General features: G+C 38.6%; 49 protein-coding genes (1 of these 49 running past the window's edge). 25 read left to right on the forward strand and 24 right to left on the reverse strand.

The window, feature by feature from the left end:
• The 10 genes from ACOXY8_RS06830 to ACOXY8_RS06875 form a co-directional block, all read right to left on the reverse strand.
• Nucleotides 1–692, reverse strand: partial view of a tetratricopeptide repeat protein gene (locus ACOXY8_RS06830; RefSeq protein WP_458330813.1) — the 5' portion only. Its footprint begins 1,123 nt before the window's first position; the window shows 692 of its 1,815 coding nt (coding positions 1–692); the start codon lies at nucleotides 690–692; its stop codon lies beyond the left edge, outside the window.
• A 378-nt stretch (nucleotides 693–1,070) separates the two neighbouring features.
• Nucleotides 1,071–2,720: an Ig-like domain-containing domain gene (locus tag ACOXY8_RS06835; protein WP_458330814.1), complete on the reverse strand. Its 1,650-nt coding sequence runs from the start codon at nucleotides 2,718–2,720 to the stop codon at nucleotides 1,071–1,073.
• 33 nt (nucleotides 2,721–2,753) lie between these two features.
• Nucleotides 2,754–3,365: a class I SAM-dependent methyltransferase gene (locus ACOXY8_RS06840; protein ID WP_458330815.1), complete on the reverse strand. Its 612-nt coding sequence runs from the start codon at nucleotides 3,363–3,365 to the stop codon at nucleotides 2,754–2,756.
• A gap of 275 nt (nucleotides 3,366–3,640) precedes the next feature.
• Complete coding sequence (gene mnmG, locus ACOXY8_RS06845) at nucleotides 3,641–5,506, reverse strand: tRNA uridine-5-carboxymethylaminomethyl(34) synthesis enzyme MnmG (protein ID WP_458330816.1); 1,866 nt, start codon at nucleotides 5,504–5,506, stop codon at nucleotides 3,641–3,643.
• Between the two features lie 87 nt (nucleotides 5,507–5,593).
• On the reverse strand, nucleotides 5,594–6,022 hold the full coding sequence (gene ybeY, locus ACOXY8_RS06850; protein ID WP_458330817.1) for an rRNA maturation RNase YbeY: 429 nt from the start codon (nucleotides 6,020–6,022) through the stop codon (nucleotides 5,594–5,596).
• Nucleotides 6,023–6,033: 11 nt separating this feature from the next.
• A complete protein-coding gene (locus ACOXY8_RS06855) occupies nucleotides 6,034–6,432 on the reverse strand; it encodes an ATP-binding protein (protein ID WP_458330818.1) in 399 nt (132 codons plus the stop codon).
• Nucleotides 6,433–6,448: 16 nt separating this feature from the next.
• Complete coding sequence (locus ACOXY8_RS06860; protein ID WP_458330819.1) at nucleotides 6,449–9,721, reverse strand: DUF4175 family protein; 3,273 nt, start codon at nucleotides 9,719–9,721, stop codon at nucleotides 6,449–6,451.
• 53 nt (nucleotides 9,722–9,774) lie between these two features.
• On the reverse strand, nucleotides 9,775–10,536 hold the full coding sequence (locus ACOXY8_RS06865) for an exodeoxyribonuclease III (protein ID WP_458330820.1): 762 nt from the start codon (nucleotides 10,534–10,536) through the stop codon (nucleotides 9,775–9,777).
• Nucleotides 10,536–10,898: a hypothetical protein gene (locus ACOXY8_RS06870; protein ID WP_458330821.1), complete on the reverse strand. Its 363-nt coding sequence runs from the start codon at nucleotides 10,896–10,898 to the stop codon at nucleotides 10,536–10,538. The genes ACOXY8_RS06865 and ACOXY8_RS06870 overlap by 1 nt, the downstream gene beginning before the upstream one ends.
• A complete protein-coding gene (locus ACOXY8_RS06875; RefSeq protein ID WP_458330822.1) occupies nucleotides 10,885–11,241 on the reverse strand; it encodes a carboxymuconolactone decarboxylase family protein in 357 nt (118 codons plus the stop codon). The genes ACOXY8_RS06870 and ACOXY8_RS06875 overlap by 14 nt, the downstream gene beginning before the upstream one ends.
• 62 nt (nucleotides 11,242–11,303) lie before the next feature.
• Here ACOXY8_RS06875 and ACOXY8_RS06880 point away from each other — a divergent pair, with 62 nt between their 5' ends.
• Nucleotides 11,304–11,984, forward strand: a complete 681-nt coding sequence (locus ACOXY8_RS06880) for a ComF family protein (RefSeq protein ID WP_458330823.1) — start codon at nucleotides 11,304–11,306, stop codon at nucleotides 11,982–11,984.
• Nucleotides 11,985–12,275: 291 nt separating this feature from the next.
• Here the strand turns inward: ACOXY8_RS06880 and gldJ are convergent, their stop codons facing one another.
• Nucleotides 12,276–13,484 (reverse strand): gliding motility lipoprotein GldJ, encoded by a 1,209-nt coding sequence (gene gldJ / locus ACOXY8_RS06885; protein WP_458330824.1) that lies wholly within the window; start codon nucleotides 13,482–13,484, stop codon nucleotides 12,276–12,278.
• A 273-nt stretch (nucleotides 13,485–13,757) separates the two neighbouring features.
• On the opposite strand from gldJ, the gene ACOXY8_RS06890 reads away from it, so the two are divergent.
• Nucleotides 13,758–14,837, forward strand: a complete 1,080-nt coding sequence (locus ACOXY8_RS06890) for a sensor histidine kinase (RefSeq protein WP_458330825.1) — start codon at nucleotides 13,758–13,760, stop codon at nucleotides 14,835–14,837.
• A 31-nt stretch (nucleotides 14,838–14,868) separates the two neighbouring features.
• A complete protein-coding gene (locus tag ACOXY8_RS06895; protein ID WP_458330826.1) occupies nucleotides 14,869–15,588 on the forward strand; it encodes a LytR/AlgR family response regulator transcription factor in 720 nt (239 codons plus the stop codon).
• Nucleotides 15,589–15,716: 128 nt separating this feature from the next.
• On the opposite strand, the gene ACOXY8_RS06900 is transcribed toward ACOXY8_RS06895, so the two are convergent.
• Entirely contained in the window at nucleotides 15,717–16,526 is an 810-nt protein-coding gene (locus ACOXY8_RS06900; RefSeq protein ID WP_458330827.1) for an FkbM family methyltransferase, read from the reverse strand.
• A gap of 528 nt (nucleotides 16,527–17,054) precedes the next feature.
• On the opposite strand from ACOXY8_RS06900, the gene ACOXY8_RS06905 reads away from it, so the two are divergent.
• The 5 genes from ACOXY8_RS06905 (at nucleotide 17,055) to ACOXY8_RS06925 (ending at nucleotide 26,358) form a co-directional block, all read left to right on the forward strand.
• Nucleotides 17,055–18,065 carry an isoaspartyl peptidase/L-asparaginase family protein gene (locus ACOXY8_RS06905; RefSeq protein WP_458330828.1) on the forward strand — a complete coding sequence of 337 codons (1,011 nt, stop codon included), beginning with the start codon at nucleotides 17,055–17,057 and terminating at the stop codon, nucleotides 18,063–18,065.
• Nucleotides 18,066–18,086: 21 nt separating this feature from the next.
• The gene (locus ACOXY8_RS06910) at nucleotides 18,087–19,436 is read left to right on the forward strand and encodes a neutral/alkaline non-lysosomal ceramidase N-terminal domain-containing protein (protein ID WP_458330829.1); all 1,350 of its coding nucleotides are present in this window, start codon (nucleotides 18,087–18,089) and stop codon (nucleotides 19,434–19,436) included.
• Nucleotides 19,437–19,865: 429 nt separating this feature from the next.
• Nucleotides 19,866–22,295, forward strand: a complete 2,430-nt coding sequence (locus tag ACOXY8_RS06915) for a TonB-dependent receptor domain-containing protein (RefSeq protein WP_458330830.1) — start codon at nucleotides 19,866–19,868, stop codon at nucleotides 22,293–22,295.
• A 185-nt stretch (nucleotides 22,296–22,480) separates the two neighbouring features.
• On the forward strand, nucleotides 22,481–23,200 hold the full coding sequence (locus ACOXY8_RS06920; protein ID WP_458330831.1) for an outer membrane lipoprotein-sorting protein: 720 nt from the start codon (nucleotides 22,481–22,483) through the stop codon (nucleotides 23,198–23,200).
• Nucleotides 23,201–23,280: 80 nt separating this feature from the next.
• Nucleotides 23,281–26,358, forward strand: coding sequence for a VPS10 domain-containing protein (locus tag ACOXY8_RS06925; protein ID WP_458330832.1), 3,078 nt, complete (start codon nucleotides 23,281–23,283; stop codon nucleotides 26,356–26,358).
• 78 nt (nucleotides 26,359–26,436) lie between these two features.
• On the opposite strand, the gene ACOXY8_RS06930 is transcribed toward ACOXY8_RS06925, so the two are convergent.
• From ACOXY8_RS06930 to ACOXY8_RS06940, 3 genes are read right to left on the reverse strand one after another with little or no spacing between them, the layout of a single operon-like run.
• Nucleotides 26,437–26,988, reverse strand: coding sequence for an inorganic diphosphatase (locus tag ACOXY8_RS06930; protein WP_458330833.1), 552 nt, complete (start codon nucleotides 26,986–26,988; stop codon nucleotides 26,437–26,439).
• 27 nt (nucleotides 26,989–27,015) lie between these two features.
• The gene (locus ACOXY8_RS06935; RefSeq protein ID WP_458330834.1) at nucleotides 27,016–27,348 is read right to left on the reverse strand and encodes a Rieske (2Fe-2S) protein; all 333 of its coding nucleotides are present in this window, start codon (nucleotides 27,346–27,348) and stop codon (nucleotides 27,016–27,018) included.
• 41 nt (nucleotides 27,349–27,389) lie between these two features.
• A complete protein-coding gene (locus ACOXY8_RS06940; protein ID WP_458330835.1) occupies nucleotides 27,390–27,974 on the reverse strand; it encodes a YqaA family protein in 585 nt (194 codons plus the stop codon).
• Between the two features lie 129 nt (nucleotides 27,975–28,103).
• Here ACOXY8_RS06940 and ACOXY8_RS06945 point away from each other — a divergent pair, with 129 nt between their 5' ends.
• Nucleotides 28,104–29,420: an amidohydrolase gene (locus ACOXY8_RS06945; protein WP_458330836.1), complete on the forward strand. Its 1,317-nt coding sequence runs from the start codon at nucleotides 28,104–28,106 to the stop codon at nucleotides 29,418–29,420.
• 53 nt (nucleotides 29,421–29,473) lie between these two features.
• On the opposite strand, the gene ACOXY8_RS06950 is transcribed toward ACOXY8_RS06945, so the two are convergent.
• Together ACOXY8_RS06950 and ACOXY8_RS06955 are read right to left on the reverse strand one after the other, a co-directional pair.
• Complete coding sequence (locus ACOXY8_RS06950; protein WP_458330837.1) at nucleotides 29,474–30,019, reverse strand: DinB family protein; 546 nt, start codon at nucleotides 30,017–30,019, stop codon at nucleotides 29,474–29,476.
• Between the two features lie 35 nt (nucleotides 30,020–30,054).
• Entirely contained in the window at nucleotides 30,055–31,092 is a 1,038-nt protein-coding gene (locus tag ACOXY8_RS06955) for a DUF697 domain-containing protein (protein WP_458330838.1), read from the reverse strand.
• Nucleotides 31,093–31,238: 146 nt separating this feature from the next.
• Between ACOXY8_RS06955 and ACOXY8_RS06960 the strand changes: the two genes are divergently transcribed.
• Nucleotides 31,239–31,640 (forward strand): response regulator, encoded by a 402-nt coding sequence (locus tag ACOXY8_RS06960; protein ID WP_458330839.1) that lies wholly within the window; start codon nucleotides 31,239–31,241, stop codon nucleotides 31,638–31,640.
• Here the strand turns inward: ACOXY8_RS06960 and ACOXY8_RS06965 are convergent.
• Nucleotides 31,626–32,945 (reverse strand): amidohydrolase, encoded by a 1,320-nt coding sequence (locus ACOXY8_RS06965; RefSeq protein ID WP_458330840.1) that lies wholly within the window; start codon nucleotides 32,943–32,945, stop codon nucleotides 31,626–31,628. The two genes, ACOXY8_RS06960 and ACOXY8_RS06965, sit on opposite strands and share 15 nt — an antisense overlap.
• 162 nt (nucleotides 32,946–33,107) lie before the next feature.
• On the opposite strand from ACOXY8_RS06965, the gene ACOXY8_RS06970 reads away from it, so the two are divergent.
• The 4 genes from ACOXY8_RS06970 to uvrA all read left to right on the forward strand — a co-directional run bounded on the left by ACOXY8_RS06970 (nucleotide 33,108) and on the right by uvrA (nucleotide 39,705).
• Nucleotides 33,108–33,695: a YceI family protein gene (locus ACOXY8_RS06970; protein WP_458330841.1), complete on the forward strand. Its 588-nt coding sequence runs from the start codon at nucleotides 33,108–33,110 to the stop codon at nucleotides 33,693–33,695.
• A gap of 74 nt (nucleotides 33,696–33,769) precedes the next feature.
• A complete protein-coding gene (locus ACOXY8_RS06975) occupies nucleotides 33,770–36,025 on the forward strand; it encodes a TonB-dependent receptor (protein WP_458330842.1) in 2,256 nt (751 codons plus the stop codon).
• A gap of 18 nt (nucleotides 36,026–36,043) precedes the next feature.
• Entirely contained in the window at nucleotides 36,044–36,634 is a 591-nt protein-coding gene (locus ACOXY8_RS06980) for a nitroreductase family protein (protein ID WP_458330843.1), read from the forward strand.
• Between the two features lie 188 nt (nucleotides 36,635–36,822).
• Nucleotides 36,823–39,705 (forward strand): excinuclease ABC subunit UvrA, encoded by a 2,883-nt coding sequence (gene uvrA, locus ACOXY8_RS06985; protein ID WP_458330844.1) that lies wholly within the window; start codon nucleotides 36,823–36,825, stop codon nucleotides 39,703–39,705.
• An 86-nt stretch (nucleotides 39,706–39,791) separates the two neighbouring features.
• Here the strand turns inward: uvrA and ACOXY8_RS06990 are convergent, their stop codons facing one another.
• Nucleotides 39,792–40,175 carry a hypothetical protein gene (locus tag ACOXY8_RS06990; RefSeq protein ID WP_458330845.1) on the reverse strand — a complete coding sequence of 128 codons (384 nt, stop codon included), beginning with the start codon at nucleotides 40,173–40,175 and terminating at the stop codon, nucleotides 39,792–39,794.
• Between the two features lie 472 nt (nucleotides 40,176–40,647).
• Between ACOXY8_RS06990 and ACOXY8_RS06995 the strand changes: the two genes are divergently transcribed.
• The 3 genes from ACOXY8_RS06995 to ACOXY8_RS07005 all read left to right on the forward strand — a co-directional run bounded on the left by ACOXY8_RS06995 (nucleotide 40,648) and on the right by ACOXY8_RS07005 (nucleotide 42,930).
• Nucleotides 40,648–41,715 carry a sensor histidine kinase gene (locus ACOXY8_RS06995; protein ID WP_458330846.1) on the forward strand — a complete coding sequence of 356 codons (1,068 nt, stop codon included), beginning with the start codon at nucleotides 40,648–40,650 and terminating at the stop codon, nucleotides 41,713–41,715.
• Nucleotides 41,712–42,437, forward strand: a complete 726-nt coding sequence (locus tag ACOXY8_RS07000; protein WP_458330847.1) for a LytR/AlgR family response regulator transcription factor — start codon at nucleotides 41,712–41,714, stop codon at nucleotides 42,435–42,437. The genes ACOXY8_RS06995 and ACOXY8_RS07000 overlap by 4 nt, the downstream gene beginning before the upstream one ends.
• Before the next feature lie 127 nt (nucleotides 42,438–42,564).
• Nucleotides 42,565–42,930 (forward strand): hypothetical protein, encoded by a 366-nt coding sequence (locus ACOXY8_RS07005; protein ID WP_458330848.1) that lies wholly within the window; start codon nucleotides 42,565–42,567, stop codon nucleotides 42,928–42,930.
• A 74-nt stretch (nucleotides 42,931–43,004) separates the two neighbouring features.
• Here the strand turns inward: ACOXY8_RS07005 and ACOXY8_RS07010 are convergent, their stop codons facing one another.
• Entirely contained in the window at nucleotides 43,005–44,492 is a 1,488-nt protein-coding gene (locus ACOXY8_RS07010; RefSeq protein WP_458330849.1) for a glycine--tRNA ligase, read from the reverse strand.
• A 109-nt stretch (nucleotides 44,493–44,601) separates the two neighbouring features.
• Between ACOXY8_RS07010 and ACOXY8_RS07015 the strand changes: the two genes are divergently transcribed.
• Both ACOXY8_RS07015 and ACOXY8_RS07020 read left to right on the forward strand, forming a co-directional pair.
• Complete coding sequence (locus ACOXY8_RS07015) at nucleotides 44,602–45,444, forward strand: universal stress protein (protein WP_458330850.1); 843 nt, start codon at nucleotides 44,602–44,604, stop codon at nucleotides 45,442–45,444.
• A gap of 8 nt (nucleotides 45,445–45,452) precedes the next feature.
• Nucleotides 45,453–46,694: a cation:proton antiporter gene (locus tag ACOXY8_RS07020; RefSeq protein ID WP_458330906.1), complete on the forward strand. Its 1,242-nt coding sequence runs from the start codon at nucleotides 45,453–45,455 to the stop codon at nucleotides 46,692–46,694.
• Between the two features lie 2 nt (nucleotides 46,695–46,696).
• Here ACOXY8_RS07020 and ACOXY8_RS07025 read toward each other — a convergent pair whose 3' ends face one another.
• The gene (locus tag ACOXY8_RS07025; protein WP_458330851.1) at nucleotides 46,697–47,737 is read right to left on the reverse strand and encodes an AI-2E family transporter; all 1,041 of its coding nucleotides are present in this window, start codon (nucleotides 47,735–47,737) and stop codon (nucleotides 46,697–46,699) included.
• A gap of 124 nt (nucleotides 47,738–47,861) precedes the next feature.
• Between ACOXY8_RS07025 and hemH the strand changes: the two genes are divergently transcribed.
• Complete coding sequence (hemH, locus tag ACOXY8_RS07030) at nucleotides 47,862–48,923, forward strand: ferrochelatase (protein ID WP_458330852.1); 1,062 nt, start codon at nucleotides 47,862–47,864, stop codon at nucleotides 48,921–48,923.
• Between the two features lie 152 nt (nucleotides 48,924–49,075).
• On the forward strand, nucleotides 49,076–50,143 hold the full coding sequence (locus tag ACOXY8_RS07035) for a 3-oxoacyl-ACP synthase III family protein (protein WP_458330853.1): 1,068 nt from the start codon (nucleotides 49,076–49,078) through the stop codon (nucleotides 50,141–50,143).
• Here ACOXY8_RS07035 and ACOXY8_RS07040 read toward each other — a convergent pair.
• The 3 genes from ACOXY8_RS07040 to ACOXY8_RS07050 all read right to left on the reverse strand — a co-directional run bounded on the left by ACOXY8_RS07040 (nucleotide 50,140) and on the right by ACOXY8_RS07050 (nucleotide 52,984).
• Entirely contained in the window at nucleotides 50,140–51,312 is a 1,173-nt protein-coding gene (locus ACOXY8_RS07040; protein WP_458330854.1) for a cysteine desulfurase family protein, read from the reverse strand. The genes ACOXY8_RS07035 and ACOXY8_RS07040 overlap by 4 nt on opposite strands.
• On the reverse strand, nucleotides 51,299–52,690 hold the full coding sequence (gene glmM / locus ACOXY8_RS07045; RefSeq protein WP_458330855.1) for a phosphoglucosamine mutase: 1,392 nt from the start codon (nucleotides 52,688–52,690) through the stop codon (nucleotides 51,299–51,301). Before glmM ends, ACOXY8_RS07040 begins: the two co-directional genes overlap by 14 nt.
• Before the next feature lie 63 nt (nucleotides 52,691–52,753).
• Complete coding sequence (locus tag ACOXY8_RS07050; protein ID WP_458330856.1) at nucleotides 52,754–52,984, reverse strand: hypothetical protein; 231 nt, start codon at nucleotides 52,982–52,984, stop codon at nucleotides 52,754–52,756.
• A gap of 83 nt (nucleotides 52,985–53,067) precedes the next feature.
• On the opposite strand from ACOXY8_RS07050, the gene mazG reads away from it, so the two are divergent.
• From mazG to ACOXY8_RS07070, 4 genes are all read left to right on the forward strand, one after another.
• Nucleotides 53,068–53,889: a nucleoside triphosphate pyrophosphohydrolase gene (gene mazG, locus ACOXY8_RS07055; protein WP_458330857.1), complete on the forward strand. Its 822-nt coding sequence runs from the start codon at nucleotides 53,068–53,070 to the stop codon at nucleotides 53,887–53,889.
• The gene (locus ACOXY8_RS07060; protein ID WP_458330858.1) at nucleotides 53,886–55,703 is read left to right on the forward strand and encodes a chloride channel protein; all 1,818 of its coding nucleotides are present in this window, start codon (nucleotides 53,886–53,888) and stop codon (nucleotides 55,701–55,703) included. The genes mazG and ACOXY8_RS07060 overlap by 4 nt, the downstream gene beginning before the upstream one ends.
• A 526-nt stretch (nucleotides 55,704–56,229) precedes the next feature.
• A complete protein-coding gene (locus tag ACOXY8_RS07065) occupies nucleotides 56,230–56,718 on the forward strand; it encodes a TlpA disulfide reductase family protein (RefSeq protein WP_458330859.1) in 489 nt (162 codons plus the stop codon).
• Between the two features lie 24 nt (nucleotides 56,719–56,742).
• Nucleotides 56,743–57,360 carry a thioredoxin family protein gene (locus ACOXY8_RS07070; RefSeq protein ID WP_458330860.1) on the forward strand — a complete coding sequence of 206 codons (618 nt, stop codon included), beginning with the start codon at nucleotides 56,743–56,745 and terminating at the stop codon, nucleotides 57,358–57,360.
• Nucleotides 57,361–57,671: the final 311 nt, after the last annotated feature.

Below are 57,671 nucleotides of genomic sequence, written 5' to 3' on the forward strand. Positions count from 1 at the left end.
AGCATTTCAGGATAATTGGGATCGTTCGGATCTTCTTGAATTTTGCCTATAAGCCAAGATCTGAATTTTGGTAGATCTTCTTCTTCGGTAAGGCTATTCTGTAATTGGTCTTTTACAAAGTTGAGATTTACAGGATTTCCTTTTAGAAAATTGAAATACTCTTCAATCATCAATTCCTTTTGATTGGTAAGGCGGTAGAGCGTAGCCAAATCCATTGCATACGCTCTATCAGAATTGATTGCCTCACGCGATGATAGGTAAGTTTGGATGGCGAATTTACTGAAATTGGCATTGTAGAGTGTGGTAGCTACAAAACGAGTTCTGTTTTGATCTTGCTGGACAACTAGGATTAGCTCATTAAAAATTGCCTCCATTTTATCTTCTTGATTCTGCTGATAATAAAGGGAACCAAGATCTATCCAATATTGATGATTGTCGGGATTAGCATTCTTTTGCTTTACCAGATACTTTTCGGCTTTTTCATATTCCAAATTGCCAAGCATCAATTCCAGGTAACGCTCGTGGATAAAAGGAATGTTTGCTGGATTCGCCGAAAGTTTGTCAAACATCTCCAATGCCTTTTCTCGATCACCTTGATTGTAGTATTCATAAGCCAAGGTGATATTTTGGTTGTCTTGAGCGAAAACCTGGAAGGAGACGAAAGTTAAAAATATGAGGAATAATTTTTTCATTGCACGTTTATCCACAAGGCAACAATCATTGTTTATTTTTTTAAAAGTAAAAGATAACTATTACTAGTCATGTGGATTTGTTGATAAGTCTTGAAACTGTAAGTTATTAACGCTTATTTTAATAAAATGTCTATAACTTTTTCTTATTCACATTTTACCCACTTCTAAATGCTTGAAATCGAAGTTACTAAAAATAAATGTTCAAATGTGTTGATAATTGTTGAATACATGTTGACATCATTTCAATGTTGGTAAATCCTGTTTGAATGGTCGATTTATGCTTATAAGTATAGAAGGTCTAGTAAACGGGTATTCTAGTGAAATCTATCAACTCCAAATCACAAATTTTCCATAGTTGCTAACAGTTTATCCACAGAGCTAATCCTTAATTGTGACGTTTATATCTGTCACTTCCCAGTTTGCTCTAAGCGTTATAATATATGGATTTTCTCCTTCTTCGGGATTAGCCTTTTTATATAGAAAAGCAGGCTCAGGTGCTTCTAGTATTTGTCCATTTCCTTTGCTCCATACTCCATCCTTATTGGAATCTACCAAAACGCGAATTTTATAGTCTCCAGGGGAAACAAGATTGAAAGCGTATTGAGCTGTGTTCTTAAGTTCATTTACAACTCTATTTTGAGAGTTTAGCAATTGTACCCAAAAATCTTTCCCATTTGTATTTGAAATTGTTCCTTTGATGGTTCCAAAATCTCTAGCTGTTTTGATTTCGTATGTCGCTAGAATCCTTTCTAACGTATCATTTTCTACGGAAGCATAGGATCCTTCAGGAATTATGAGCTGTAATTTTTCACCTTCATTCAAGGTGTCTAGATTTAGCTTTATTTGAGCTCTTGTTCTTTTTTCATTAAACTCAAGTATATCTTCTGCTTGATAATATGTGAATACAGAATCAATCATTGTTGAGATTGAATCTGCTTTTAGCTCTAACATAGGTTTTGTAAAGGTGATCTCAAATTTATCATTTTTAGCAACTTTAGAGGGTAGTGTTGGGATCATAGTATAGCCTAATGTTTCTTTTGCTGCATTTGACTCTGTGAATTTGATATATAAATCTTTATTGACCTCTAATCCCAAGCTGTCTGTGGTTGTAAAGTTGACAAAAATACTATCAGCTCCTAATTCAGGAAAAGTATTAAATACCTTTATTGAATAATCCTCCCGCTGATCTATTGAATATATATTTATAGTGGTATCTGTAGGTGTTAACGAATAGTCTATAAATGGCTTATTCATTCTTATTAAGAATGATTTACCAATTGGTCTGGCAGATACTAGTTGCAATGAATCGGAAAAGTTTAGAACAAGTGGTATCGTAAATCCAACCATATCTTGATCAATATTTAATTGTTCAGGATAGTAGCCATGTATTTCGTCAAATGAATTGATTTGCAAGTTTGAGTTTTTGTCTTCCCAAACATAAAGTTCATACACCCCTGGAGTTAAGTTTCTTAATGAAAAATTGCCAGAAGAATCAGTTTTAGCAAAATAACGAGGTTTGGAATTGTATGCGCTTAAAGTATCTGAGGGTAGATATAGACCGGCAATCCAATCATTTTTAATATCTCCAGTCAATAGATTATACGCTGAACCTTGGATATTTAGAGAATCTATAAATGGGCCAGTTGAAAAGGTTAATATTAAGTCTTCAGCTGGATTGTCTTCTGTAATATCTTGAATTCCATCCCTAAAATTGAATGTAAAGGTAGTAGCTGAATCAAGGTCATTTTCGAATTCTAGTTCGAATTGCTGTCTATTTATTTTCGTGGTGTAAGGATTATCAATAGATGGAGAAATGATTAATTGCTCCTTAAGTTTTTCCTCTTTTATATATTCATTGAATCGTAGTGTAATTGTCTTTCCTGTAAAATTTACTTCACGATCTTCTGGATCAGATGATAATAAAATAGGTGGATCTATATCTTCTGGCCCACCTGTGGGTGTTGTTTGATTTGCACAGCCTGCAGATACAAGTAGGATAAAGAAAAGAAGCGGGAGGTTAAACTTCATAATCATTTGGAAATAAAAAGAGGAAGAGATTTCTTATCTCTTTTTCAGTACATATATAAGGCTTGAATAGTTATTTTGATTATTCTTTGCCCATTTATTTGATTTCAAGCCATTCCAAAAAGCCTGCCAATAGTTCATTTTACCTTTAGCATGTTTCTCGCTCAATAAGCTTACGTAAAATGCATCTAGTTTCATAGGAAGTGTTTGTACAACTTCTAATTTATGCTTCTTAAAAAGCAAAGCAGCTGTTTCTTGATTGAAGTGATATAAGTGTCTTGGGACATCAAAGGCAGCCCAATCATTTTTATAGTGTACAGAATCCCAAGAAGCGCTATTTGGTAAGGCAATAAATAGACTTCCTTCTTTATGTAAGAGCTTTCGTACCTTTTTCATTGTGCCATTCAGATCGGCAACATGCTCCAATACATGAAACATAGTAATGGCATCGAATTTCGTTTTTTCTATCAGCTGGATGTTTTCATAGATGCTAATGCCATTTAATTCTTCCGCACTTTTCCTTGCAAGAGTTCCAGGCTCTACTGCATTAATAAGCCATTTATTCTTTTTAGCTTCATTGATAAATTCTCCTGTTCCACAACCAATATCCAGTAAGGTGTTTTTGTTCGCTGTGAATTTATTAATCATTGTCACTTTGGAGCGTACAGTAAATTTTCTAGCGATTTTGTAAATGCGATTTATTAAGCTGTTACTTTTCTTATTATGGGAGATATAATCTTCAGATTCGTAATAACTGCCAAGCCTTTGTTCTGATGGTCGAGGGTTAGTATACAGGAAGCCGCAATTTCGACAGCGCGAAATTGCGAAGCTCTCCTTCGATACTGTGTGATCTTTACATATAATTAAATTATCGCTCAGCTTTGATTCACATACTGGGCAACTCTCTACTTTTTCGAACATAGCTATCTTCCTAAGTAAACCATTAAGATGGAAATATCGGCTGGCTTTACTCCGCTAATTCTGGAGGCTTGACCAATCGTTTCAGGTTTTATGGATTTGAACTTCTCTTTCGATTCAGATGATAAAGCTACAAGTTTATTGTAATCAAAATGTGAAGGAATTTTTAAATCCTCTAACGAGCTCATTTTCTCGGCCATTGTCCTTTCTTTTTCCAAATAGCTCTCGTATTTCGCGCTTATCTCAACTTGCTCTATCACGTCAATATTAAATTCATTTATATCTAAATTTATATTTTCGCATATATCTAATAGATTTTGTATTGATATTTCTGGTCTTTTTAGTAAATTATATAGTGTAGTTTTCTCCTTTATAGGTGCAGTTTTCAGCTCTTCTAAATGCGCGTTAACCTCTTCTGGAGTCACTTTTAGCTTCAAAAGGTCTTTTTGTAACAATTCTATTCCCTTTTTCTTTTCATTTAGCTTATTTAATCTTTCATCACTCGCTAAGCCAATTTGGTGGCCTAATTCTGTAAGTCTGATATCTGCATTGTCCTGTCTCAATAGAATTCTGAACTCTGCGCGGGAGGTAAACATACGATATGGCTCCTCTGTACCTTTATTAATTAAATCATCTATAAGTACTCCAATATATGCATCAGATCTTTTGAGGACGATTGGTTCTAAGGATTTTACTTTTCTATGTGCATTTATTCCGGCCATTAATCCTTGGCAAGCGGCTTCTTCATAGCCAGTAGTTCCATTTATTTGACCTGCGAAATATAGATTCTCTACGAGCTTAGTTTCCAAACTTAGCTTCAATTGTGTTGGTGGGAAGTAATCATATTCGATAGCATATCCTGGTCTGAACATTTTGGCATTTTCAAATCCGGTTATTTTACGCAATGCTTTCAGCTGAATATCCTCTGGTAGAGATGATGAAAAACCGTTTACATATACTTCTACTGTGTCCCATCCTTCGGGCTCTACAAATATTTGATGTCTATCTCTTTCTGCAAAACGATTGATTTTATCTTCAATTGATGGACAATATCTTGGACCTAAACCTTGGATGCGGCCATTGAACATTGGTGATTTGTCAAAGCCTGTTTTGAGTGTTTCATGCACTTCGGGATTAGTGTAGGTAATGTAGCAGCTCCTTTGTTTAGTCAGTGGCTCTGATAGATTAGAATAGGAAAACCTGCTAGGATTCTCATCTCCGAACTGTTCTTCCATGAGCTCATAATTGAGACTTCTACCATCCACTCTGGGTGGGGTGCCAGTTTTCATTCTACCCGCTTCAAAGCCTAATTCAACCAATTGTTCTGTGATTCCTTTTGCAGCTTTCTCACCTGATCTGCCACCACCCATCTTCTTTTCCCCAATATGAATTATTCCATTTAGGAAGGTTCCATTAGTTAAAATCACAGATTCGGCTTCTATTTCTATGCCTAAGCTGGTAATTACACCACATGCCTTATTATCCTTTACAATGATTCCAGTGACCATTTCTTGCCAGAAATCAAGGTTTGGAGTTTGTTCTAAGGTCAATCTCCATTCCTCTGCAAACTTCATTCTATCGCTTTGCGCTCTTGGGCTCCACATTGCAGGGCCTTTAGATCTATTAAGCATGCGAAACTGTATGGCAGATTTATCTGTGATAATTGCTGACATTCCACCTAGAGCATCAATTTCACGCACTATTTGGCCTTTTGCAACCCCACCCATAGCTGGATTGCAAGACATCTGTGCGATGGTTTGCATGTTCATCGTTACCAATAAAACAGATGAACCCATTTTAGCTGCTGCATGTGCCGCTTCACAGCCTGCATGCCCAGCACCAACCACAATTACATCGTATTTTGAAAACATATTCTCGTTATAAAAGAAAAGTGTTCCACGTGAAACACTTTATTTAACCTCTATTCAATTTCAAACGTTCCACGTGGAACATTGATTTTATAAGCGCAAAGATAGATAGTAGTCCTCGCTTTTTCTCATCCTTTGTTGCTCCTCTTCTGTCTTGTCTCCATGTCCCATTAGGTGAAGTACTCCATGTACCAACACTCTATGAAGTTCCTGATCAAATTCGGTTTCAAAAGTCTTTGCATTTTCTATGATGCGTGGAATACTGATGAAAATATCTCCTTCGATTTCGAATTCAGATTCTGAATTGTCGAAGGTGATTATATCAGTGAAGGTGTCGTGGTTTAAATATTCTTGGTTGATCTTCAAAAGGTATTCGTCCGAACAGAAAATGTAATTCAATTCCATGAGGATGAATTTCTCATTATTGATAATTCCCTCAAGCCATTTGGCCGTTCTTTCTTCATTTTCTAGTTCGAACTCGTAGTCTTCAGTATGAAAATGAATGGGCGTTTCCTCCATCTTGTTGGAATTTATAAGTAGAAACTAAGTTCAACAACTCTCCCGTCTTTTTGAAAGGTTACTTCGTCAGCTAGATTTTTCATTAAAAATATTCCACGGCCACCAGTTTTTTCTAAATTTTCCGGGGCTGTTGGGTCTGGTAATGTATTATAGTCAAATCCTTTTCCCTCGTCTTCAATTACAAATTTGATTACATCGTCTTTTAATGTAAGGCTCAAATTCACAGATTTTCCTTTGTCGCTCTTATTGCCATGCTTTATCGCATTGCTTACAGACTCAGTTACGGCAATCATTATATTTCCATAGATATCATCGTTTAGCTCAAATCTTTCTTTTGCATTATCGATGAAGCTCTCAATAATTCTAATGTTTTCAATCATTGAGGGTATTTCTATTTTAATAGTATTCATATGTATGTACAGACCGTTACTTGTTTATTCTTTTGAAATATTCATTTACCTCATTTTTGTAATAAGGATTCAATTTAGGAGGAATTGTTCTTAGTAGCTCAATTTCTTTCTCCTTTGCTCTCAAATATTCTTCGAAAAGTTTCGGGGCTGGTTTTTCATACTCACCCGCTTCTTCACCTTTTCTTTCATCATCGGTTTGATCCTCCCGCATTGCATTTTCTGCATCTAATAATCTGGTATTCAATGGGTTCTGTCTTTCTAAGAGTTCATCACCTATATTTTTATTCACCAAATCTACTTCGTTTTGCTCCATCTCCTTAATGATATCCTGAATTTCTTGAGCCAATTCACCATCCATTGTTTGTCCTTGCATTTCTTGCATCATTCGACGGAGTTTTTCTTGCTCTGCAGCCATCTTGGCGAGTTCCTCTGAAAGTTGTCGGCCTTCCATTCCACTCTTCTTAATTTCATTTATTTGTTCGCTCAGTTGTTTCTGCAATTCACTAAGGCTCATTTTATTTCCTTTTGAATTTGATTGCCCTCCTTGGCCTCCACCATTAGGTGGGTTTTGCAATTGCTTCAAAAGGTCATCGAGCATGAGTGCAAGATTATTCATGGAAGTCATAGCAAACTCTTGGCGACCGACTGATTGATTGGTTCTACGCTCCTTAAGAGCTTCTAGCGAGCCATCAAAATGTCTGTTAAGTTCCGTCAATTCTCTATTGATGAATGATGATAATTGGAAAACGCGGGAGGATAGTGCCTGCAAACTATCTTGTAATACTTTGGAGTTCGTTTTCAATTCTAATTGTACGGCAGCCAATTCCATATAGCGTGGATCGGTTGATTGCACTTCCTTGAAATCCTTAAGTAAAGTTTCCTGCTCAAATGAAAGTTTGATAAGGTTGTTGAGAATTGTTCTAAGACTGGCAATATTCTCTGATTGCATTTCCATCTGATTGGATTCCTGCATTTCTGTGAGAGATTGCGCTAGCTTTTGTAGGGATTCACTCGCTTTTTGCTGGTTTTGCTGAGAGCCTTGTTTATCCTTGTTTTGGAGCTTTTGTTCACTTTGCTCCATTTCAGAACCAATTTCCTCTTCGAGTTCCTCAGTATTGCTAAGGTCATCCGGCTGTTTCAGCTGTTCATTGAACTCCTTCATTTCATCCAGCTGCTCTTTCAAGTTTTCAAATTCTTTCTTCAAGTCTTGCTGTTCTTTTAATAACTCTTCTTCAGCTTTCTCTCCAGCCTCTGTTTCTTCTTTTAGTTCTTCTTGTTTCTTAGCGAGTTCCTCAGCCGACTGAATCGCTTCTTCAGCCTTCATTTCATATTTCAGTCTTTTGAATAATTCAAGTGTTCTGTCAAGCTCCTTCTCTAAGTTCTTTTCCTTTTCTGAAATCTGATTCATCAGACTTTGAACTTGATTAATATTTTTATTCTCTTCAAGAAGTTTCCGCAATTCATCATAGAGTTTTTTGGTCTCTTCATCCAAAACCTCATCCATGAGCTTTTGAACCATCTCCATTTTTTCTCTAAGTTTTTCATTTTCAGGCCCAAATCTTTCAAGCATTTGCTCATTTTCCTTGGCCTGTTCTTGCATCTTTTCTATTTGATTATCAAGACTTTGTCTTTTTTCAAACAATTGCTCAATTGCCTGCTGATCTTGCCAATCTAGATTGCGTTTTCCTTTGAGGCGACGCTCAATTTCTTCAACCATTTCATTTACTTCCTTGGCTTCTTTGGCAGCATTGTCAGTTTCATTTTGAGTTCCCTCGGCTGTACGATCTAAGATTTCCTTTATTTCAGCTTTATCAGGAATACTCATTACAAATACGGGCGTTTTCGTGCTTTTAATGCCATTTACGCCATCATTGTCATAAGCCTCCAAGTAGTATTCGAGCTTGCTACCTTCACTCAAGTTGAGCGAATCTGTATCGAATTGATAATAGAGGTTTTGATCTTTTTGAGTAGTATTGATGGGAATATCGACAGATGTGTAATTTTCCTCCCGCTCCTTTTTATACTTCAATTTGAGCGATGTAAGTCCATAATCATCAGAAACGCTGCCACCAAATACGATAAATGAATACAAGGTTGTATCTACATATTGCTGAATGCTTAGATCAGGGAATTGATCTTTTATTACCTCTATTCTATACTGAATAGGATCTGCATTTGCCGCTTTATCATTTTTTAACTCGATACTGTATCGATCATTATTTCGCATTTTTTTGCTAAAAAGGAAATTCTCTCTGCCTTCTTTCTCTGCATATTTGCTTTGCTTATCACTATCGAATGTGAAAGTAAGTGAATCTGTTTCGCCTGTCTCCAAATTCCAAACTACATCTGTTCCTTCAGGCACCTTTAGATTTCCACTATTTTTGAAGGTTTCTGATTCTTTGCCTATGTACTTTGGGTATAAAAGGCTTATTTCCATTAAGCCAAGAGAGGGCCTTCTAATTACTTCTAATTCATAGCTCTGCGACTCAAATCCCGCAGCTTCAAATCGGAATTTAAAATTGTCTTGAACCCTTGTAAATGTATGCTGATAGCTTTTGGCTCCTGTAGAGCTCATTTTTATACGACGCTCATTTACAATAAGATATGCTTGGTCAGGAACGGCATTTCCATCCAAATTTAGCTCTACTGTAAAATCCTCGTTTTTAAAAGCTTCTAAATTTTCATTCACCATAAAGAAGCGGAAAGGAGCTTCAGGTATAAACTCCTTGCTATACTGAACAATACGGGAGGTAGATTCCGTAACGAAGGCAGGGAATACGATAAGAATAAGCCCGATGGCTAAAAATGGAATGGCTAATAAACGGAGATAGCGAAGGTTAATTTTGAGATCTATTGCGCTGCTGAATGGGACGTAGCTAATTTCCTTAGTCTTTTGCTCGATACCAGCTTTGATCAAAGCTTCCGAGGCATTTGGAAGGCTTGAAAGTTGAAGCACATTTAGCAATTTGTCCTTCACTTCCGGAAAATATTGACCTATTTGCTTCGCAGCCTCTTCATCTGAAATTTGCTGTTTATTATTAAAGAGAACGATGATTGGTTTCAACACCCACTGAATCATACTAAAAGCAAAAACACCAATAAGCGCCACAAAAAGCATTGCTCTGCCCGCAGAATTTAATCTCAAAAGAAACTCTATACTATTGGCTGCCAAGAAGGTAATACTAATCCAAAGCAATGAAAAAATCACTCCTTTGATAAGAATATTCAGGTAGTACTTTTTTTTGTACTCTCTTAATTGCTGCTTGATGTTGTTGCCGTTTTCCCTCATATCACTCTTAAACAACGTTGCTTTGATTATCAGGTTGTTAGAAAAGGGTTAATTTAGTTTATTTCGAGGAAAAGAGGGCAATGATCGGAGTGAAAAGCATCAGCTTGTATATGAGCGGTTTTAAGTTGGTCTGTCAAGTTAGAAGTTGCCATATTATAATCGATTCGCCAACCTAGGTTTTTCGCCCTTGCATTGGCTCTATAGCTCCACCAAGTATATTGATGTGGGTTCTCATTGAAATGCCTAAAAGTATCTACAAATCCCGAATCAATAAATTTACTAAGCCATTCTCGCTCCTCTGGAAGAAAGCCGCTGGAGTTCTTATTAGATACTGGATTGTGGATATCTATTGGCTTATGGCAAATATTATAATCGCCGCTGATGATCAGTTTTGGCCTTTCTCTTCGCAAGTCTTGTGTGTAGCCTAAGAAGTCATCCAAAAACGTCATTTTAATATCTTGTCTCACATCGCCACTGCTTCCTGATGGTATATAAGTACTCATTATGGACAAATCACCAAAGTCTGCTCGAAGTATTCTGCCTTCTGCATCGTAAAAGCTATGATCCATTCCATGGACAATATGGTCAGGCTTGGTTTTGCTTAGCAGTGCTACTCCGCTGTAGCCTTTTTTCTCGGCTGGAAACCAATTTACAAAATATCCAAGATCGGTAAATTGGCTTATATCTACTTGTGATTCAAGCGCTTTTACTTCTTGTAAGCAAATTACATCCGGATTTTCTTGTTTAAGCCAATCAAGAAATCCTTTGTTAATAGCGGCTCTAATGCCGTTCACATTGTACGTACAAATCTTCATCAAAAAGTCAGTTCTAGTTCTTTTTCAAAATACTCAAGTATATGCATTTTCAAGAGCTTTTCCTGCTCTAGCAAGTCAAATCTAGGCAATATTTTGACGGCTTTCCAATGTGGCCATCCTTCTTTGTCTAAGCCTTCCAGTTCATAAAATCCTGAGTAGCTCAGCACTTTACATATTGCAATATGCATCAAATCCTGCTTTTCTTCTTTGCTAAATGTGCGGGTACCAGCACCCAATTCTTGCACACCAATCAGAAACAACACAGCATTTAAATCTTTCGGTCGTTTACCGATTTGCTCCTCCAAATGCTTAAGGAGTCTTACCCATTTACGTTCTGTTTCTAAATCTTTACTGTAAGTCATTTTTTTCCTGCTCTAGTGCTTCCCAGTATTCCACGGCTCTGCGCAGGTGTGGAATTACTATACTACCGCCAATTAAAGTAGCAATACTGAAAACCTCAAAAAGTTTATCTCTGTTCAAGCCAATTTCAAAACATTTGCCCAAATGGTAGCGAATACAATCATCGCAGCGAAGCACCATTGAACATGAAAGACCAAGCATTTCCTTCGTTTCCACATCCAAATGTCCTGCTTGGAATGCATTGGTATCTAGGTTGAAAAATCGCTTGATAACTTTATTATCCTCTCCAAGGATTTTTTCGTTCATCTCTGCCCTGTAGGCATTAAAGTCGTTTACTATGCTCATTTTTTGTAAATTAATGGTCAAAGTTACACCAATTATTAGTCGGGAATTCAATTTGGAGGCACATGATCAATGAATTTATTTCATTATTTTTTCCGGATTGCTGTGTTCATTGCAACGAAAGCTTGGTAGATGGTGAAAAACACCTTTGTACCATTTGCCGAATTCAGCTACCATATTCAAGCAACAATGAAAAAGAGCGGGAGGTAATATTAGAGCGATTCGTGTTCGAAAACCGTCCAACAGATGCGTATTCCTTATTGAAGTTCCATAAAAAGGGAATTACCCAATCGCTACTGCATGAACTGAAGTATAAAGGCCAGCAGACAATTGGAAATATGATGGGTGAATGGCTAGCCACGAGGCTTATCGAATCCAATCATTGGCCAGGCATAGATTTTATAGTTCCTGTTCCTTTGCACAAAGCCAAATTACGTCAAAGAGGCTTTAATCAAAGTGCATGTTTCGGGCAGGGGATTGCAGAAGTTTCCAATACTGAAATGAAGCCAGATTTGATTCGTAGAATTAAGCCTTCGGATACTCAAACCAAGAAATCACGATTGGAGCGATGGCAAAATGTGGAGAGCATCTTTGAACTTACTGAACCAAAGCTAGTAAATGGCAGCAGCATTTTGCTGATTGATGATGTATTGACTACTGGGGCTACAATGGAAGCTTGTATTCAATGTTTGAAGAAAGGTAATCCACATGAGATATATGTAGCTGTTGTCGCGGTGGCGCAGTGATGGAAGGTTTGGATTTTGAGGACTTAAATAGTTGGTTTTTAATGTTTTGCATTTTAATTGTTCCTGAGGGATAGGAGCGACACGCTCGCGCCAGCTTTGGAGAAATCAAGGGAGCATGCTCCTTTGGCTAGAGCAAAAAATTTTCTGGTGAACGGGTGACTCATGAGCATAATTTGCAAAAGCGTGGTAAATTTAATTTTCTCGGAATGACGGCAAGCTGGACCGTTCATCACCAAAAGAAAAAAGCGACCTATTGCTAAGTCGCTTTTTCAAATATTGTTGAGTTTTAGATTATCTACCTGGAGCAATCATCGCAGCACGGAAACCAATAGTAGCAGTACTACTATCTTGAGTCATATATCGTCTTGTACCTGGAGATAACCAATAAGCAATATCTGCCCATGATCCACCTTTATATACTCTTATTTCATCCGTAATCAGCGAATTATAGCCTTCGCTATCATAATTACTTTCCTCATCTTGATATCCGCTTCTACGCACTGGGTTCAAATCCGAGAAATCTTCGAATGAAAGTGGTCTATACACGTCAAATACCCATTCATTCACATTTCCAGCCATATTGTATAAGCCAAAGTCATTTGGAATGTAAGAGTATATTTCTTCTGTAATAGTAGCACCATCATTTGGCGCACCTGCAATACCAGCATAGTCACCACGGCCACGTTTGAAATTAGCGAGGAACATCCCTTGTGTATTTTTGCCATAAGGGTTTCTTAAGCCCCTGCCATCCCAAGGGTATAGTCGTTGATGCATTTGCATTTCATCGTCGAACTGTGTGCCGATCATGCCTTTAGCTGCGTATTCCCATTCGGCTTCGTTTGGTAGTCTGTAAGATGGTAGCGCTATACCACGAGCCAATAGATCCATTCTATCGATATACTCGCCTTCAGCCTCCCGCACAATTAGCCCTGCTCCATCGGCAACCATTCTGTTTACGGCTTGCGTTCTCCAGATGCAATAGTCATTTGCTTGTGCCCAGCTTACGCCAACTACTGGATAGTATCTGAATCCAGCATGACGAAGGTAATACTCTACGTAGGAATCGTTAAAGGAAAACTCACTTGCCCAAACAAGAGTATCTGGCAAAGCGGCCTCATACACTTCGAATACTGAATCTCTTTTGAGATAGAACAAGTATTCGTTCCAGTGAATATTGGCAACTTCTGTTTCATCCATAAAGAATGAGTTTACAGTCACCGTTCTTTCGATATTATCTCTACTGTAGAGGATATCCTCCTCAAGAGAACCGAGTACTGTACGGCCGCCTTCGATAAATACCAAGTTGGGACCTACAGGCATATCGGCAATTTCTGGCACTTGGAAACCATCAGTATCATTGTACCCTAAGCCAGTAACTGTACTAAAGCTTCCAGGACTTTGGGCATCGGGATTTTTGCCGGCGCTTAAAAAACAAGAACTTAAACTCGCCGATGCGGCAAGAATAAGAGCTAAAGAATAAAATCTTTGGATACTTCGCATATGAAAATCCTTATTGAAATAGGCCGAAATATACGGCAATAATTGAATAACCTAAAAAACGACAAATTATTGCAAAACGTTCTAAAAGCCAAAATATACTACAAGTACAGCTTAAACGGTAATTCGTACCATGTATTATGTTCGATATAAAATTTATTAAACTTTAAAAATATTTTGTCAATCGTTAAAATATCCGCTAAACAGCCGCTTTTTCCACTAGTTCAAGGAGGTTTGTATATTCAAAAATAGGGAGCAACTTTGTAGAAATTAGGCATGACAACAGAAACACCGAAAATTTCGCACAGCAAAGCATACTGGGCTTTACAAGGTTTTGGTTGGGGTATTTATTTCATCCTCAATCAAATAATATTTCTTTCCATTCTTGATTTTAAGCAAAGTGCTCTACTCAATTTCTTTTTGGTTGCAGTAGGTTTTTCGCTTTCTCACTTATTTCGCTCTCTTATCCATCATCAAAATTGGAAATCGCTCTCCATAGGTAAGTTAGTGCTTAAGGTTGTAATCGCAAGTGCTGTAATTGGTTTAATTTGGGCGTTTATTACGATTCCATTCAATTTATACATACTGGATGGAGGTGAAGTTGACACAGTCGAAACTTCCAAATCAGCGGGTTTTTCTACTATTCTGAGTATCTTATTGATGACAATAAACTATGCCATCACTATTTTTGGTTGGTCACTTATATATTTCAGTTATCATTTTTTTAGCCAGTATAAGCAAACTGAAGTAGAGAAATGGAAACTAGAAGCCGCAGTAAAAGACGCAGAATTAATGGCGCTCAAAGCACAAATAAACCCACATTTTATATTCAATAGCCTTAATAATATCCGCTCCTTAATTGTAGAGGACGCCGAAAAAGCACGTGACATGATCACGCATTTGTCAGACTTGCTTAGATATGCAATACATTTTAGCAACCAAGAAACGGTGACTTTGCGTAGAGAATTGGAAGTGGTAAAAAACTATTTGGACTTGGAGTCCATCCAATTTGAGGAAAGAATGAATTACAGTATTGATGCAGACGAAGACTGTATGGATGTGAAAATACCGCCAATGGTAATACAGCTATTAGTGGAGAATGCTGTAAAACATAGTTTGGCCTTGATAAAGGCGGGAGGAGAAATTCACATTAATGCAAAAAGGCTAGATGGGGAAATGGTGGTGGAAGTAAAAAATACTGGACAGCTTAAAACCAGCGTTAATGGCGCAGGTATTGGGTTGAAAAATGCAACCGAACGATTACAAATACTATTTGGCAAGCGGAGCAATTTGAGTGTAAAAAACTCAAGCGACAATAATGTAACTGCCAAATTTACTGTACCTTTAAATGTGTAATTTGCTGTAATTGCAGCATAACAACAAACCTATGAAAGCACTAATCATTGACGATAGCAGACTTGCTCGTAACGAACTAAGAAGATTATTAAAGGATTACGATAAGATTCAGATTGTAGGTGAGGCTGGCGATGCAGAAGAAGCCATAGAGAAAATCGATTCGCTAAAACCTGCCTTACTTTTCTTAGATATTCAAATGCCTGGAAAGGACGGCTTTCAGTTACTTGAAAGTCTCGACAAAGTGCCAGATGTGATATTCACCACCGCTTATGATGAATATGCTCTCAAAGCCTATGATTTTAATGCGTTGGATTATTTGGTAAAGCCTATCGAAAAGCAAAGATTAGCTGCGACGATTAGTAAGGTTCTACAAAGAGAGAAAGAAGTTGAATCTCGCACAGAGAATCAAGAGCTGCTTGGACTCAACGATCAGGTTTTTGTAAAGGACGGCGATAAGTGCTGGTTCGTGCAGTTATCTACCGTTCGTTTATTTGAGGTCAATGGCAACTATACTACTATTTATTTCGATAGTTCAAAGCCAATGATTCCACGCACCTTGAATTACTTAGAATCTAGACTAGACGACAAAGTATTTTTTAGAGCCAACCGACAACAGATCATTAACCTAAAATGGGTCGAACGTATCGAGCCTTGGTTTAGCGGCAGTTTAAAAATATACCTTAAAGGAGGTCAAGAGGTAGAAGTCTCCCGCAGACAAACAATCAAATTTAAAGAGATAATGAGCTTGTGAGTCGGGTTGAAGGAGAAGGGTTTTGAGTTGAAGGGAAATCGGGGTGATTCATTGATTGTCTCTTTTTCTCATCAACCATCAATAGTTTTCCCTCTCAACCCATATCTCATAACCTCTATTCATCCTTTCTATCTAAGTTCTTCGATCAGCCCCTTATCAGATTTATGGACGGCTAGGTAATTGAGACCGATGAAGTCTTCCATTTCAATATTGTAGGGTTTGAATTCTACAGACTTGGGATAAATTTTTCCGATCTGATATCCATACTTATTTAACAATTCATAGAAGTCCCTAAGTAGGAATTTGGATAAGATATTATTTAGGTTGTATTCGAATTGAATGACCCGAATCTTGTGTTGTTGTAAATATTCTTCTAGGCCTTTTAATACTAGATAGTCGGAGCCTTCTGTATCGATTTTAAGGAAATCAATCTCTTGAATATTCGCTTCAAGACAATATTCTTTGCTATTTCTTAGGCGGCAAAGAACTTTCTGAACAAGCGTATTTTCTAATTTTATATCATATATACTGGTAAATGTAGAGCGATCTGGAAAGTAGTTGAACTCTAAAGACTGTGTTTTATCAGACAACCCGAAGTTGTTTAAATGGACGTATTTGTTTGGAGATACTCTCGCATTAAGTTTTTGGAAAGTTGCTGGAATAGGCTCAAAAGAATGAATACTTGCATTGGGAAATTTGTTTGACGCAAGGATCGACCAATCGCCCACATTCGCACCAACATCAAAAACGATTTTTGGATTATGCTTCGAGAGAATTTTGATTACCCGTAATTCGCCATTGGTATTATGGTCATTATTTCTGTTTTCGTAAATTGAGATATACTTTTTGGCAAGATTGAAGAGAGACTTGAAAATTGGTGAAGATCGCCTATTTGATATAAAAAGATGAATTTTTTTCTTGAAGGGATGCTTTGCCATTATTCGTTATTCAGTGAAGATGCAAAAGTGAATGTATTATAAAATTAGCCAAACATTTAGATTTTGTATCAAAGTATTGGAAATAGGATTAATCTCGTCTTCCCTAGTGCACTTATTTAATTAGAAGCAAATGTTGTTAAAAAAGTAGAGTTTACCTGTTTTGGGATAGGTTCGTTTGGCAAAAGCGTGTAGATGTGAGAAGGTAGAGACAGAGCATATCCTGTCTCTACAGCGTTGGGGTTTTGTAGAAATTGTGATTGATTTGATCATGGGAGATGCGATTAATTGCACCTCCTACTATGTTTTAGTGATTATTTTAACTGTGATTTGTATTCCTCAATCAATCATTTTTTCAGCAAAATATAGCCTAATGTTCTACTACGGGTAATTGGGAATGGTATTGATCACCCTCCCGCTTTTTTTTCCCATAAACAGTCCTTTAGTCTCTATCAAATTATTCTTCAATAGTTAACAGAACCCTAATTCAGACATTTTTTCTTACTTTAGAAATTATTATCCAACTATACCATGAGCCAATTGAATAACCGTCGAGTATTTATCAAAAAGAGTCTGCTAGGAAGTGCTGCGCTTAGCAGTATAGGCTTGGTCGGGTTAAATTCCTGTCAAACTGAAAATTCTAATTCAGCTGAACCAATTGCTTCAAATGAATCAAATAAACCTCTTGTGATCTCCACTTGGGATGCTGGCTTAGCAGCAAATGCCGAAGCATGGCGAACTTTAGAAGCGGGAGGTTCTGCTCTCGATGCAGTGGAAGCTGGCGTGCGGATAACCGAAGCCGATATTAAAAATACTACTGTAGGCATTGGCGGCTCACCCGATCGAGATGGCTTTGTAACCCTCGATGCTTGCATTATGGATCATAAAGGTGGTTGCGGTTCGGTAGCATTTTTGGAAAATATTGTCCATCCCATTTCAGTGGCTCGCAAGGTAATGGAAAATACGCCTCATATAATGTTAGTGGGTGAAGGTGCGCTAAAGTTTGCTAGAGAAATGGGTTTTGAGGAGGTGAATTTATTAACTGAAGATGGCAAAAGAGCATGGGAAAAATGGCTCGAAAATCAAGAATATAAGCCTAAGATAAATGTAGAAAATCATGACACTATTGGCATGTTGGCAATAGATGCAAATGGACATCTATCTGGCGCATGTACTACAAGTGGCGCCGCCTATAAAATGCGCGGGAGGGTTGGCGATAGCCCAATAATTGGTGCAGGTTTGTTTGTAGACCAGGAAGCGGGTGCCGCTACAGCAACTGGACTTGGCGAGGAGGTAATCCGAAATGCAGGTAGTGCTATTGTGGTAGAACTGATGCGCCAAGGAGCCAAGCCAATGGAAGCTTGCAAAGAAGTAGTAGAGCGTATTATTCGCAAAAACCCTGAATCACCTGAACTGCAAGTTGGTTTTATAGCCCTCAATCCAAATGGAGAATATGGTGGATATGCCATCCAAAAAGGCTTTACCTATGCAGTGCATTCACAATCTGGAGCAGAATTGCTTAAAGCAACAGCTCATTTCTAATCGACCAAGTATCTGCTTGCAATGAAAAAGCTGCTTAAAATTTTGGCCATAATTATCTTTTTGCTATTAGCAATCACTTTTGTCTTTATCCAACCAGTAGATAGAGAGCACTACAGCCAGAAACCACATTATCAAGCAACATTGGATGAGTTATCTGCTTTCTCGAATCTGCAATTAGATGGTGATACTTTGAAAGCTGGTTGGGCACAGGTACCAATTATTCCACCATTCCAAACGGCAATGGCTGGCTATGGCGATAGAGAGGGGGCTCTGTATGAAGGTATCAAGGACACACTCTGGGTTAGAGCTTTTGTTTTTGATAATGGTACGACGAAAGCCGCATTGCTAAGTGCCGATTTATTGATTATCCCACCAGAATTGACTTTAGCACTGGAAGCTGATTTGCCGGAAATAGAATGGAACATCCAATATGTTTATCTCACAGCAACGCATACGCATGGTAGTATCGGAGCTTGGGCTCCAGGTTTTACGGGGGATAAGTTTGCAGGGGAATACAAACCTGAGGTGATAAAATTTCTTAGCGAGCAATTTAGATTAGCTGTTCAATTGGCCGAAAATGATTTGGTGAAGACCAAAATTGCCTTTGCAAAAATTGAGGCTTCGGAATATGTAGTCAATAGATTGGTAGGAGAGGAAGGAAGCATCGATCCATATGTTAGGATGATTGAGTTAAAGCGGGAGGATGAAAAGAGCGCAGTAATTTATAGCTATGCTGCTCATGCCACTTGCTATGGAGCGGATGAAATGCACTTGCATGGCGACTATCCAACCCCACTCAGCGCTTATGTCAAAAGTTTTGGCTACGATATGGTAAGTTATATGGCTGGAGCTGTTGGCAGTCATGGACCTGCAGCAGATGAATTGCCTAATCAAGAGCAAATTGGCTATATGGTATTAGGACTTGGAGGAAAAATTCGCGGATCATTAGCTTCGATGGAGCCACAATACCAAAGAGAATTGGGAATAATCAACGCTCCGCTATACTTGGGAGAGCCGCAAGCCAGAATTAGCCAAAATTGGCGAATAAGACCTTGGGTTTTCAAGCAGCTATTTGGTGATTATGAAACAAGAATTTCAGGATTGCTTATTGGCAACAATTTATTGTTGGGTTTTCCTTGCGACTTTTCAGGTGAATTAGTTGCGCCAATTGAGCAACATTGGCAAGCAAAAGGATTTAATGGAATGATTAGCAGTTTCAATGGTGGCTACATTGGCTATATTACCAAAGATGTTCATTACGAATTGGATAGCTATGAAACTCGTATTATGAATTGGTATGGACCAAATAATGGTGCCTATTTTTCTGAGTTGGCAATAGAGCTCAGCAATTCCTTTTCAACCTCCCGCTGATTTTTGTGTTTTACTTATGGTTCCAATGGCATTTTTAGGCAAGATTATGTACCTCTTTTAAATTATTTTTGTCGGATAAAAACAAATACGTCAACAGGCTGTTAGGATTATGATTTCAGAACCTCAGCATTAATGATTGGATAGTTTTATGGGGATAGTTTGCTTAAACCACAGACTATTGAGTAAAAGTGCGGTTGGTAAATCAACTATTCATAAAATGTTGAGAGCCCTTTTGAAATCGCAGGTTTTCATGGTGGGACAGCGACGTCGTGAGATGTCGCTGTTTTTTATTGTTCAAAAATGAACGCAAGTGTACGCTATCAATACAAACTCTAAGTATCTTGTTTTATATAAAATGCTGAAAATAAGATAGTTAATTAGTAGGCACAAATATTCCTAATGTGTGGGAAAGCAATTAATACCACACACATGAAAACGTTTATTTTATCACTATTATTAATTTTTACGGTTATGGGCATGCAAGCCCAGCCAGCAGAAACCGCTACGATTACAGGAAAACTTGTGGATTCCAAAGGAGAGGCGATTCCATTTGCCAATGTATATCTTCAAAATATATCCACAGAAGCCAAGCTTAGCAATGTAGCTACAAGTATGGAAGGCACATTTACCATCAGAGTAAATGAAATTGGAACCTATACTTTGAACGCTACTTTTTTAGGTTTTGAGACGTTCACTTCGGAGCCAATAGAAATTAGCTCTTTTCCATTTGAGAAGAACCTTGGACAAATAACCATGGCAGAAGAAGCCATGGAGCTGGATGGTGTCCAAGTGAAAGGCATGCGTCCTCAAATTGTTGTTGAGACCGACAAAATGGTGATGAATGTAGAAAACTCTGCTTTGACATCGGGCAATAATGCCTTGGAAGTACTTGAAAAGGCTCCAGGAGTTATTGTGGACAATGATGGCAATATCCTTTTGAATGGCATGAGCGGTACAAGAATATTAATAGATGGCCGTCCTACGTATTTATCGCCAAAGGAATTGGAAAATTATCTTACAGGAATGTCGGCAGAAAATATCAAGAATATTGAGATAATAACCAACCCATCATCCAAATACGATGCAGAGGGCACAAGTGGAATTATCGATATCAAATTGAAGAAAAACACCCTTAGCGGTATGAATGGAAGTGCCAATTTGGGTACAGCTTACAACGATTTGCACAGCTACTTTGGAGGCCTCAATTTGAATTACAAAACAGGCAAATTTTCTAGCTATCTCAATTTAGATAAGAGCGATAGACGCAGACAGAGATATTTTGATATTTCAAGAGATTTCACTCAAAGTCAAGATTTTGAAGGGATTCGCCAAGATGCAACCATGACTGATGGAACGAAAAGCACCAATTTACAGGCAGGTGTTGATTTTCAAATTAATGATAATCATTCTATCGGTGCAATGGCCAAAAATGTAATGAACGACGGAACATTCAATATGACTTCCGACACACGTTTATTGTCTGAGGCATTTCCCGGCCGTTCGGTATTTGCTACGAATCAGATAGTAAGCGATTTCCAACAAAGAGCATATAACCTTCATTATGTTGGTAAATTAGACACATTAGGAAGCTCCCTTTCATTTGATGCCGACTATTCAGGTATGATTGCCAATGAATATTCCACTTTCGACAACTTGTTTTTGCAGGATGGCGAAGTTACCGGACAAGACGAGTTGCTTACTTCTGACAACCCCACTTCATACGATATATATTCTGTAAAAGCAGATTACACTAAGAATTGGGCAAATAAAATGAAGCTAGAATCTGGTGTTAAATTCAGCAGAGTTATATCAGATAATGACGTAATCTTTTCTTATAAAGAGGGTGATACCTGGGTGATAGATCCAAACAGAAGCAATCACTTTTTGTACGAAGAAGATATATATGCTGCTTATGGAACATTACACACAAGCTTGGGCGACAAATTCAAGTTGCAAGCTGGACTGCGGGTGGAATCTACTCAAGCTGAGGGTTATTCACATACATTGAATAAGCGCACACCACGGAACTATACAGACTTTTTTCCAAGCATATTCTTGAATCAAAAGGTAAGTGACAATTATACTATAAACTATAGCTACAGCCGTAGGATTTTCCGTCCTCCTTATGCTATGCTTAATCCGTTTTTATTGTATGCCGATCCATACACATTTATCCAAGGCAATCCAGATTTGATTCCTTCTTATACCAATTCATTTGAACTTACGCAGGTATTCAAAGGGATGTACAATTTCACTTTGGGCTACCAGGCTGCTAGTAATGTAATTACCGAAGTTCCTTTTCAAGACGATGAAAATCAGACTACTACATTTATGAATACCAATTTGAATAATAGCTATTCGTACATGGCTCGATTGGTAATTCCTACTGAAGTAACTCCTTGGTGGAGCATCAATACCTTTGGTAATATTAGCTATCAACAGTTCAAAGCTGAATTGGACAATTTCGAAATCGACAATTCAAGATGGACGGTATATCTACAAAATCAGCATTCATTCTCACTACCACATGGCGTCAAGTTCGAAATGAGTGGAACTTATCGCGGCCCCATCTATTATGGAGTGTACCAAATTGGCGGACAATTATGGGCTGATGCTGGAATCAAAAAGTCATTCATGGACAACAAGCTCGATTTGGCCATCAATGCTACCGATATATTCAGATCGAGAAGAGATAAGTTGTTTGTAGATTTCCAAAACCAGAATACAGTGATGGATAACTATCAGGGTAATCAAAGTGTAAGGTTCACCGTAAGGTATAGATTTAGCCGTGGCGAGAAATTCCAATCGCAAGCGAGAGGCGTTGGAAATCAAGATGAACTGATGCGTACCGGGAATTAAGCCAGACAATTAAAAAATGTTGATATTTTACAAAAAGCTGAATGAAAGTCTCATTTGGCTTTTTGTGTTGGTATTCTTATCCGTGAAAAACTCCCTTTGCCTGCATAATTTTATAATTAATCATTTTATCGCTCATTTTGGATCGTTCATTGCTAATTTTGGAGAGGAAACTAAATTACCAAAACATGAGAAAATTATTTAGAGGAGTCGCTACAGCATTATTACTGGTGGGTGTAATGTCCGTGCAAGCGCAAAGTGTAGATGAGATTTTGGCAAAACATTTCGAGACAATCGGTCAGTCGAAATTGAGCAATGTGCAAACAATGCAAACCGAAGGCAAAATTGTTGTTCAAGGTTTGGAAATCCCTTTCAATCAGAAATACAAAAGAGAAGGGAAATTCTATATGGAATCTTCCTTCCAAGGGATGAAGATGGTACAGGCATTCAATGGTGAAACAGGCTGGCAAGTAAACCCACTTATGGGTATGACTGAGCCACAAGATTTATCTGGTATGGAGCTGAAAAATGCTCTCGAAAACTCTGATATTGATGGACCTTTGCACAACTACGCTGCAAAAGGACATAAAGTAGAATTACTTGGTAACGACACCTTCGAAGGTGCTGATGTATTTAAAATAAAGCTTACTAAGTCTGACGGAACAGAAGCTACTTACTTCATGGATGCAGATAACTACGTTTTGCTTAAAACAGAAGTAACCATGGTAGTAGAAGGAAACACAGTGACTTCTAGCGCAATAATGGGTAATTACAAAGAAGTGGACGGAGTAATGATGGCACACAGCATCACCACAAGTGCAATGGGTCAAAGCATGAATTTGATCTTAGATAAGGTGGAATTCGGTGTAGAAGTAGATGATTCCTTATTTACTAAACCAGGCAAGTAATTCCTTGTCAAAATAAAATTATACAAATAGCCATCGATGAAAATCTGATGGCTATTTTTTTGCCCAAAACAGAACAAACAATGAAAAAATATCTATTAGCACTCCTTCTGCTCCTAAGCTTTCAGATCCAAGCTCAAGAAACGCCACTAAGTACCGCCACATTTGGTGCAATGGAAGTGCGACAAATTGGCCCAGCTACAACGAGCGGAAGGATAAGCACCCTCGATGCAGTTCACAGCAATCCTAATATACTTTGGGTAGGTGCTGGTGGTGGTGGAGTATGGAAAAGTGAAAATGGAGGAACCACCTTTAAGTCCGTATTTGAAAAACACACCCAATCTATTGGCAACATTGCTATCGATCAGCAGCATCCCGAAACTGTGTGGGTAGGCACAGGAGAGCCATGGATTCGTAATTCAGTATCTATTGGCAATGGCATTTACAAAACGGTAGATGGTGGAGAAAATTGGACACATTTAGGCTTGGATGCCACCGAGCGCATAGCCAAAGTGATTATCCACCCACAAGATCCAAACATCGTGTATGTGGCAGCGATGGGTCCACTTTGGGCCAATGGCGAAGATCGTGGAGTGTACAAAACAATCGATGGCGGTCAAACTTGGAAAAAAATCCTATATATAGATCAAAGGACAGGAGCTTCCGATTTGGCTATGGACCCTGCTAATCCGGAAATCCTGTATGCAGGAATGTATTCTTTCAGAAGGACTGCATACGATTTTGTTTCCGGAGGTGAAGGTTCTGGACTATACAAAAGCACTGATGGCGGCGCAAATTGGACGGAATTGAAGCAAGATTTGCATCCAGGAATGAAGGGCAGAATTGCCCTAAGTGTAACTCCGGCAAATCCAGATGTAGTGTATGCTTTAATAGAAAGTGACAGCACAGCATTGTTCAGGTCGAGCAACAAAGGTGAAAACTGGACAGAAATGAATCGCACCAGAACAGTAAGCGAGCGTCCTTTTTATTTTTCATTATTGGTAGCAGATCCAACAGATTCCTCCCGCATTTACAAGCCTGGGCTCAACCTCAATGTAAGTAGCGATGGAGGAAAAGTCTTTGCGACGCCATACAATGTTAACCCGTTAGGCGGAATTCACGTCGATCATCATGCATTATGGGTAGGTTCCAAAGACAATAGCTTACTTTATCTAGGTACAGATGGTGGCTTATATACTTCACGTAATGGTGGTAGCAATTGGTCATTTAATCGAAGTTTACCTGTATCGCAGTTTTATCATGTAAGTGTGGACAATCAGCGTCCATACAATGTCTATGGCGGTTTGCAAGATAATGGGAGCTGGATGGGGCCATCACGTGGCACAGGTGGTATTCGCATTGCAGATTGGAAAAATGTTGGTGGTGGAGATGGATTTTATGTTTTTCCCGATCCTGAGGACTCCAATATTGTGTATTGGCAATCGCAAGGTGGAAATGTGCAGCGTTTTTATTTGAAAACAAGAGAGGCTAAATCCATAAAACCGACTAAAACTGCTGAAGAAGATAATCTTAGATTCAACTGGAATGCGCCAGTTCATATTGGTGCCAAAAGCAATGATCTCTATATAGGTGCTCAGTACCTTTATCGCTCCAGTGACAGAGGAGATACTTGGACAAGAATATCACCTGACCTCACTACAAATGACACTACCAAGCAGCAGCAAACTTCATCTGGCGGTTTGAGTAAAGAAAATACAAGTGCCGAAAATCACACTACGCTTATTACAATTAAAGAGTCGCCTCTAAATGATCAATTGATATGGGCTGGAACAGATGACGGCAACTTACAAATCACTCGAAATGGTGGTAAAAGCTGGGAAAATGTAATCAGCAATGTGCCAAACTTACCAGCAAATACTTGGGTAAGTTATGTGGAGGCAAGCCACTCTGTAGAGGGTCGTGCATTTGCTACATTCGATGGGCATCGTGCGGGCGATATGAATAGCTATGTGTATATGACCGAAGATTATGGCAAAACATGGAAAGCACTTGTAGATGAAAATATCAGCGGATATGCCCATGTAATTCGTGAAGATCCTAAGAGTGAAAATCTGTTGTTTTTAGGTACCGAATTTGGCTTATTCATCTCTATAGATACAGGTAAAAATTGGGTGCGTTTCGAAGGAAATATGCCTCCAGTGGCGGTATTCGATATGGTTATCCACCCGATAGACAATGATTTGGTGATGGCAACGCATGGTCGTGGTATTTTCATTTTGGATGATATTACCGCTTTGCGCGGACTCAAACCAGAGGTGTTGGATACGGATGTTGCATTATTGCCTAGCCGTACATACAGAATTGGCGCTTTTGGTGGTCAGCAAATCTACCCTGGTGATGATGAGTATGTGGGACCTAACCCTACGGAGGAGGCTACTATTTCTTATTACTTGAAAAAGCGCCATGTATTTGGAGATTTGAAGGTAGAAGTACTTGATGATAATGGTGATGTAATTGCAGAATTACAAGCTGGAAAATCAAGAGGGATAAATAAAGTAGCATGGCCAGCCAGACAAAAGGCGCCAAGAGTACCTAGTTCTCAAAATACCATCAGCGCCAATTCTATATTTGGTCCGGCTTATCCTCCAGGCGAGTATAAAGTGCGGGTGGTAAAAGGAGATGAAACCCACGAAGGAAGTATTCTCTTGGAATATGACCCTGCCTCACCACATTCCACAGCCGATAGAGAATTGCAATACAAAGTAGTGATGGATGCATACAATCTACTGGAGGACTTAGGCTTTCTCAATGCTCAGCTATTGGATGTGAAAAGCCAAACAGACTCAGCTATTGTGAAGACAAATGGTAAATTGAAAGATGATCTTGAAAACTTCTCTAAACTAATGGAAGACTTACATAAGAGATTGGTAAGTACTGAATCAAATCAATTTGGTAGTGATGAGAAATTGAGAGAAAAAATAGCAGAGATTTATGGTGGAGTAAGTCGTTTTCAAGGTAGGCCAACACAGAGCCAAATTGATGGACTAGAAGCACTTAAAGTGGATGCAGCCAAAGAAAGAACCAAAGCAGAACAGGCATTCGATCAGATATTGACAAGTATTAATTCCTCACTTATGAATGAAAACCTTGCGGAAATAAAACTACTTAGCAAAGAGGAATACGATAAGCAAGAGCAGTAATCGTATTTTCCATTAGAATTGAAAAACCCAAGGTGAAGGAATTTCATCTTGGGCTTTTTTTGATATTTTGAGCAATCTTTATTTAATCAGTTGTTGATATTCCTGCTTATAAAGTTCAATACTTTCTTGAACGATTTTGAGAGCCACACTTTTCGGCAAGAAGCTCTCCACAACTACTTCCTTATTCTCTAGTTTTTTGTAATCTTCAAAAAAGCGAAGTACTTCTTTTTCGATATTTGGAGGTAATTGGTCTATATCATCGATATAGTTTACCGAAATATCATGTTGAGCTACGGCGATAATTTTATCGTCTTTTTCGCCACCATCAATCATTCGCATTACACCGATTACTTTGGCACTTACAAGGCAGAGAGGCTGAAAATCAATTTGAGAAATGACCAATATATCTAGCGGGTCATTATCGTCGCAATAAGTTTGAGGGATGAAGCCATAATTGGCTGGATAATGTACTGCAGAGAACAATACGCGGTCTAGTTTCAAAAGGCCACTTTTTTTGTCGAGCTCATACTTGGCTTTGCTGCCTTTGGATATTTCTATAATGGCATTTACGATTTCGGGAGATTCTTCACCAAATTCCACTGAGTGCCATGGATGATATGCTTTTTTCATAGTCTAAAATTTTTAAATCAATATTCCTTACAATTCAGGAACGCCCACAAAGATACCCTCCTGCTCTTGCTTTACTTGAAAAATTTTTGCGTCACGGCAACGATTCATCGCTTCTTTTCCAGTTTCCAAATTGAATCTGTACGTATGCCAAGGGCAAATCACCTCATTTTCTGCATTTAATGTGCCTTTGGATAATGAATCACCCAAGTGAGGGCAATCATTCTCAATGGCGTAAAAAACCTCCCGCTTATTTACCATGCATATTTTCAGATCACCCAATCGGATCACTCTTTTGCTATTTTCCGGGATAGCTTGGACTGCTTCTTCTTTACTTCTAAAAACTTTATACCATTTCATCATTCAATAGTGTTTGAATAAATTTAGGATAGATAAGGCAGGAATCAAAAGCTATTTGCCTTCCAGATAATGTAGGCATACACAATAAAGCGAGCGAGTCTAAATAGAGAGTAGAGAGCAAATTTTCGAGGAGGATAGCCTACAGAGCCTACAAGCATACAAATAGCTGAAAAAGGAAGCGGCGTTATAGAAGCTACAATGATTAAAAATGCGCCATATTCTTGGAGGTACAATTCGTATTTGCGGAAATAGCGACGCTTGAGATAACGATACCATACTGTATATCGAAACCGTTTGCCAATAAAATATGCTACCCAGCCTGCAGCATAGGAAATGAACATTAAGGCCAGTAATATTTGGATGTAGGTATTTACATCGCCACGATTGAGCCCCCAAATCATAAATATCTCAGGAGGAATAATCCCAAAGAGCATTTCGGAAGCTGTGTAAATCAAAAACATCACTTTGGGTCTGCTATAAAGCGGTTCCAGCCAGCTGATGCTATCTACATCTAAATTTTTCTTAAAGAAAATAAAGCCCAATACGAGAATTGCGAGGAAGGCAAAGCCCTTGAGCAAATTGCTAATAAAAAATTGATTTCTACTTTTATATTTTATCTCCTCAGACATACATCGGTATTACCTTGCAAAATTAGACAAAAGAAAATGAAGCAAAAGCACAAGCTTATAATTAAGTAAGCTTACAGAGATTTCATTTTGATTGAATATATGTAACTTATGCTATCAAATTCAACCGCTATGAACGTACGAAGTATCAAAAGGTCTATTCTAATTATTATTTTATTTTCAAGTAGTCTTTCAATTGCTCAAACGCCACAATCGATGGTGGAAACCATAATGAAAGCTTCCGATTCTGTAGAGCCTCAAGTAATTGAGTGGAGACGACATTTTCATCAAAACCCAGAGCTATCTAATAGAGAGTTTCAAACAGGTAAAACCATTGCTCAGCATCTTAGCGAAATGGGTTTTGAAGTACAATCTGAGGTCGCTTTGACTGGTGTTGTGGCGTTGTTGAAAGGAGGCAAGCCGGGCCCAGTTGTCGCCCTAAGAGCCGATATAGATGGATTGCCTGTGATTGAAAGGGTAGATTTGCCATTCAAATCGGTGGTTACTTCTACTTATATGGATCAGGAAGTTGGCGTGATGCATGCTTGTGGCCACGATACGCACATAGCGATGCTGCTAGGTGCCGCCAAAATACTTTCCGAAATGAAAGCTGAAATTCCAGGTACTATTAAATTTATATTTCAACCTGCGGAAGAAGGTGCACCAAGAGGAGAAGAAGGCGGAGCGAGCTTGATGGTGAAAGAAGGAGTATTGAAAAATCCTGATGTAGATGTAATTTTTGGTATTCATATAAATGCCCAAACAGAAGTAGGCACTTTAAAATACAGAGCGGGAGGGTTAATGGCCGCTGCTGATATTTTCAGAATCAATATAAAAGGCAAGCAAACTCATGGTTCTACACCTTGGACAGGCATCGACCCTATCATCGTGGCTTCTGATATTATCCAAGGATTTCAAAAAATTGTGAGTCGCCAAATGGATTTGACAGAAAATGCAGTCGTAATTTCAGTGGGCAAAATTGAATCAGGTGTAAGGAACAATATCATTCCAGAGTCGGCCTATTTGGAAGGTACTATACGCACATTAGATTATGATATGCAAGATGATGTCCATCGCAGGATGCGCCATGTTGCGAAAACGATAGGTGATTTATATGGTGCAGAGGTCGAAATTGAAATCCAAAAGCAAACTCCAGTTACCTTTAATCACTTCGAATTAACAGCCCAAATGGAGCCTACCTTACAAAAGCTAACGCAAAATGGAGGTACCTTGATAAATTCCAAGGCGATCACTGGAGCAGAAGATTTTGCCTTTTATCAATTGGAAGTGCCGGGGATGTTTGTGTTTGTAGGTGGAATGACGCCCGGCCAGGATCCAAGTACCGCAGCTCCTCACCATACACCAGATTTCAGGATAGATGAAGCCGGAATGAAATTAGGCGTAAGAACGTATGCGATGTTGGCGCTAGATTATTTGTTTGGTCAATAATGACAGAATAAAAAATTTCTAAAAGCTCTTGAGAATTATTTCTTTAGGGCTTTTTATTTAGAAGGCATAGATAGAAGAACGCCACGAGCTTGTTCCAAATGCCTTCTTTCATGAGAAATCAATATTTCAAATGCCTTTTCGAGTTTGTAAACAATATTTTTATTCGCTGGCGATGAAACTATTACATCTTCCTCAATTAGAGGTTTGCAAGAACTTATTAAGTCGGCAAATACCACATTATGGTCAATGAGTTTTTGCACTATATCCACAGAAAAGTCTGAATTTGTAGGCTTCCAAATTCCAAGAGTTTTCAGCTTTTTGGGATTATCCGGCTGCACCGATTTGTAGATTAAATTCCCAAAGAGCTTTACGAAAAAGGGTATTCTGGCTAATAGCGGTTTTTCTCTTTTGCCTGCCTTTAGGTCTTCTATTAGTGGGTAGTAACTTTCATTTATTCGAATAATATGATCTATATTTTGCGCAATGCTCCAAGTTTCAGCATTGGCTTTCCAATTCAATTGGTCTTGATTTAGCTGGCCAAAGAGCGTTTGAAATTCATCACTAATGGAAGCAAGCTCTTTATGCTGTTGAAAAGTCATAGTAATGGTTTATGATTTGAATCTAATTATAGGGTTTAGCTAATTTCCGGATTTTCATCCTTAGGAGTTTTCTCCGAGCCCCAACTTATTTTTCGAAAAAAGGAGCTAATTCCAGAACCGATATTTCGAGTGCCTTTTTCTACATTCTGAAATCCTCGCTTCATGGTATTAACACCTCTACGACCCAAGGCTTTTAAGACACCTTTTACTACTTGACTAGAGCCTCTAGTAACTAAATTACCCAAAAGTAAAGTTGCTTCAGCAAAGGCATTTTTACGAATTGAAAATCGAGGAGGCAATTTGGTACTGCTACAATATTGCCGACAAATAATACCAACTCTCAAAGTAAGGAAAGCATTGATGGAGCCTTGAAGCAATGAGTCCATTATCACATCCGTAACGTTACCAAACATAGGAATGCTTTTCCCGGCACTAGTTCCCATTACCGAATTGATGATAGGCTCTACTTGTTCAGAGATATCCATATCTTCTAATTCAGCAGCAAGTAGTGTGGTAATGGCTACATTTCCATAGAGCCAAGACATTTCCCTTAGAGATGGCCGTTGGTTGTATAATTTGGCAATCTGCCATACCATCCTGATTTGGGTAGCAAGTACAGTTAGTCCATCCAGTCTTCCATTTTGGGAAATAGCTGTTGTCAAAAATACTGCAGAAGCATTCCTTTGTATAATCCGATTTGATTCATTTTGGAGTAGTATTCTGGCTTGATCCAACCCTCCCGCCGATTCCAAATCCAATTTTTCAGCCATCAAAATTGGATGATTCTTCCAACGTGTTTTGAGCTTTTTCTCAAATGCTGGAATGCCAGCTTCATCGAGTGGATGGACAAGTGGAGCTGGAAGTCGAAAGTAGATATAAAAGGGAATCAGAAATAAAATTATGAGCAAGACAGAGCATACCACTAAAATAAATTTTCCAAATGACGGATTTATTTCACTGGCTAATTGTTGGATGAGGTGTAATTGATTGACAACGAACAACAGAAAAACTAGAATGAAGAACAGTCCTACGAATAGCATTAACTGTTGTATGAGCTTAGAGTATTGCGTCATTTGCTAGGATTATTGATAATTAATTACAATATTGTTAAAATAATAATAATTGACCCTCAGAAAAAATATTTTGATATTACTTAACATCAGTAAGTTACGATTATTTATATTTGCGTCACAGTCAATTTTGCAGAAGGGAGTATAATATGGAAAAGCTGAATAGTGTACTGGTAATTGACGATGATGATATTTTCAACTTCATCGCCACAAAGATAATTGAGAGAAATGGTATTTCTGATCGTGTGTTAACTGCTACAAACGGCGAGCAAGGTTTATCTATGCTCAAAGATTTTGCAAATAATGGCCATTTAGAATCTGTTCCAGATCTTATTTTGCTTGACATAAATATGCCCGTAATGAATGGCTGGATGTTTTTAGAACAATTCCGCAAACTAAAAGAAGTTCTTGGTAAGGACATTAAACTTGCTATTGTTTCCACCTCAGTAGATCCAGAAGACCAAGAGAAAGCTAAGAAATTCCCTGAAATCGGGATGTTTATTAGCAAACCACTGAAGGCTGAGGACTTGCGACTATTAACGGTTGCCTAATAAGTCCATTACAGCGGAGGTCATCGTCATTACGCCTATTTTTATACTAGGTTCAGGTAAAGGAGCAAATTTAGACGAGTGCAAGGATGGAAGTTCAGTTTCTCCACGTTCAAATGCAGCATATAAATTTGGCTCTACCGCACCCAACCAATAAATCATAATTGGAACATTGTCCTCAGTCCTTCCAAATTTCCCAAAATCTTCGCCTGCCATAACGGGAGGAACTTGTACCACGTTTTGATCTCCAATACTCTGTGCAAATACTTTTGCCAATCGATCTGTTAATGCAGGATCGTTGTAAACAGAAGGAGTAGATTCATTCCTGATGGATATTATCGGGTATTGATCTTCCCTCAGTCCTGCCGAAGCAGCTACGCCTTTAGTAATTCGTTCTATTTTGCTGATCATCTCATTACGCACGTCCTGAGAATAGGAGCGTAGCGTCAATTCCATTTTCACTTCATTAGGAATCACATTTCCTTTAGTCCCACCATGAATAGATCCTACTGTGAGTACAGCTGGCTCTAGCGGACTTATTTCTCTACTCACAATAGTTTGATAATCTAAAATTAGGCGAGCAGCCAATACTACAGGGTCTTTGGTGGTATGAGGATAAGCTCCATGCCCGCCTTCACCCATTACAGTGATATTGACCATATCTACATTTGCGAGGGCATATTCTGGACAATAACCCACCATACCTGCTGGCAAACTTGCGCTTGCATGCAATGCTAATGCATAATCTGGTTTTGGAAATTTCTCAAATAATCCCTCATTAAGCATAGCGATTGCACCACCACTCCGCTCCTCGGCTGGTTGGGCAATAAATACAAGGGTTCCACTCCATTGATTTTTCAGTTGCACAAGAGATTGTGCGGTAGCGGAAAAAACAGTCATATGTAAATCATGACCACAAGCGTGCATGGTAGCTACTTCATTTCCTTCGTCGTCCAATCCAAAGGCTTTGCTAGCGTAAGTCAATCCAGTTTCCTCCACAACCGGTAGGCCATCCATATCTGCCCGAACCATTACAGTGGGTCCATCGCCATTTTTGAGAATACCTACTACACCAAAGCCACCAATGCCTTCAGTCACTTCAAAACCTAGGCTGCGAAGGTTTTGAGCCATTTTTTTGCTACTTTGTTCTTCTTGAAAGGATAACTCTGGACTTGCATGAAGCTCTTTGTACATTGCCGTCCAGTCAGCCAAATGTTGATCTACAAAGGTGACAAGTTGATCTTGGCTATATATTTGACTAAAGGAAATTGAAAATATAAAACTAAGGAGGTAAACTTTGGTTTTCATATTTGTGTAATTTTGTATTGAATTCGTTAATTTGAGTATCCAAGAAAAATGCTTGAAGGGATACAATTTTAGCCAATAAAATCTGTTTCTATAAAGGTAACACAATTGAGATTCCTTGTAGGGCAAAATGGTTAAGATTATCAAGTTTTAAACAAAAAAAAGATGCCCTTACTAATTGGTTTTCTATTATTTTTTTCGTCGTGGCAATGGGTTGATACTCTTGAAGAAAGAGGTAAACTCATCACACGCAATGCATCAGTTTCCATTTACTCAAATGGAGTTCTTGAACCTATAAGGGCTACCAATGAGCAGATAGGTGGAGAAATAGATTTGGATGACAAAACATTCAATTTCAGAATACAAACTCCAGCTTTTGTATTTCCATCCAAATTGATGGAACGTCATGTAAATGAAGAATATTTAGAGACCCACCTTTATCCACAAGCTCACTTTAGTGGCAATTTTCCAGAGATTATAGATTTGAATCAAAATGGCGACTATGAAATCACAGCCATAGGAGATTTACAAGTACATGGCGTGACAAAAGCTCGCACAATCAAAGGCACAGTGACTGTACTCAATGGCGAGCTCAGCTTGAAAAGTCAATTTATTATTGTATTTCAAGATCACGGCATCAAAATTCCTACGCTGTTTTTCAATGATTATGCTACTCAAGTGGAAGTTACCGTGAGTGGAGAACTTGCCAAATTCAGTGCTCCGGAATCGTATAATTCATCTAGCAATAAATAACCTTAGAAAAGCAGTAACAGCCAATTCCCTTTGTTTTTATTTTCTCATAAGCTTTATTTTTCGAGATTAGCCACATGAGAAAAAATCCTTTCTTAATCTTACTATTGTTATTTTTTGGAGCTTCACAGCTTACTGCGCAGGTAAATATAACTGTGCTGGATAGCAGAGATAATTCAGCACTCGCACAAGTGCAGATAATTCACCAAGAGTCATCCTCCCGCTGGTTTACCAACGCAGATGGGAAGGCGCAAATCCAAGTTCAATTGCCAACTCAATTTACCTTTCAACTTATTGGTTATAAAGAACTTAATATAAATTTAGCTGAGAACCAAACTAATCCGATCGTCTATTTAGTAGCTGAAGATATTCTACTAGATGCGATAATGGTGCGCGCATTCGAGAGCGATAGACCCTTATTCGAGCAAGCCGCAGGTGTTCATTTTTTAGATAAAAAATCTATCCAACGTTTTCAGGAAAGTAATCTAGTGCCGGTGCTCAATATGCTGCCGGGCGTAAGGATGGAAGAACGCTCGCCTGCAAGCTATCGTGTGGGCATACGTGGGAGTTCGTTGCGATCTCCATTTGGCGTACGAAATATCAAAGTGTATTGGAATGAAATTCCACTAACCGAGCCAGGTGGCAATACACCTCTAAACCTACTTGAAACTGATAATGTGGATAATATAGAAGTGATAAAAGGACCTGCGGGAAGTGTGTATGGAGCCGGAACTGGTGGCGCTTTATTATTTAGCAAAGAGCTTGTAGAGGAAGGGTTTCGGGCAAATGCTAGTAGTATGGCAGGTTCCTTCGGTTTGCAGAAATATAGTTTAGGTGTGCAAAATGGAGGTGAAAATGGTGGGTTTGAATTACAGACCACTTGGCAAAAAGGTGATGGATATCGGGAACATAGTAGTTTCGAGCGAAAGACGATTCAACTAAATGGCACGGTAGAGGCGGGAGGGAAAGGGGAACTCAATGCTTTTCTGCTACTTTCCGATCTCAACTATCAAACTCCTGGAGGACTTAATGCCGCACAGCGTAGCGAAAATCCTAAACTTGCTCGTCCAGGTAGTGCGGATCAACAAGCGGGCATTTTGCAACAATATGTATTGAGTGGATTGGGCTACCAATTAAAACTCAATCCCGATTTGCAAGTAAAAGCAACAGGCTATATAAATGCTTCATATTTCGAAAACCCATTTATCCTAGACTATAAGCGCGATGCCCAGTCTGGAATTGGTGGTCGTATGCTGGCCAATTGGCAAGTCAGCTCCGAATTGAAAATTAGCGCTGGTGCTGAATATCAGCAATCACTGGTGCTTGCACGCAACTTTGGCAATCGTGGAGGAAGAGCAGATACGCTCCGTTTTGATGATGAACTGCGAACTAGCCAAAGCTTAATTTTTGCCCAAGCAGATTATGAATTGCCAGCAAATTTTATTTTCACTGCCGGTTTGAGCATCAATTCACTTTCATTCGACATTTACAGATTGTGGGATGCAGCATTGCAGACCAGCTATCAATTTGATAGAAATTTTAATGGAATAGCAGTGCCTCGCTTGGCATTGCTCAAGAAAATTGGCTATCAACATGCCCTACATGCTTCTTGGAGCAAGGGTTTTTCACCACCTACAATCCAAGAGGTACGCACCAATGAGGGCTCATTAAATCTTGGACTTGAACCTGAAAAAGGGACAAATTGGGAGCTTGGATATAGATTTCGTAGCATGGACAATAGATTAATGTTTGAAGCTAACTATTTCCACTTCATTTTGGATCAGACGATAGTAACACGTACCAATTCGGATGGTGTAGTACTATTTAATAATGCAGGAAGTACTCTGCAAAATGGATTAGAAATGATGCTTTCTTGGCAAGCTTTGAAGAAGTCATTTGATAGGATTGGGATCAGATTAGGTTCTTCATATACATATCACGATTTTACTTTTAGAGATTATTTGCAAAATCAAAATGATTTCACTGGCAATAAGCTCACTGGTGTAGCTCCACATACTTGGGTGAGCACAGCAGATATTGATTATGGTGATGGCTATTTCCTTAATCTCACGCATAATTTTACGGATGCAATTCCATTAAATGATGGAAATGCAGTGTATTCTAATGCGTATCATTTGGTTCAGTTAAAAATAGGTAAGACCATCACTTCTAAGAATGCTATATGGGAAATATTTGCTGGAGCAGATAACTTGCTAAATGAGACGTACAGTTTGGGCAATGATCTGAACGCTTTTGGCGGGAGGTTTTTTCAACCTGCACCAGAAAGGAATTATTTTGGAGGAATTAAAATTATGCTAGGGAACAATCAATAATGTAAATAAGTAAAGCATATGAAAATAGAAGAAGTACATCAGTTAATTAGAAATCGCCGTTCCCTATATCCGGCGCAATACACTGGAGAAAAGATAGAAGATAGTATTGTCCAGGAAATTTTAGAAAATGCTAATTGGGCTCCTACTCATAAGCATACAGAGCCTTGGAGATTTATCGTATTCACTGGGGATGGTTTAGTAAAACTGGCCGATTATCAGTCTGAATTTTATCGTAAGCAAGCCGAAGCTGCGGACAATTTCAATGAAGAGAAGTATCAAAAATTGAAGAACAACCCACTGAAAGCATCGCATGTGATAGCCATAATCATGAAACGTGATCCAAAAGAAAGCATTCCAGAAATTGAAGAGATTGAATCCGTAGCATGTGCAGTACAAAATATGTATTTGACCGCTTCAGCTTATGGGTTGGGAGCATATTGGGGAAGTGGAGGAGTTACTTATATGGAAGAGGCAAAACCATTTTTTGGTCTTGAGGAAAAGGATAGGTTGTTAGGCTTTTTCTATATTGGAAAAGTGCGTGAAGGCTTGAGTCCAAAAGGAAGAAGAAGTCCGATCGAAGAGAAAGTTGCTTGGGTGAATACGCTGTAACATCGACTTTTCACAGTTAATTGCTCATTGTAAATCTTTGTGAGGTCATTCAAATGAGAAGTCCAGCAAATGGTACTAGCCATCTTTTCTCATACATTGTTAAAGCTTCACAACATTTCCAATTAACTAAGGTTGTTAGTCTTTAAAGCCCTAAATTGCGGTTTAATTTATAAAGGAAGTATTTCCACATGGCTGAATCAAAAAACGGGACTACTGTAGATCCCACTGGTTACGATAGCATTCAAATTTTTGGAGCCAGAGAACATAATTTGAAGGATATTGATCTTGAGATTCCACGCAATCAGTTAGTGGTTTTTACAGGAATTAGTGGGAGTGGGAAATCTTCTTTGGCATTTGATACCATTTATGCGGAGGGTCAACGCCGCTATATGGAGAGTTTCTCAGCCTATGCTCGGTCTTTTATCGGCGATATGGAAAGACCCGATGTGGATAAAATCAATGGTCTTAGTCCTGTAATTTCTATTGAGCAAAAAACAACCTCCCGCAATCCTCGATCTACGGTGGGTACAGTTACGGAAGTGTATGATTTCATGCGCTTACTTTATGCACGAGCAGGTGAAGCCTATTCCTATATCACCGGCGAAAAAATGACTCGCCAAACGGAGGATCAAGTTGTTGAAATTATATTTAGCCAATTCGCAAATCAAAAATTTATTCTTCTCGCACCTATTGTCAAAGGTAGAAAAGGGCATTATAGAGAATTGTTTGTTCAGATACGGAAGCTAGGCTTTACCAAAGTAAGGATTGATGGCGAAATACAGGAAATAGTAGCCAAAATGCAGGTGGATCGCTATAAGGTTCACGATATCGAAATAGTCGTAGATAGACTGGTGGTAGATGAAAATGATCGCTACAGAATTACCCAATCGGTTCGCACGGCATTTCAGCATGGCAAAGGAGTGTTGATGGCACTGGATGAAAAAGGCGAGCTACATTATTTCTCTAAAAACCTGATGGATGCCAAATCAGGATTAGCTTATGACGAGCCAGCTCCAAATACCTTTTCGTTCAATTCTCCATACGGAGCTTGCCCTACTTGTAATGGCCTTGGTCGAATAGAGGAAATCAGTGAAGATTTGGTGATCCCAAATAACAAATTGAGCTTAAGTCGCGGTGGAATTGCGCCACTCGGAGAATACCGAGATATATGGATTTTCAAAAAACTGGACGCCATATTGAAGCGCTACAAGGTGAGCCTTACCACACCGATTAAGGATATTCCAGCTGAGGTGATGAAAACTATTCTATATGGAGATTCTATTCCAGTCGCAGTTAGTTCTGTGAAATATCCGGGTACAGATTGGAATACCAAGTTTGAAGGAATTATAAAATTTCTTGAAAAGCAGAAGGAATCAGGAACAGATAAAACGCAAGCTTGGATTGACGACTTTATGCACATTAGGGAATGCCCCGATTGCAAAGGAGCTCGCCTGAAAAAAGAAGCACTTCATTTTAAAATTGACGATAAGAATATTTCAGAATTAACGCAGCTGCACTTAAACGAACTAGCCGAGTGGTTCGAAGGGCTTGAAAGTAGGCTGAATACAAAGCAGCAGGCAATTGCGACAGAAGTGCTAAAGGAAATTCGTAAGCGAATAGGATTCTTGCTTGGCGTTGGTTTAGATTACCTCACATTGGATAGGCCGCTGAAGACGCTTAGTGGGGGTGAAGCACAAAGAATACGTCTGGCCACTCAGATAGGAACTCAGCTGGTGGGGGTGCTTTATATTTTGGATGAGCCAAGCATTGGACTCCATCAGCGGGACAACGAAAAGCTGATAAAAGCGCTTCAAGATTTGCGTGATTTGGGCAATTCGGTGATTGTGGTGGAGCATGATAAGGATATGATGCTTGCCTCTGACTTTATAGTTGATATTGGGCCAGGTGCAGGTAGGCATGGAGGGCAAATAGTGGCTTTAGGTGCCCCCAAAGCATTTTTGGAGCAAGGTAGTTCTACTGCTCGCTATTTATCAGGAGAATATGAAATAGCTATTCCAAAGCAGCGTCGCGAAGGAAATGGTAAGTTTTTGAAGTTGAAAGGTGCGGGAGGGAATAATTTGAAAAATGTAACCCTCAACCTCCCGCTTGGTAAGCTTATTTGTGTCACAGGCGTTTCGGGTTCGGGAAAATCTTCCCTCATTCATGAAACTCTTTTCCCAATTCTCAATCAGCATTTTTATAGATCTAGAACTGAGCCATTAGACTATAAAGAAATCGTTGGATTAAAGGAAATCGATAAGGTAATTGAGGTAGATCAATCGCCAATAGGCAGAACACCTCGATCGAATCCGGCTACTTATACAGGTGTATTTACAGAGATAAGAAGTTTATTTTCTAATATGCCCGAAGCCAAAATTCGTGGTTATAAGCCAGGTCGTTTCTCATTTAACGTAAAAGGCGGGAGGTGCGAAACCTGCGAAGGTGGAGGCATGAGAGTGATCGAAATGGATTTTCTGCCAGATGTGCATGTGCCTTGCGAAACGTGTAAAGGCAAACGCTACAATAGAGAAACGTTGGAAGTGCGTTTCAAAGGCAAATCTATATCCGATGTGCTTGATATGACGGTGGAGCAAGCAGTGGAGTTCTTTGCCAATCAGCCGAAAATTTTAAGAAAAATTCAGACCTTATCGGATGTTGGTTTGGGCTATATCACTTTAGGACAACATGCTACGACATTGTCGGGTGGAGAAGCGCAAAGAGTGAAACTTGCCACTGAGCTTTCGAAGCGAGATACAGGCATGACTTTTTATATTTTGGATGAGCCTACCACTGGTCTTCATTTTCAAGATATTCAGCATTTGCTGGATGTGGTGAATAAACTGGTGGACAAAGGCAATACGGTTCTTATTATCGAGCATAATATGGACATCATCAAAGTAGCCGATCATATTGTGGATTTAGGACCAGAAGGTGGCGAAAAGGGAGGTTATATAATTGCTGAAGGAAGGCCTGAGGAAGTTGCTAAAGTGAAAAAGAGCTATACAGCAAGGTTTTTGGCGCAGGAGTTAAAGGGGGTAAGTAGTGCCAAAACTGTGGAAATAGCTGATTAGTCTTATTTGGTTTAAGGGCACAAAAAAAGAGCGACCTAAGTCGCTCCTTTTCAATTAACCTTAAACTTAACTATGAAAATGATCTTTTAACTAACTGGAAGTGCTTCCGTTGCCTTTACATCAAACAAGTAGAATTGCTTGTTCTGGTGCTCAATTAGGAACGAACTTCTAGAAAGTTTATTTTTTAATTCGGCATGTTCCGGCCAATTAATTGTGCCTTCGTAGGTGATTTCATCGATAATATTACCGTCCAAATCAACAATTATGATACTTGTTGCAGGATTGTAGACTTCAGCCATCAATTTCTTCTGAATTTCATGCTCAAGTAGCTGATCGTGTGCTTCTTGAAGTGCCATATTTTCTTCGGCAGCGGTGTTTATTGGCTCTTTTTCGTTAGCGCAAGCTAAATTGACGATCATTGCAAATGCAGCAACGATTATCCCAGTTTTTTTAAAATTTAATGTTTTCATGTTTTTGACCTTTAAAATATTTTCAACCTTTTTTTATTCTGTTTGTCTTAGATTCACATATATGACGCAGTATATTATTCTATAGTTGCATCAATATGTAAATTTTTTTTCGGAAAATTCGGTGAATTTGAACTCTTCCAATATTTACCCTAAAAGGGAAATTTTTGGCAATCAATACAAATTCTATTTTCGAGATTTTAATGTGATTTAAATTTCGCTTTAAAATACCCTACCAAATTTTATACTGTTAAGACGCTACAAAAACGAAAAGGATTAACCGAAGGGATAAGTGGGTGATTTTGGACTTTTGCGGTAATAAAAAATTCTGAATATTTAAAAAAAAATTTCTACTTGAAGAAAAAACTAATAAAAGAATGTTTCCGATTATGGAAGTTACAAGCAGATTATAAATTATGCCTTTCAATTTGCCGATATTAAGCCTTTATTTATTAGCTATTTTCATTCTATACAATTGATAAATTTCAGTCGCAAAAAGATTCTCTATTGGTCCTTCCAAATATTTGGCTGGACGAGCTATGCTTTACTGAATATCTTTTTTGTCGCTCTTATCCGTTTAGCCGAAAATGGGGCTTTTGCCTCTCCTTCGGATCAAATTGTATTTAGCTATTTTTTGCAGGCAGCGTTCTTCTTGGTAAGTACACACTTGTTTAGAAACTTGATCCTCAAATGGCGTTGGATCAAAATGCATGTGTCCCAAATCATTCCGAGAGTTTCAGTTTCGGTTTTGGTGCTGAGTATTCTCAATTATCTATTTCAGGTTCTTACAGCTTTCAATTTAGGAACGATCAATTTCCAAACAGATTTTGAACCTGTAGTGGTTCTTACTAACATCTTTCTAGTATATATCTTCTATTTCCTTTGGGCTTCCATTTACTTTCTGTACAATTATATGGAAAGCTACAATGCTAGCTTGAAACAGGAGGCAGCCATAAATGAAATCAGACTAAATGCGCTAAAGTCCCAACTCAATCCACATTTTATATTCAATGCACTTAATAGCGTGCGAGCATTGGTAGATGAGGATCCAAGAAAGGCCAAAATCGCCATTACACAACTTTCCAATATCCTTCGCAATAGCTTGGTGATGGACAAGAAAATGGTGATTCCCTTTAATGATGAAATAAAGACGGTAAAAGATTACCTAAACCTAGAGTTAATCCGTTTCGAAGAAAGACTGCAAACCAAGTTTATTATCCATCCCGAATCAGGGCAGTTTGAAGTTCCTCCATTGATGGTTCAAACCTTAGTAGAGAATGGCATTAAGCATGGTATTTCCAATCTGGTAGCGGGAGGATTGCTACAAATAGAAACCGATGTGCAGAATAATATGCTCACTATCAAAATAAAAAATAGTGGACAATATATAAATGGTGTAATTTCGAAGAAAGGAACTGGCTACGGCCTCCAAAATACTGAGCAGCGATTGAAGCTTATTTATGGAGATCAGGCCACTTTCCGAATATTCAATGAATCTGATAAATTTGTAATGACTGAAGTTAAAATCCCACAACGAATATGAGAGCACTAATTGTAGATGACGAAAGATTAGCTCGCAAAGAATTGCTGAGCCTTCTAGCAGAGTATAAAGAAATTGAGATTGTAGGCGAAGCAGTTAATGTGGACGATGCAATTGAAAAAATCAATCAGTTACAACCTGATTTGCTTTTTTTGGATATTCAAATGCCAGGTAAAACAGGGTTTGATCTATTGGAAGAACTTGAAAAAGCTCCCAATGTAATATTCACAACAGCTTATGACGAGTATGCATTAAAAGCCTTCCAAGTAAATGCATTAGATTATTTGCTAAAACCTATACAGCCAGAGCGTTTGAAAGAAGCTGTAACCAAGATGGTGAAAGTTCAGCAAAAGGAAGATGCGCTAGATGACAATACGGAAAAGAAAAAACTTGGGATCAATGATCAGGTTTTTGTGAAAGATGGGGAAAGATGCTGGTTTGTGAGATTGAAAGATATCCGCTTATTCGAATCCGATGGTAATTATATCAAAATCTATTTCGAGAACTTCAAGCCGATGATACATAAGTCGCTCAATGCCCTTGACGAACGTCTTGATGATCGTGCCTTCTTTAGAGCAAGCCGTAAGCACATTATCAACCTCAATTGGGTAGAAAGCATCGAAAGCTGGTTTAATGGCGGACTAATGGTAATGTTGAAAGGCGGAGAGAAAATAGAAGTTAGCCGTAGACAAGCCGCTAAATTCAAAGAAATGATGAGTTTGTAAATTAACGATTCTAATTTTCTATTGTAGTAGTCATTTTATCAAACCTTTAATGATTTTTACGTATGTAATAATCAAGGCTTTATGAAATTTAATTTTAAAAATAGCAAAGCAAAAGCGTTTATATAAAATGAAACTATATACAAGACCTCTGATCGAATTGATGGATGAAATAGAGGACAATCTCAAAAATCTGAGCTATACACCTTATTTCAAAAAATGGTATGGAGAGATTAAAGAGTCGATGGAGGAATTACGAGCTGTAGTATATGATCAGATGTCTGAAATTAATGTGCAAATAGCCGACCTAGACCATTACTTGTATGATAAGTATCTGAGAGTTAATAAAAAGGTTGAAAAATCTGGCCTCAGTTGCATATTAAGACACTGGAACTACAGTCTAAAACAAGCTCCAAAGGATGTTGATTTTATTAAAGAAGACATCCAAGAGCTAAGTGAGTGGATCGAAAAAAATGGAATGGTAAAAGTAAAATAGCTATTTCATTATCTGTAAAAACACGAAAGCCCAAGTTTATCGCTTGGGCTTTCGTGTTTTATGTTGATGACTATTTAGGAGATCAATTTCTCAAATATCCTTTTAAAGCTAACTGATTCGCCAATTTTTTGTGGCAAATCTGCAATCGCTACCCTTTCTTGTTCGGTGGTATCTCTGTGTCTAATCGTCACGGTATTATCTTCTAGTGTTTGGTGATCCACAGCAATACAATAAGGTGTGCCAATTAAATCTTGTCGAGTGTAGCGCTTGCCAATAGATCCTTGCTCTTCATATATCACAGGGAAATCCATTTGTAATAGTCTCATAACCTCCCGCGCTTTTTCTGGTAGTCCGTCTTTTTTGGTAAGTGGGAAAATGGCTGCTTTCACAGGAGCTAATGCAGGATGCAATTTCAAATAAATTCTTTCCTTTTGCTGATCTCCTTCGCCTGTTGATTCTTCCGTATAGGCTTCGCAAAGAGTGGCCAAGAACAATCTGTCCGAGCCAGATGAAGTTTCAACTACATAAGGAATATAATTCTTATTTACTTCGGGATCAAAGTATTGCAATTTTTTGCGAGAAATTTCCTGATGATTTTTTAAGTCAAAATCCGTACGTGAGTGTATACCTTCAATTTCCTTGAAACCAAACGGAAACTGATATTCTATATCCACAGCTGCATTGGCATAATGAGCAAGTTTGTCGTGATCATGGAATTTCAATTTGGCGGGAGGGAAACCAAGTGCCTCATACCATTTCATTCTAGCTTCTTTCCAGAAAGTGTACCATTCCATCTCTTCACCTGGTCGTACAAAGTATTGCATTTCCATTTGTTCAAACTCACGCATACGGAATATAAACTGACGCGCAACGATTTCATTACGGAATGCTTTACCAATTTGAGCAATTCCAAATGGCACCTTCATACGTGCTGATTTTTGCACATTCAGGAAATTCACGAAAATCCCTTGAGCAGTTTCTGGTCTTAAGTAAATAGCATTGGAATCGTCCGCTACAGAGCCTATCTGTGTGGAGAACATCAAATTGAATTGCCTTACTTCAGTCCAATTTGCTGTACCGCTTATTGGGCATGAGATACCTTCATTTATTATTAATTCCTGCAAGCCTTTTAAGTCTTCTGCAGTAAGCAATTCGTTCATCCTTTTTACAAGAGAATGCGCTTTTTCACTTTGTCCATCAGCTTCCAATTTAGCCGCAGCATCTTCGATTAGCACATCGGCACGGTAGCGTTTTTTAGAATCCTTGTTATCCACCATCGGATCATTGAAGCTATCGATATGTCCAGAAGCTTTCCAAGTAAGTGGATGCATAAAAATGGCAGAGTCCAAGCCAACGATATTAGCATGGAGCTGTGTCATACATTGCCACCACACTTTTTTAAGGTTGTTCTTAAGTTCTACACCGTATGGGCCGTAGTCGTATACGGCTTGTAAGCCATCGTATATTTCGCTGGAAGGAAACACAAAGCCATATTCCTTGGCATGTGCTACTACATTTTTAAATAAATTATTCTCCGGGGATGCTGATTCATTCTTATTCATGGCCGCAAAGATAATCAGCTCCTTAAGTCTTTTCTAATTGGCTCAGGTCAATTTTACGGTTATTTAAAGCAAATCTATTATATTGGAAGCTTTGTAATCTATTTAAGCCATGTTCCAGAAAATTGCTCTTGCTATTGCCTTTTCGCCTAGAATGGAAGCCTTGATGTGCGAAACCAAACGCTTTGCACGCCAATTCAATGCCGAAGTGATATTCATACACATAGGTGAAAAAAGTGAGGGAGAGGAGCTTGAGCTAAATAAAATTTTCGAAAAAAATGGCTTTGATCTTAGTAAAATCACAGTGATTTGGGAGGATGGTAATCCAAGCAAAAAGATAATAGAGATATGTAAAAGGGAGAACATTGATCTTTTAGTTTCGGGGGCACTAAAAAAGGAGTCTTTCTTGAAAACCCACTTTAGCTCAATTGCCAGAAAAATAATGCGGAAGGGAGAAGTGTCATTATTGATTTTGCTTGAGCCGAGTTATAATCCAACACCTTTCAAAAGAATTGTAATAAATGGCACAGATCACCCCTGCACTCCTGAGATAATTGAAAAAGGAATTCAGCTGGCGAAAATTGAGCAAGCACAAAACGTGCATATTATTAATGAAATTCAATTAATGGGATTGCGAATGTCGGTAGCAGGCGAAGACACGGCAGATACAGTGGAAAGTACTAGACGTGGGCTTGTACATGACGAGGTGGTGAAAATTGAAGAAATACTAAAAGATTTAGATAGGGGTAACTTAAAAATTAATATCAAAATAGTAAGCGGCAAACCAGGTTATGAAATGGCTCGCTTTGCAGAGAAGGTAAATGCAGATTTACTTGTTTTAAGAGCGCCAGACCACAAACTTAATTTGTTGGACAGGTTTTTTCCTCATGATCTTGAATACATATTGAATGACCTTCCAAGTAACTTACTGATTATTCAACCTAAGAGATCATAATGGAAAACATAAATACATTAACTCATGGGGATATTGTAACCTTATTTGTACAGCTTGGTATTATGCTGATTTTCGCAAGAATCTTCGCGGAAATTGCTAGAAAATTTAAACAACCTGCTGTTGTTGGGGAGATCTTTGCGGGAATAATTTTAGGACCTACAATACTAGGGTTGCTTGCTCCAGATTTCTTCCAATCTTTATTTTCGATAGAAAGTAATTCCTTCCTAGTATTAGACGGGATTGTTCAGATGGCGGTAGTTCTACTGTTATTTATTGCTGGACTCGAAGTAGAATTGCATATCGTTTGGGCTCAAGGAAAAAATGCACTAAGTATTGCGTTCTATTCTTTAATTATTCCCTTGGTTATCGGCTTTTTGTCAACTTATTTTTTTCCTGAGTTTTGGGGTATTGGAGATCCAGATTCAAAATTAATTTTCGCATTATTTATTGGAACTGCTTTATCAATCACAGCCCTGCCTGTAATTGCACGTGTGTTGATGGATTTGAACATTTTCAAATCAAAAATGGGCTTGCTAATAATTGCCTCTGCAATGATAATTGATATTTTAGGTTGGATTATTTTCTCAATAATCCTAAGTATGATGGGCAGAACTGTAGAAGGGATGAGCTTATGGGCAACTATTGCACTGACGCTAGGTTTCACCATTTTGATGTTGACAATTGGCAAAAGTATTATCAACAAAGCTCTTCCGTGGGTAAATAAAAAAATGGCTTGGCCTGGAGGCTTACTTTCTCTCTGCATGGCAGTTTGTTTTATGGCCGCGGCTTTCACCGAATATATTGGTATTCATGCAATTTTTGGCGCATTTATAGTAGGTGTTGCTATTGGCGACTCAGAGTTTTTGACTGAAAAGGCCAAAGAAATTTTGCATCAGTTCATCAATAATATCTTTGCCCCCCTATTTTTTGTTTCAATTGGACTCAAAGTAAATTTCATAGAGGGCTTTGATCCAATTTTAGTACTTTCTGTTCTTGTAATTGGTTTTCTAACAAAAATAATTGGAAGCGGAATTGGTGCTAAAGTGGCTGGTTTTGATAACAAAGACTCGCTTGCTATCGGTTATGCAATGAATACGCGAGGCGCTATGGAGATAATTTTAGGATTGATTGCCCTCGAAAACGGTTTAATTACAAATTCCATGTTTATAGCCTTAGTAGTGCTTGCATTAGCCACAAGTATGGCCGCAGGCCCACTGATGAAAACTGCACTTACAATGAAAAAAAAGTAATTTCAAGTTTTTTTATCTGGCTCTCCTAGCAAGGTGGCAAATGGTTTTGTGCTTTCAAATTCCTCGAAAATGGCTCTTAATGCACCAATTAGAGGAATAAAAAGAACCATGCCAGAAACACCCCAAATCATACCTCCCGCCAATAATGCGATGATTACGGCCAATGGATTAGCTTGCACGCTGCCTCCTACCACATAGGGAGTTATTAGGTTGTTTTCAAATATTTGTAAGCCCCAAAGCAAGCCCAATGTAAGAAGCGGGAGGAATAAAGTATCGCTTGTCAAATACACATAAAGCACCGTAACTAAGCTCGATAAAAATACACCAACGTAAGGAATCAAATTGAATACAGCTAAAAATACCGCAAAGAATAAGGCATGTTTAATGCCCAAACCAAATAGAACAATGGCGAACAAAACGCCCATAATAAGTGTGACCAGCACCATTCCATACAAGTATTGTTGAATAACCTTCCTTACTTTTTGGATGACTTTTGCAGTTTGAGCTTTAGTTTCTTCCTTGCCAAGTTGGAGCAGAAATTGGAAATACACTTTTCTATAATGAATCAGAAAAAAGATAAATAAGGGCATCAATGTTAGGTAGGTGATGGCAATTGCTGCAGAAGTTAGTGTTTGGGAAACCCCAGAGAGCCCTCCTTCAGTAAAGCGTTCAATGGAGTTGGCAATTTGTGTAGTTTGGAATTCTTTGCTCAGGCCAATTTTATCAGTAAGAAATTGCTGAATTTCTTCTAAGCTTCCTTCGAAGCGATTGCCCAATTTGGGCAAATCTTGTAATAAGGAAATTACTTCTCGCGATAGAAAAAAGACAATTGCAGCAATCATAGAGGTAAGAATTAAAATGCTTATGATTGCAGCAATTGGTGCCGGAATTCCTTTTTTCTCAAACCATTCCACGGGAGACAATATAAGTATGGCCAAAAATGCCGACCAAGCCAAAGGAGCTAGTAGCTGCTGACCAACTATAAGAATGTGTACCAATAGAACCAAAAAAAGTAGGGTGTAGCTTAACTTTTGAATATTCATGGCTGTTAATGGAGGCAAAGAAGTCTTGATTCGACTATCTAAATTTAAAAGAGAATAAATTGTTGAACAACTAAGCAGGACTTTTTAAAAAACAATACCTTTGAATGAAGGTTAGCTCTAAATCATGAATACTAATATTAAGATAGGAAAGATAGGTGTATTACTCGTAAACTTGGGCACCCCAGACAGTCCTAAAACACCTGATGTAAGAAAATATTTGCGTGAGTTCTTGATGGATGGACGCGTTATTGATATTCCTGCTTTTCCACGTTGGTTATTAGTAAATGGAATTATTGCTCCTTTTCGCTCACCAAAATCGGCCAAGGAATACAGGAAATTGTGGGATGATCGAGGCTCTCCTCTAAAATATTATGGAGAGGATGTAAAAGACCTATTGCAAGCCGAGCTTGGGAGTGACTATCATGTAGTACTTGGCATGCGCTACCAAAGCCCATCGATAGAAACGGCACTTGATGAGTTGAAAAAAGCAAACGTTGATTCTATAGTTTGTATACCATTATTCCCGCAATATGCTAGTGCGACTAATGGCTCGGTGGTAGATAAAGTAATGGAAATTTGCCGAACTTGGCAGATTATCCCAAGTGTCAACTTTGTGAATCGATTTGTGGAGCATCCGCTTTTTATTAAGGCATTTGCGAACATTGGCAAAAAGTATCTTGCTAAGGCTAATTATGATCATGTCGTATTTAGTTATCATGGTTTGCCTGAGAGACAAATTCGCAAAGGTAGCGTGGGGTCTCAATGCCAGCTGGGCGATTGTTGTAATCATTTTCATAAAAATAATGCCTATTGCTATCGTGCACAGTGTTTTTTGACTACCCGTTTGATTGCTGCAGAGCTTGGTTTGAAGGAAGGACAGTTTACGACATGTTTCCAAAGTAGATTGGGAAATGACCCTTGGATTAAACCTTATACAGAAGATATGTTGAAAGAATTGGCTGGAAAAGGCATTAAAAAAGTCCTTGTTTATTGTCCGGCCTTTATTGCGGATTGCTTAGAGACAACAGTGGAGGTAGGAGAGGAATATAAGGAGCAATTTGAGGAAGCGGGAGGAGAAGTTTGGCAGCTTGTAGAAAGCCTAAACGACTCACCCGATTGGATAGCTTGCTTGAGGGAACTAGTTTATGAAAACACTCCGATAAGTCAGAATAAAATTTCGGTTTAAAAGATGAATTCAGGATTAAATTTCTTCATTTTAATGAAAATCTATTAACAGGAGCTTACTTTCTTAAAGTAGCATTTTTTATTTGGCAATACGATGGACTTTTTAGAATGCCTGCTTACCTTTGAAGCTTATTTTCTGAAAAATACCTTTTGATGGAAAAGCTAAGAACTCGAATTAGCGGAACGGGATCCTACATACCTACGCTAAAAATTAAGAATGAAGAATTTAACAAGCATCAATTCTATAATGCTGATGGAAGTAAGTTTGCTAATCCCAATAGCGAGATTATTGAGAAGTTTAAGGCCATTACAGGTATAGAGGAAAGAAGGTATGCTAGCAAGGATCTGAACACTTCGGACATTGCTGCTATTGCTGCTAAATTGGCCATTGAAGATGCTGGAATCGATCCTGAGACAATAGATCAAATTATATTTGCGCACAACTTTGGCGATGTAAGTCATGGTAGCAATCAGACCGATGCTGTGCCGAGTTTGGGAAATAGAGTAAAACATCATCTGGGTATCAAAAACCCTTATTGCATTGCATACGACTTATTTTTTGGTTGCCCAGGGTGGATACAAGGGCTGATCACAGCGGATGCATTGATCAAATCTGGACAAGCTAAAAGATGCTTGGTCATAGGTGCTGAAACACTTAGCCGAGTGGTAGATCCAAGCGATAGAGATGCTATGATTTTTTCAGATGGTGCAGGTGCTGCAATAGTAGAAGCAACTACGGCTGATGATGGAGAAGGTGTTTTGGCGAGCGCGGCTTTGTCACATTCTTTGGAAGAACTTGACTTTCTATTTATGGGCAAATCATTTGATCCCAAAAACAAATCAAATGTTAAATACATCAAAATGCTAGGTCGAAAAATCTACGAATACACATTGACGTATGTGCCGCAAGCAATGCTCGATTGCTTGACCAAAGCCAACATTCCGATTGAAGATGTGAAAAAGGTTTTCATCCATCAGGCAAATGAAAAAATGGATGAGGCAATCATCAAGCGAATGTATAAAGGTAAAGTAATGCCTAAAGACATTATGCCAATGAGTATTCATTGGCTGGGCAATAGCTCGGTAGCTACAGTAATTACACTTTTTGATTTGGTAAGGAAAGGAAAGTTAGATCAGCACAAACTCAATAAAGGAGATATTATACTATTTGCATCTGTCGGCGCAGGAATGAATATCAATGCTGTAGTCTATCGATATTAAGCTTTACTCATTTCCGATTTAATAGGCACAATTTCCTTAAGCTTTTCGATTACGATATCCACTTCGTCTTTCGTATTGAACTTGCTGAAAGAGAAGCGAACAGATGCTCTGGAAGGATCGGCTCCAATGGCTGAAAGTACATGGCTACCTTTCATTGCGCCGCTTGAACAGGCACTTCCACCCGAAGCTGAAATTCCATGCAAATCCAAATGGAAAAGCATCATATCATTATCTTCATTTGGAGGAAAACAAACGCTGAGCACTGTATAAAGGCTTTTATCCATTTCGCCAGATAAGCCATTGAAGCTTATTCCTGCAAAATTTTCCTTAAGCTTTTCGATCATGTAGGATTTCACATTTGAAGTATGCGCTTGATGCTCGGCCATATCACGATAGGCAATTTCCAATGCTTTGCCCAAACCAATAATGCCATAAACATTCTCGGTTCCTCCACGCATATTTCGCTCTTGCGCACCACCATAAATAAGCGGGTGGATTTTGTTTTTGCGATTTACATATAGAAAACCAACGCCTTTTGGACCATGAAATTTATGAGCCGCACCTACAATAAAGTTGACAGGCAATTTTTTCAAATCATGTACATAATGCCCCATGGTTTGTACCGTATCTGAGTGGAAATAAGCATCGTATGAATGAGCCAAATGGCCAATTCTTTCCAAGTCATTGAGATTGCCAATTTCGTTATTGGCATGCATTAAGGAAACGAGGGTGTTTTTGTTGCTTTTAAGCAACTCTTCGAGGTGGTCAAAATTTACCTCACCTTTATTATTTACATCTACTAGGCTCAATTTTACAAGGCCTTCTTTTTCTAAGCTTTCTGCAGTGTGCAATACTGCATGGTGCTCAAGTGGCGAAGTGATTATATGCTTGATAGCCAAATTATCCACACTACATCGTAATACAGTATTGTCAGCTTCGGTGCCTCCAGAAGTAAAAAAGATTTCGGCCGGAGTACAGTGTAGGTGATCGGCGATGAGTTTACGAGTGCGTTCAATGCCCGTTCTAACCTCCCGCCCATGGGCATGAATTGAAGAAGGGTTGCCATAATAATTTTCTAGGTACGGAAGCATTGCTTGAAGTACTTCCGGATCTATGGCTGTAGTTGCAGCATTATCTAGGTATATTCTTTCATCTCTATTCATTGCCATTTACAATTTCTTTGATATCCTGCATTATCTTATTTGCCAAGTAATCTGCTGTGGCATTTGACTCAGACTCTGCATAAATTCTAATAATCGGTTCGGTGTTAGATTTACGCAAATGTACCCATTCGCTGTCAAAATCTATCCGAACGCCATCTACTGTAATTTGTGGCTGCTTTTCATACTTTTTCTGCATTCCAGCAAGCACTTTATCCACATCTATTTCGGGTGTAAGCTCAATTTTGTTTTTCGAAATATGGTAATTTGGATAAGAAGCCCGAAGCATAGAGCAGCTTTTGCCAAATTTAGCTAATTGTGTCAAAAACAGCGCTATACCAACCAAAGCATCACGGCCGTAATGTAATTCTGGATAAATAATTCCGCCATTGCCTTCGCCACCGATAATGGCATTATTGGCTTTCATAGCTTCTACCACATTCACTTCACCAACAGCTGATGCCACATAATCCCCACCTCTTTTGATTGTCACATCTTTCAATGCGCGGGAGGATGATAGATTGGATACCGTATTGCCAGAAGTTTGGGATAGCACATAATCTGCTACAGTCACCAAGGTATATTCCTCGCCAAATGGAGTTCCATCCTCACAAACAAGAGCAAGTCTATCCACATCCGGATCTACCACAATGCCCAAATCAAAGCTTCCATTTTTCAGCTCCTTGCAAATCTCTCTAATATTTTCTGGTAGAGGTTCAGGGTTATGCGCAAACTGGCCATTTGCATCGCCATTGATCATGTGGATTTGATCTACTCCGAGCCTTTCGAGCAGAGCTGGGATGGCAATACCACCTACGGAATTGACAGGATCGACTACTATTTTGAATTTTCTATTTCGGATTGCCTCAACATCTACCAATGGCAAATCTAATACTTGCTGAATATGCTTATCGAGCTGGGAATGGTCTTGCTTGTACTGACCCGCTTTTTTGTTTGGCGCATATTCTACCTGGCCTTGTTCCGCAATTTCTAATATGCGTTGCCCTTCTTCATTGGAAATAAATTCGCCTTTTTCGTTGAGGAGCTTTAGGGCATTCCATTGCACAGGGTTATGAGATGCGGTAAGGATAATTCCTCCTCCCGCTTTTTCATTGACGACCGCCACTTCTACTGTGGGTGTGCTGGCTAGACCAAGGTCTATTACATCTATTCCTAAGCTTTGTAGTGTAGACGCTACTAATGGAGCTATCCACTCTCCCGAAGGCCGAGCGTCTCTACCGATTACAACTTTTGGATTTACCTCTTTGCCAAGCATCCAAGCACCATAGGCAGAAGAGAATTTTACTATATCTATTGGGGTTAAATTATCGCCTTGTTGGCCGCCAATTGTACCTCTGATTCCTGAAATTGATTTGATTAATGTCAAAGCATCCTAAATTTTGCCCGAAATTACATAATTAGTATTAAAGCACGTATTTAATTACATATGCTACTTAAATTTGGCCATGACCTTATCCACTTCGGAGTCAGGATTGCCACATGATTCGCCGGGCTTAATTTCCTTTCCACAGAAGCCACAGGCAGCACCGTCTTTATTTAAAAATGGGCTTTGAGAAGCGCAAGTGCCTTTAAACTCACCGTTTTTCAACAGAATGAGCCTTACGGACATAAAAATGAAAAATATACCAATTAGGCCTAGTGTTAAAAGAAGAGTGGGCATCGATTTTTTATCTTTGTGCAAAATTAATAAACTCATCGCATAAACAACAGCACCGCAGACTTAGTTTCTCGGCACCACATATAATGAAAAGCCCATTATCCGCACCCGACCCAAATAGAAAAGAAAAGCTTGAAGCCTTTGATAGGCTACTGACCATAATGGATGAGCTGCGGGAAAATTGTCCTTGGGATAAGAAGCAAACCTTGGAAAGTCTACGCCACCTTACCATTGAAGAAACCTATGAGCTTTCTGACGCCATTTTGAGCAATGACTTGGATGAGGTGAAAAAGGAATTAGGCGATTTGATGCTGCATAATGTGTTTTATGCGAAGATTGGTGAAGAGAAAAAGGCCTTTGATATAGCGGATGTGCTCAATGGAATTTGTGATAAACTAATCCATCGCCATCCACATATCTATGGCGATGTGCAGGCGGATGATGAAGAAGCAGTGAAGCAAAATTGGGAAAAGATAAAGCTGAAGGAAAAGGGAAATAAATCCGTACTTGGTGGTGTACCCAATAGTTTGCCAGCTTTGGTAAAAGCGATGCGGATTCAAGAAAAAGCGCGTGGAGTTGGTTTTGATTGGGATGAAGCCTCGCAAGTTTGGGAAAAGGTAGAAGAGGAAATGACTGAGTTTCGTGCTGAATTTCAAGCTGAAGAACCTGATAAAATAGATAAGACTAAGGCCATGGGCGAATTTGGCGACCTATTATTCTCATTGATCAATTACTCAAGATTTATAGATATAAACCCCGAAGAAGCATTGGAGCGAACAAATCGCAAATTTATATCTCGCTTTCAGTATCTTGAGCGGAAATCCAAGGACTTGGGCAAGGAGCTTTCCGATATGACCCTAAGCGAAATGGATGAAATTTGGAATGAGGCAAAACAATTCGATGGATGAATAGTAGCGAAAAGCTAAGTTTTAGCGGTAAGCTAAAAGCCTTTTGGAATGCAATGCTTATGAGAATCCTCGTTTGGAGACTCAAGCATTTGAGCAACCGTAGCTTTGTAATTCTACTCGGCACTTTAATCGGTATTATCACCGGATTGGCTGCCAGCTTCTTGAAATTCGCAATTACTCATATCCGAGACTTCCTCACTGGAGGCTTCGACTTTCAGTATGCCAATATTCTATATATAGCCTATCCACTTTTGGGTATTGTACTCACAGTTTTTGTGGCCAGATTTATCCTTAACGAAAAATCTTCTCACGGCGTCACGGACATCATTTATGCTATATCCAAGGGGTCGAGCAAACTGGCTCCGCTCAAAATGGTGAGCCGAATGGTTACCAGTGCAATCACTACAGGTTTTGGAGGTTCGGTAGGTATTGAGGCCCCAATCTCCGTAACAGGCGCTGCTATCGGCTCCAATATGGGGCAGGCTTTCCGTCTCAATTATAAGAGCAGAAGTTTGCTGATCGGTTGCGGATCGGCAAGTGCCATCGCAGCCATGTTTAACGCGCCAATTGCGGGGGTGATTTTCACCATCGAGATTATTCTTACAGAAGTTACTATTTCCTCTTTCATACCATTGCTAATTGCTTCTGTTGCTGGCGCGTTGGTAGCCTCGGCCTTTTCTGGAGGTGATTCCATTTTCTTTTACAATCTTGACTATGTATTGGAAGTTGCAGAAATTCCCTGGTTTATTGCTTTGGGGGTAATGGCAGGACTTATTTCTCTTTATTTTATTCGAATAAATACTTGGGTAGAAAGTATTTCAGTGAAAATAAAAAGACCTTTCAGCAAAGCAATTGCCGGAGGTTTGGGTCTTGGTTTGCTGATTTTTGTTTTTCCGCCAATATATGGTGAAGGTTACAATAGCATAAGATTGTTATTAGATGGAGAAGTTCCCAAATTATTGAACAGCTCCTTTTTCGCTGGAGATTTTAATAATTCACTTATTCTAATGCTGTTTTTAGGATTTATGATCTTAGTAAAACCTTTGGCCACAGCGATGACCATAAGTGCGGGAGGTGGAGGTGGTGTATTTGCGCCTTCTTTGTTTGTAGGTGGAATCACAGGATTTACCTTCGCTACAGGAGTCAATTTGATTTACCCTGATTCATTAAGCCCGGCGAGTTTTACCTTGGTAGGAATGTGCGGAGTAATGAGCGGAGTATTACATGCACCTCTTACCGCTATTTTCCTTATTGCCGAGCTAACTCAGGGTTACTCATTATTTATCCCACTAATGCTCGTATCGGCTATTAGCTATAGCACCATTTATTATTTCGAAAAGAATTCTATCTATACCAAAAAGCTCATCGAGCAAGGGGACTTGATCTTAGACAATAAGGATTTGCAAGTGCTGAGCTTGATGGAATTGGAAAAACTAATCGAGAAGGATTTACTAACTATTGGGCCTAATGCTATGCTTCGTGATTTGGTTGGGCTTGTAAAAAAATCTAAAAGGAACATATTTCCAGTAATTGATGAAAATGGAGCACTTATGGGAATAGTTACACTTGATGACATCCGAGAAATCATGTTTGATACGAAAGCATTAGACGAAGTAACGGTGAAGTCTGTAATGCATAAAGCTCCTAGCCAAATCAATGCAGGTGACAACATGCAAATGGTGATGGCGAAGTTCGAAAATACTGGTGCTTGGAACTTGCCAGTTATCAATGAAGGCGCGTATATAGGCTTATTGTCCAAATCCACAATATTTAGTGCTTATCGTAAAAAGCTTGTAAGACAGGATAAAGCCTAGGTAACCCTCTCGCGAATAAGAAATTTTATTTAAAATTAGTTGTCCACAAAAAGGGAAATATTATTTGGCTGTTCTAGTTTCTGTAAATCAATTAGTTATGTATATTATTTATTTAATTGTGGATAACTTGTGTAATTTGTGGAAAACTAGCCTTGACTTTTCGTAATCTCTTTTTCGTCTAATTTTCACAATTCCTCCCGCTTTATATTTCAAGAGATTTAGTGTTCAAATGGCAGGTTTGGCAGACAAAAATTGCAGACAATTCTTTTGTAAGTTTAAGAATTAGTAATTCGAAAAAATTCTATATTACCCATATGTTAATTAAACGAAGATTTTATCTTCATCATCAACATAATTTGGTAATTGAAATGATTAAAACTTTAGACAAGACAAACTAACCTGTCAAAAATACGTTTATTAGAATTGTGCAAATTCGGAATGTGGATAAATTCCGAATTGAGAATTTTCCTCAAAAAACCCACAATTTTTTTAAAGATTAATATTTGGCAAAATATAAAATTACATTATGAAAATTTTACCGATTATTTTCTTCCTTACTTTTTTTGCAGACAATCCTAATTTCACCGAAAGAAAAATTGAAGTGATTAAATTCGAGCAATTGGAAGAATTGATTAATCAAGAAGGAGAGGGAATTAAGATAATCAACTTTTGGGCGACTTGGTGTAAGCCTTGCATCAAGGAATTACCTTTGTTTGAAGCGCTAGAAGATGAAATGGATGGTGTTCCTGTGAAAGTATATCTTATCTCAATGGATTTTCCAGAGGAGGCAGATACCAAAGTAAAAGCCTTCCTTGAGCGGAGAAATATAAATTCTGAAGTGAAATTACTTGACGAAACAGATTTTAATGCTTTTATTGATAAAGTAGATTCAAGATGGTCTGGGGCGATTCCAGCGACGCTTATTATAAATGACAAAACTAAAACTCGAGCATTCTTGGAGAAAGAATTGCAAGAGGGAGAACTTGAGGAACAGATCAAATTGCTGATTAAATAGTTTGAAAACCTTAAAGAACCAATTATGAAAAGCCTAGTTATTTCGATTTTGAGTATTGGAGCCTTTGCATTGCTTGCATGGAATCCAATTAGCGATAGTGAGGGTTATCAAGTAGGTGATTTTGCCCGTGATTTCAATTTGAAAAATGTAGATGGCAATATGGTGTCCTTAGCCAATTACAAAGAAGCAAAAGGCTTTATTGTAATTTTCACTTGCAATAGCTGTCCCTATGCCAAAATGTATGAAGATAGAATAAATGAGTTAGATCGAAAATTCAAGAGTCAAGGTTATCCGGTAATTGCCATCCAGCCGAATGATCCAATTCAATCACCAGATGATTCATTTGAAAATATGCAGATAAGAGCGAAAGAGAAGAATTTTTCATTTGCCTATCTGATAGATGAAACGCAGGAAATTACCAAAACCTATGGTGCAACAAGAACTCCACATGTATACCTTCTTAACAAAGAGCGTGGTAAAATGAAGGTTACCTACATTGGTGCTATTGACGATAACTATAGAGATGCATCTGATGTGAAGGTAAAATATGTGGAAGACGCCATTGCTGAATTAGATGCCGATCGCTCGGTGTCGAACAATTACACTAAAGCAATTGGCTGTACGATCAAATGGGCGAAATAAACCTATTCATGAATCACCCTTTATCGTTAATTTGGCAATTCCTTAACAAGCAAAACCAAAATAGCTCAAAAGAAAATCTTGAGCTATTTTTTCTTCTCTATTATCTCTTTTATTCCCTTAGAGAATGAATCTCCGCGTTTGAATTCTACTTATTTCGAAACCGCGGAGTGCGATGAGATTTATGCAAAGGGCGCAAAGCCATTGGTTCTTCTCTGTGATCTCCGCGTCTTCCCTTGGCGAATCTCTGCGTTTAATTTCTTCTATTTTGAAACCGCAATGAGCGCAAAATTTTCAAAGTTGGAGTATGCTTC

This window comes from Peijinzhouia sedimentorum (genome assembly GCF_049340005.1).
Taxonomy (GTDB): domain Bacteria; phylum Bacteroidota; class Bacteroidia; order Cytophagales; family Cyclobacteriaceae; genus CAXBDP01.

What these genes read in the sequence shown, in the direction of transcription:
- ACOXY8_RS07000 (WP_458330847.1), top strand. Translation starts at nt 41,712, where the DNA reads ATGAGAGCACTAATTGTAGATGACGAAAGATTAGCTCGCAAAGAATTG.
- ACOXY8_RS07070 (WP_458330860.1), top strand. Translation starts at nt 56,743, where the DNA reads ATGAAAAGCCTAGTTATTTCGATTTTGAGTATTGGAGCCTTTGCATTG.
- ACOXY8_RS06895 (WP_458330826.1), top strand. Translation starts at nt 14,869, where the DNA reads ATGAAAGCACTAATCATTGACGATAGCAGACTTGCTCGTAACGAACTA.
- ACOXY8_RS07010 (WP_458330849.1), bottom strand. Translation starts at nt 44,492, where the DNA reads ATGAATAAGAATGAATCAGCATCCCCGGAGAATAATTTATTTAAAAAT.
- uvrA (WP_458330844.1), top strand. Translation starts at nt 36,823, where the DNA reads ATGGCTGAATCAAAAAACGGGACTACTGTAGATCCCACTGGTTACGAT.
- ACOXY8_RS06910 (WP_458330829.1), top strand. Translation starts at nt 18,087, where the DNA reads ATGAAAAAGCTGCTTAAAATTTTGGCCATAATTATCTTTTTGCTATTA.
- ACOXY8_RS07060 (WP_458330858.1), top strand. Translation starts at nt 53,886, where the DNA reads ATGAATAGTAGCGAAAAGCTAAGTTTTAGCGGTAAGCTAAAAGCCTTT.
- ACOXY8_RS06855 (WP_458330818.1), bottom strand. Translation starts at nt 6,432, where the DNA reads ATGAATACTATTAAAATAGAAATACCCTCAATGATTGAAAACATTAGA.
- ACOXY8_RS06890 (WP_458330825.1), top strand. Translation starts at nt 13,758, where the DNA reads ATGACAACAGAAACACCGAAAATTTCGCACAGCAAAGCATACTGGGCT.
- ACOXY8_RS06905 (WP_458330828.1), top strand. Translation starts at nt 17,055, where the DNA reads ATGAGCCAATTGAATAACCGTCGAGTATTTATCAAAAAGAGTCTGCTA.
- ybeY (WP_458330817.1), bottom strand. Translation starts at nt 6,022, where the DNA reads ATGGAGGAAACGCCCATTCATTTTCATACTGAAGACTACGAGTTCGAA.
- ACOXY8_RS06965 (WP_458330840.1), bottom strand. Translation starts at nt 32,945, where the DNA reads ATGAAAACCAAAGTTTACCTCCTTAGTTTTATATTTTCAATTTCCTTT.
- ACOXY8_RS06875 (WP_458330822.1), bottom strand. Translation starts at nt 11,241, where the DNA reads ATGAGCATAGTAAACGACTTTAATGCCTACAGGGCAGAGATGAACGAA.
- ACOXY8_RS06950 (WP_458330837.1), bottom strand. Translation starts at nt 30,019, where the DNA reads ATGACTTTTCAACAGCATAAAGAGCTTGCTTCCATTAGTGATGAATTT.
- ACOXY8_RS07035 (WP_458330853.1), top strand. Translation starts at nt 49,076, where the DNA reads ATGGAAAAGCTAAGAACTCGAATTAGCGGAACGGGATCCTACATACCT.
- ACOXY8_RS06955 (WP_458330838.1), bottom strand. Translation starts at nt 31,092, where the DNA reads ATGACGCAATACTCTAAGCTCATACAACAGTTAATGCTATTCGTAGGA.
- ACOXY8_RS06925 (WP_458330832.1), top strand. Translation starts at nt 23,281, where the DNA reads ATGAAAAAATATCTATTAGCACTCCTTCTGCTCCTAAGCTTTCAGATC.
- ACOXY8_RS07050 (WP_458330856.1), bottom strand. Translation starts at nt 52,984, where the DNA reads ATGCCCACTCTTCTTTTAACACTAGGCCTAATTGGTATATTTTTCATT.
- ACOXY8_RS06990 (WP_458330845.1), bottom strand. Translation starts at nt 40,175, where the DNA reads ATGAAAACATTAAATTTTAAAAAAACTGGGATAATCGTTGCTGCATTT.
- ACOXY8_RS07025 (WP_458330851.1), bottom strand. Translation starts at nt 47,737, where the DNA reads ATGAATATTCAAAAGTTAAGCTACACCCTACTTTTTTTGGTTCTATTG.
- ACOXY8_RS06835 (WP_458330814.1), bottom strand. Translation starts at nt 2,720, where the DNA reads ATGAAGTTTAACCTCCCGCTTCTTTTCTTTATCCTACTTGTATCTGCA.
- ACOXY8_RS06840 (WP_458330815.1), bottom strand. Translation starts at nt 3,365, where the DNA reads ATGATTAATAAATTCACAGCGAACAAAAACACCTTACTGGATATTGGT.
- ACOXY8_RS06900 (WP_458330827.1), bottom strand. Translation starts at nt 16,526, where the DNA reads ATGGCAAAGCATCCCTTCAAGAAAAAAATTCATCTTTTTATATCAAAT.
- ACOXY8_RS06920 (WP_458330831.1), top strand. Translation starts at nt 22,481, where the DNA reads ATGAGAAAATTATTTAGAGGAGTCGCTACAGCATTATTACTGGTGGGT.
- mazG (WP_458330857.1), top strand. Translation starts at nt 53,068, where the DNA reads ATGAAAAGCCCATTATCCGCACCCGACCCAAATAGAAAAGAAAAGCTT.
- ACOXY8_RS06915 (WP_458330830.1), top strand. Translation starts at nt 19,866, where the DNA reads ATGAAAACGTTTATTTTATCACTATTATTAATTTTTACGGTTATGGGC.
- ACOXY8_RS06945 (WP_458330836.1), top strand. Translation starts at nt 28,104, where the DNA reads ATGAACGTACGAAGTATCAAAAGGTCTATTCTAATTATTATTTTATTT.
- ACOXY8_RS06930 (WP_458330833.1), bottom strand. Translation starts at nt 26,988, where the DNA reads ATGAAAAAAGCATATCATCCATGGCACTCAGTGGAATTTGGTGAAGAA.
- hemH (WP_458330852.1), top strand. Translation starts at nt 47,862, where the DNA reads ATGAATACTAATATTAAGATAGGAAAGATAGGTGTATTACTCGTAAAC.
- ACOXY8_RS06860 (WP_458330819.1), bottom strand. Translation starts at nt 9,721, where the DNA reads ATGAGGGAAAACGGCAACAACATCAAGCAGCAATTAAGAGAGTACAAA.
- ACOXY8_RS06870 (WP_458330821.1), bottom strand. Translation starts at nt 10,898, where the DNA reads ATGACTTACAGTAAAGATTTAGAAACAGAACGTAAATGGGTAAGACTC.
- ACOXY8_RS06980 (WP_458330843.1), top strand. Translation starts at nt 36,044, where the DNA reads ATGAAAATAGAAGAAGTACATCAGTTAATTAGAAATCGCCGTTCCCTA.
- ACOXY8_RS07005 (WP_458330848.1), top strand. Translation starts at nt 42,565, where the DNA reads ATGAAACTATATACAAGACCTCTGATCGAATTGATGGATGAAATAGAG.
- mnmG (WP_458330816.1), bottom strand. Translation starts at nt 5,506, where the DNA reads ATGTTTTCAAAATACGATGTAATTGTGGTTGGTGCTGGGCATGCAGGC.
- ACOXY8_RS06970 (WP_458330841.1), top strand. Translation starts at nt 33,108, where the DNA reads ATGCCCTTACTAATTGGTTTTCTATTATTTTTTTCGTCGTGGCAATGG.
- ACOXY8_RS06865 (WP_458330820.1), bottom strand. Translation starts at nt 10,536, where the DNA reads ATGAAGATTTGTACGTACAATGTGAACGGCATTAGAGCCGCTATTAAC.
- ACOXY8_RS06960 (WP_458330839.1), top strand. Translation starts at nt 31,239, where the DNA reads ATGGAAAAGCTGAATAGTGTACTGGTAATTGACGATGATGATATTTTC.
- ACOXY8_RS06975 (WP_458330842.1), top strand. Translation starts at nt 33,770, where the DNA reads ATGAGAAAAAATCCTTTCTTAATCTTACTATTGTTATTTTTTGGAGCT.
- ACOXY8_RS06935 (WP_458330834.1), bottom strand. Translation starts at nt 27,348, where the DNA reads ATGATGAAATGGTATAAAGTTTTTAGAAGTAAAGAAGAAGCAGTCCAA.
- ACOXY8_RS07065 (WP_458330859.1), top strand. Translation starts at nt 56,230, where the DNA reads ATGAAAATTTTACCGATTATTTTCTTCCTTACTTTTTTTGCAGACAAT.
- ACOXY8_RS07015 (WP_458330850.1), top strand. Translation starts at nt 44,602, where the DNA reads ATGTTCCAGAAAATTGCTCTTGCTATTGCCTTTTCGCCTAGAATGGAA.
- ACOXY8_RS06940 (WP_458330835.1), bottom strand. Translation starts at nt 27,974, where the DNA reads ATGTCTGAGGAGATAAAATATAAAAGTAGAAATCAATTTTTTATTAGC.
- ACOXY8_RS07040 (WP_458330854.1), bottom strand. Translation starts at nt 51,312, where the DNA reads ATGGCAATGAATAGAGATGAAAGAATATACCTAGATAATGCTGCAACT.
- gldJ (WP_458330824.1), bottom strand. Translation starts at nt 13,484, where the DNA reads ATGCGAAGTATCCAAAGATTTTATTCTTTAGCTCTTATTCTTGCCGCA.
- ACOXY8_RS06880 (WP_458330823.1), top strand. Translation starts at nt 11,304, where the DNA reads ATGATCAATGAATTTATTTCATTATTTTTTCCGGATTGCTGTGTTCAT.